Below are 57,671 nucleotides of genomic sequence, written 5' to 3' on the forward strand. Positions count from 1 at the left end.
CGTGCACTTTAATAGGGAAAAAACGAGTTTCCGCGGGATGAAGTTTATCCAGGGGAAACTCGTTTTTAATTTATTACAGTTTAATCGGTATGCGTTTTGTCAGCATGCGGGTAGCTATGATCAATACGGCAATTAAAAGGAGCGAACCGATCACGGACATCAGCAAGCTTGCTTCAGTTGGAATGTACGGAATCCAAGGAATGATGGTGCTTAAGCCTGCTTCTCCCCAGAAGAATCCGTTCAAGCTGAGGGCCACGATCGCGAGTCCCACAAATCCGAGTCCAATCAGCCAATTAAAGCGGTAATAGCCGATGCCGATCAGCCAGCCGACCAAATAATAAGTGAACACGTTCAGGAAGAAGACCCCGATGGCAGAAAACCAGCCGCTTGTCCGTTCGAAAATGGTTAGGCTGTCTGATTTCACAGGCATGGAGATGAAGTTGGCGATAAGGTGTTCGATGGCATGGACAACAAGCGGCACCACAGTGACGGCAATTGCGAGTCCGAAAGCGCCGATGATCACTCCGAAGAACATATCTTTTCGGCTGATTCCGTGCTGGACGAAATACGCCATGAAGCCGAAAGCAGCGATGATTCCACAGACGAGCATGAAAATGGCGGCTGAGTAGCTGGAGAAGACGAAGAATCCTTCCACATTTGCGTCATTGCGATTGGCGATAAACATGCCGATGACATGGGCAAGTGTCAGGAATGAGAAAAACCAGATGCTCCATTTGAATTGTTCCAAGAAAGAATCCCTTGCGATTTTCGGATAGAGTTTGACCGATTTCATATCAGTGTGCCTCCTCTGTTAAGTGGATGAATAAATCTTGCAGGGAAACCGGGCCGATTTCTAAGCCGAGTTGCTGCGCTTTTTGTTGGTCTTCTTCACTTAAAGCGCCGTAGACCATTACGGATTTCGTACCGCCAAGCTTTTGTTCGTTCAAAACTTTTAATCCGGCGACAAATGCATCGACTTGATCCGCTGCACCTGTAATAGAAGCGCCGCGGAAGCGATTGTTTCGTAATCTTCGTTCAACACGAGGCGGCCTTGGTCGATGATGACGACTTGATCAAACAGATAATCCATTTCCGATACTAAATGAGTGGAAAGAATGAACGTACGAGGATGCTTCGCCTGATCAGCCAGAATTTCCTGGTAAAAGATTTCACGCGGGTGCGTCCATGCCTACATAAGCTTCATCAAAAATCGTAATCGGGGAACGGCTCGCCAGTCCGATGACGGCATTCAACGCGGACTGCATCCCTTTCGACAATTTGCTGATCGGTTTATCCAATGGGAGTTTAAATCGTTTCAGCAGATAGTCGGCATATTCTTTATCGTAATTTGGCCGGTAATATTCCGGAAATTCAAGATACTGCGGAATTTTCTCGTATTCTTCTTTGTAGTCTTTGTTGTAAATAAAAGATACTTGCAGCATTTTATCGGCGTTTTCAAATACCGGTTCACCGTCAATGAAAACTTGCCCTTCCGTTGTCTCACGAAAAGCGGCGATTAAAGACAGAAGGGAAGTTTTGCCTGCGCCGTTTCGTCCGATCAAGCCGTGGATCCGATTCGATTCGAGTGATAATGACAAATCTTTCAACGCTTCAAATTTACCGAATTTCAATGTCACGTTATCCAATTTGATATGAGCTTCCATCATGTGTCACTTCCTTTCGCATTTTTAATCAGTTCAATAATTTCTTCTTGGGAAATGCCGAGTTTCTTCGCTTCCTGTACTAAGCCAACAACGTAATTGTCGACAAAAGCTTTTTTGCGTTGATTTACCAATCTTTTTTTTGCTCCTTCTGCTACAAACATGCCAATCCCTCGCTTTTTGAATAGGATGCCTTCATCCACTAATTGATTGATGCCTTTAGAAACGGTCGCATGGTTAATTTTGTAGAAACTCACAAGTTGGTTGGTCGATGGCGCTTGATCGCCTTCTTTTAACTGGTCATTCACAATTTGGTCTTCGATCAATTCACGGACTTGAAGAAAAATGGGTTTGTTCGAATCGAATGGACTGCTCAATGGATGCACCTCCTTTTTTGTGTAGGATATATGGTTGTATACTTATGTGTATAACCATATATCCTTATGTTCGTTTTGTCAATCATTCTGATAAAAAATAATAGCGGTGTTTGAAAATGAAATAAGGGGAAAAGAGAAAGGAGGAAAGGGGAGAGTCAGATGAAAGCAATCGTAATTGAAGCGTACGGTGGAAAAGAACAACTGAAAGAAAAAGATATGCCCATGCCAAAAATGGCAGACAATCAAGTGCTGCTTGAAGTCCATGCGACTTCGATTAACCCGATCGACTGGAAACTGCGGGAGGGGTATCTGAAAGAGATGCAGCCTTTTGAGTTTCCCATCATCCTTGGGTGGGATGCAGCGGGAGTCATTGTTGAAATTGGAAAAGACGTGAAGGATTTCAAAGTCGGCGACCGCGTATTCGTGCGGCCTGAACTTACAAGAGAAGGGACTTATGCCGAATTTATTGCGGTGGAAGAGCATTTGCTTGCGAAAATGCCCGATGCGATGACATTCGAAGAAGGTGCAGCGATTCCGTTAGTAGGTTTGACTGCATGGGAATGCCTGGTTGAAGTGGCCGGCGTAAAAGAAGGCGATAAAGTATTGGTGCATGCAGGGGCAGGTGGTGTCGGGACGAACGCCATCCAAATCGCTAAAAGTTTTGGTGCCTATGTGGCAGCAACCGCCAGCAGCAAAAACAAAGAGCTGTTGGAATCATTGGGAGCAGACCAAGTTGTCGATTATAAAGAAGAAGCGTTTGAAGAGGTGATCCAGGATTTTGATATTGTCTTGGATACCTTGGGAGAGGACGTTCAAGAAAAAAGTTTCGATGTCTTGAAAAAAGGCGGAATGCTTGTGTCGATTGCGCAGCCGCCGGATGAAGAAACAGCCAAGAAGCACGGCGTCAAAACCGGCTATGTGTTCCTACAGCCGGAAGGTGAAAAGCTGCGGAAGTTGGCGGATCTTTACGAAGAAGGCAAGTTAAAGCCGGTCATTGGGGAGACTTACGGATTTTCTGCAAAAGATTTGCAGGATGCGCACGCTGCGAGTGAAACGCATCATGCGAAAGGGAAGATTGTCATTAAAGTGAAGTAATTGAGGAAGCAGGTCCAATCCAAATGGACCTGCTTTTTTGTATGGAATGCTCGTTAGTGAGTACGAGTTTCACCTAAAATGAGCACTAGGTTTATGCGAACTGCGTTTATTCAAAACAGCTGTTGCTTTCTAAAATAATTCACAAGATAAACAAGCAGAAATCTATCAATAAATGATATGATTAGAAGATGACCAACTCGTGCAGGCTGGAATTTTGATGAGCCGCAAGATTGGCGAATGGTGGATTTTTTTAGTTTTAAGAACAGGTGATTAAATGAGTCAGGCAAAAGCAAATGCATATAAAACTTCTATACGAATGACGAATACGGCTTCGGAAAAAATGAGAGGGTTCGGCATCAGCGAACGCTCGTTTTTTGTTGTGGACCGTCCTTTCAAGGTATTTCTGGAACGCTATCCGGCAGCGACGGACGGTTCTCTTTCGGTTGCGTTGATTTTTGACCAGGCGGAAAACGAACGGCTGTCGACAAAAGAATTGGGGCAATTGGTGGTGTTTCACTGCATTTTTGCGAATCATCGTTTGCTGGTGACGAATGTGACGCTGCGAAAAGTGTATCAAACGCTCGGGACGAACTGGCAGCGGGAAGCGTCTATCACTTTCCTTGATTCACGCGAACCGGCTCCGGTCGCTTTGATCAACATGATCAATCGCATGACGCCGGCGAAAGAAAGCTCGGAATACGTGAAAAAACGGATTTCGAGCTGGGAAGGCTATTTGAAGATCCAGGAACGCGGCATGGATATTCCGGATATCAAAACTTCTTATACAAAGCTTGCATTCAGCCATGATTTCAGCCGCATAACGCTGACAGGCTGCCAGATGAAAGACACGGAATGGAAGTCGCTGCGGAATTTAAGTGTAAGGCTGACGGGAATCGATGGCGATGTCGGTACCGTCATAAAAGCAGCGAACCGCACCGTAGAAATCGAACTTCAAAACTATGCGGTCAAACAAATGCGTGAAAAAGCCCATACATTGAATAAAAAAGAAGTGGTGTTCAGCAATTTTGCCGCGCTCAGCCAGATCAGAAGACTGCGCCAAGGATTTACGAATCTGGAAAAAGGCTTGGCAGTCAATCCGAATCTCGACCGTCTTTTATTTGAAGAAAAACCGCCCGTGAATCCGCTCCAGCAAATCGATAAGCTGCAATTTCACAACCGGCTGAATGAGTTCCAGCAGCGGGCAGTCTCCGGTGCTGTTGCGGCGGACGATTTGTATGTAATTCAAGGGCCGCCGGGAACCGGCAAGACCACGGTCATTGCGGAAATCTGTTTGCAGAATGCGAAAAAAGGCTTGAAAACGCTCGTCGCTTCGCAGTCGAATTTAGCGGTCGATAATGCACTGGGTCGACTGCTCGTGAATAAAGACATCCGGATTCTGCGTGTAGGCCGGACGGAAAGCATCGAAGAAGAAGGCAAGAAGTTTATCGAGGAAAACGTCGGACAGTATTGGAAAGACAATACGCTGAAAGAAGTATCAGCGCAGTATGAAATCCGGAAAAACCGGGAAGCGGTGCTGGAAAGCGAATTGGTAGCGAATGAACAGGCGTATTTGGAAACACAGCCGATTTATGAAAAACTGGCGATTCAAATCGAAGAAAAGAAAAAGGCGCAAGAACAGAATCGACAGCTTCAAAAAGAGCTTGAAGAGGCGCAAACAAAATGGCGGTCATTTGAAGGGCTCGGTGAAGGAGCCGGACAGCAAAAACAGGAAATCGAGCGGAAAATGCAAGCTCTTCAGGAAACGATAAATGAAAATCAGGCGTATATTGAACAAAAAACACCAGATTGGTTTGAGGAACAACAGCAGCGCATTGTGGATGAAATCAGCCAATTGGAGCGGGCGCGAAAGCATCAAGAGCTTGAACAGGAATTGGCGCAAAAGAAACAGGAAATCAGCCTGGTTTTCGATAAGCGAAATCAAGTAGGGGCGGTCATCAAGAAAAAGCAAGCCCTGATTGATGAAGTGGAAACCATCAAAAAAGTCGATGGGCTGAACCGGTTTATGATCGAACAGAAAATCGAAGAAACGCCAGCCATTACGTACGCGATCAATAAGCTCGAAGTCACACGTGAAAGAATTAATGAATGGCAAAAACTCAGCAAGTACAACGAAAGCATTGCTTCTGCGATTTCGTATGTGGAGAAGTTGTTGGCGTCTGCTTCAATGGATTTGGCAAAGCTGAAAGAAAATGCGTTAGCCTCTGTTGAAGTGTATACATCAGCGCAAGTCGATTCGTTTTTGGAAAAGCTCCGGGAGTTGTTGAAGGGTCCGCAGCGAACCGATTCAGCAGTTCTGTCAAAAGCGCTTGCCGGACTTTATAAACGCCAGAATAATTTGTGGCGAAGAGGGGCGAAGCTCAAGACGGCTGAAGCTTATATCGAGGAATCGAAACGGACTTTTCAGCAGCTGAAAACCGCTTTAGCTGCGGAATTGGTGAAGCAGCAGGAGCAATACACAGCAGTTGACCGCAAATGGCAGGAACAGCTGGAAAAGCTGCAGCAAGCGATGGCGCCTGTGGAGCAGCAATTCAAACAAATGCCGAATGCCGCTTATCTTCCTTCCGATATCGAAGGGGCGATCCAGGAGCGGAAAGCGGAACTGGGCGAGTTGAAAAATGAAAAATTGCGTATTGAAAAAGCGCAAGGACAATTGGCAGAGGCTAAACAGAAACTTATGGATGAAACAACTGCTTTGGAAAAAAATGATGCCCGGATTGTTGGAATTAGGGATGAGATGGCCCGATTGAAAGAGGCTATTTCTGAGAAAGAGCAAGAAATTGGTGCGCTGGCAGAAATTCTGTCGGCCAATCCTGAACAACTATACGAGGAAACAGCGAAAAAACTGGCCAGCTTGTCATTTGAGAAAGAATCGTTCAAACAGGAAATGAAGAATCTCCCGATGCTTCAATCGGTCCAGAAAAAATGGCTGGATTTATTGGAAGGGGCGAACGAGCACGATTTGGACGAGATCCGCAAATTGTACATCAAGCATGCCAACGTGATCGGCACGACTTGCGTGGCTTCAGCACGAAAAGATTTCATCGACAATTATCCGGTGTTTGATGTGGTCATTATCGATGAAGTGTCGAAAGCGACGCCGCCGGAATTACTGCTGCCGATGCTAAAAGGCAAAAAAGTTATCCTCGTCGGCGATCACCATCAATTGCCTCCGCTTCTCGGCAACGATACTTTGGAAGAAACGCTGGAAGAAATGATCAAAGAAAACAGCGGCTTCGAAGAAAAGCGCGAACTCGAGAAGTTGCTGGAAGAATCGTTATTTGAGCGTTTGTACAAAAACTTGCCGGAAGCCAATAAAACAATGCTTGCCATCCAGTACCGCATGCATGAAGACATCATGGAGACGATTGCGCCGTTTTACCGCTTGGAAAACAAACAATTGCAATGCGGGCTCCAAGATTCAGATCGCGAACGCGACCACTTGCTGGAATCCAAAACAGTGTCCCGCAGCAATCATTTGATGTGGCTTGATCTGCCGAATGAATCGGCGTACTTTGAAGAACGGATGAGCGGTGGAAAGAGTTTGTATAACCCTGCCGAACTTCAAGAGATCTCGGGGTTATTAGTGGAGATGGATCAAGCTGTGGCAGAAGCGAAGCAAGCAGGAAGACTGGATGCTGCCTATCAGAAAAGCGTCGGCGTCATCAGCTTCTACGGCGAGCAAGTCAAGCGCCTGCAGCGCATGATCGACCAGGAATTGCGGCTTCCGCATTTGACGATCCGCACAGGAACGGTCGACCGCTTCCAGGGAAGCGAGATGGAAGTCATCCTTCTCAGCATGGTGCGGAACAACCACAATCCGCATGGCGATATCGGTTTTGCAAAAGACTACCGCCGCTTGAACGTCGCGTTGTCACGCGCCAAGCAATTGCTTGTGTTGGTGGGAAGTTCCGACATGTTCACGAAGCGGGCAAAGAAAAATGAAACAAAACAGATGTACAAGCATGTACTTGAAACGGTTAAGCGAAAAAATGGCTTGAAAGTATTGGAAAGCAGCAGGGGGTGAGAATGTGGAGAGGTTGATGAAAGAACTTCGGACAAATCTCGAAGCGAATTCCGATGTTTCGGTTATCAAACAGCAGACGTGGAAATTGCCGATCGTTTTATACGACCTTGGTTTTAGCCGGGTGAAACGGCTGAAGATGGATGTCTTGATGAAGATGCTGTTGTTTGCTTTTCAGGAAACGGAGATTCACAGAGCTGCCAATCTTGCGGAGTTATTGCTTGTCGAAGAATTATTCATCCGCGATTTAATGGAAAAGATGCAGCGCACCGGACTGATCCAATTGGAGAAACGCGGATACCGCCTCACAGCAAAAGGCTTTGATTATCTTGAGAAAGGGATTTTTGATGAAGAAATGGAAGGGGACGACACGGTGATGTCGTTCAGTTCCGTTCATGACGAGTATGCCCTCGCTTCACAAAACGAACATCCGGAAGCGAGTGAGACAATGCCGCTTTATCGCTATTTCAAAAAAGCTGCCTTGAATAAAGAACGCGTGCAGCAATTGCTATTGAGTGAAATGGTCTTTCCGGAGGAAGAAGGCTTCCAAGTCATCGCGACCGATGTCACAAGCTGCATCGAACAAGAAACGGATTTTATTCCATGCATTGAATTTCAGCTTTATGATTCCAAGCAAGACTTATTTTATGCCCGCATCTGGAATACTTTGAGTGGGACATGGGATGAAATTCTTGCGAAGCAAATCGAAGAGCGTGAAGTCGTGAGATGGCGAAAAGCGATGGAAGAATCGAAGAAATGACAGCCGCACAGTGAAAGTGCGGCTGTTTTTTTTTTAGTAGTTAAGAAATATTGCTTCACATCGCAAAGATTTACTTTCCAATAGACAAAAAAGGCAAAGCCGATGCGTAAAACATCGGCTTTGCCTTTAAACGTTGTGATTATAATTTCGCAATTTCCGGATCGGCGACTTTTACTAATTGTTTTCCAAGATTGCTCCCTTCGAACAAACCGCGGAACGCTTCGAGTGTCTGGTCAAAGCCTTCAACGACGGTTTCTTCGTATTTCAACTTGCCTTCTTGGAACCATTTGGCCATCTCAACTGCGCCAGTCTTAAGTTCAGATGCGTAGTCGCCGAGCGTGAAGCCTTTCATCATCGAGCTGGTCGTGATGAATTTCCACTGGATGCGCGGTCCAAGGTCTTCTGCAGGATTATTGTAAGAAGAAATGGTTCCGCATAAGACAACACGCGAATTCCGGTTAAGTTCCAGAATGACGGCATCGGAAACGGGGCCGCCGACGTTATCGAAATAGACGTCTACGCCATCGGCAACCGCTTTTTTCAAATCGTCTTCAAAGCTGTCTTTCTTGTAATTGACGGCAGCATCGAAACCGAGTTCGTTGACGAGGTAATCCACTTTCTCATCAGACCCTGCAATCCCGACAGCACGCGCGCCTTTCAGTTTTGCAATTTGCCCAACGATGGAACCGACTGCTCCGGCAGCTCCGGAAACAACAACCGTTTCGCCGGCTTGCGGCTTGCCGATATCAAGCAGGCCGAAGTATGCAGTGAGGCCAGTCATGCCAAGTACACCGAGGCGAGTCGTGATCGGTGCGATGGATGGATCCACTTTTTGGACCGCATTCGCTTGGACGATATTGTATTCTCCCCAGTTCAGCGTACCAGTCACGATATCCCCTTTTTGGAAGCGATCTGATTTCGAATCCAGGACCTCTGCCAATACACCGCCGTTCATCGGCTCGTTTAATTTATAAGGTGCGACATACGATTTTACATCGCGCATCCGGCCGCGCATATAAGGATCGACGGAGAGATATAAAGTCTTCAATAATAATTCGTTTTCTTTTATGGAAGGAATGTCTTTCTCGACAAAGGCAAAATCCTGATCTGTCGGTGTTCCTTCCGGACGATTGATTAAATGGATTTCTCGGTACGTTTTAACTGTCATGAAAATTCCTCCTTCAATTCTATTCGAAGAAGAGCTTACCATTGCCTTGACAGTGAATCAAAAATTTTAGTCTCCTAAGTTTATATTCTTGCACCTGTCCAAATCCTATGTTAGTTCAGCGGAAAAAGAACACGCTTTCAAAAAAGTTGAAAGTAAAAACCCAGTGATACCAACGCTTAATAAAAAAACTGAAAAAAAAGTTAAAATTCCGAGTTTAAATAGTTTTAATTCGAGATAACATGGGGTATAAATAAGTTGTATATTAATTATACAAATACTATGCAGGAAAGAGGAGAGGTCAACATGAAGAAGATTTTTGTTTCAATGTCAGTCGCAATGGTATTGGTATTATCGTTGCTCGCATCGGGAGTTATGGCTGCCGGGGATATGGCGAAAGTTAGAGTGGTACACGCTTCACCGGATGCACCCGCAGTAGATGTCTATGTAAATGGCGATTTGACATTGGAAGATGTACCGTTTAAAGCGGATTCCGGCTACCTGGATGTTCCAGCTGGTACACATAATGTAGAAGTTTTTGCAGCAGGCAGTGAGTATGCAGAAGGTTCAGCAGTTCTACAAGCAGATTTGACAGTAGAAGCTGGAAAAGCTTATACAGTTGCAGCAGCAAACACAGTCGATTCACTTGAATTTGTTGTAGCGGAAGATTCAATGTCTGTTACTGAAGGCAAAACAAAAATTCGTGTCGGCCACCTTTCTCCAGATGCACCAGCTGTTGATGTAGGCTTGATCGGCGGAGACGCAGTATTCAGCGGAGCTGAATTCCCAGGAATCACAGACTACATGGAATTGGATGCAGGAACTTACGACTTGGAAATCCGTTTGCCGGATGGCACACAAGTATTGCCGCTTGAAGGAACTGAGTTAAAAGCGGATACAGTATACAGCGTATTTGCAGTAAACACAGCGGATTCACTTGAAGTCTTGGCTTTAGTTGATTACGAAGGCGCCGCTTCACCAGATGGCATGCCGACAACTGGCCTTGGAACACCTGAACAAAACCAAATGAACTGGGTTCTTGTAGCAGGAGCACTTGCAATCGCAGCAGCTGGCAGTGGTGTATTTTTAAGAAAACGGTTTCAAAACTAAATTCTTCTTGTTCTTAGTAGGTTCGTTCGTTTTCCTGTCAGGTTGCCAGGCGCAAGAAGATGAAGTCAGTGAACGCACGGAAGATGTGGGATTTACTACAAAACAGCCGCAGCCTGCCAAAACGCTTGAAATGACCAAGACAACGCCAGCAGAAAATCCGATCAATGCCCTTTCATTGAATCAAGGCATTCAACCGGAAACGCTTTCCATTCCGGCAATCGGCATTGAGGCAGAGGTGCTGCCTCTTGGTACAGAAAAAGACGGCCGAATGGCAGTCCCGAAAACACCGGATGAAGTCAGCTGGTTTGAACCGGGATACCTGCCTGGGGAAAATGGACGGGCTGTGATAGCGGGGGCACGTAGATGCAGTGGATGGCCCAGCCATCTTCTGGGACTTGGCCGACCTTAAAGCTGGCGACGAAATTACGGTTGCCGGTGGCGAGAAAGAGCTGAAGTTCAAAGTATACGCAATGGAGTCCGTTGAGCTGGACTTAGCTGATGTAAAAGATATATTCGGCTACCGGTCCACTCCGGAACTGGTCTTGATTACTTGTTCAGGCGAATTCAATTATGAACGGGGGACGAGGGAAGAACGGCTCGTCGTTTATGCCGAACTGATCAACCCTTAAGAATCGAATAAAAGATGAACAATAAAAGCGCACTCTGCTGAATAGAGTGCGTTTTTTTTGCATTTCTTTTTTCGTCCTTCTCTCACTAGAAAGAATTTTGATATGCTAAGTTTAGAAGAAAAGAGAGGCGGGGGATGAGATGGAAATCGAAATTAAAAAACCGGAAGCCAGACATGCAGAAAAGATTTCGGAAATTTGTTCCATAGGATGGCGGCAAACAGTCGAAGGGAAACTAAGCGAAGAATATCAAAGGCAAAACATTGCATTTTGGTATAACCCCGAACGGATCAGAGAGGATCTGCGTGCAGGCGTTTATTCGCATATTGCACTGGTTGGAAAGGAAGTGGCGGGGGTCGTTGGCGGCGGTATGACAGCACCCGGTACAGGCGAAGTTTTCGTTTTGTATATGGATCAACGTTTCCGTTACCAAGGAATCGGCCGGCTGCTTTTGGAAGCTTTAACTCAAGTTCAATCGGCGCAAGGGGCAAGCGAACAATGGGTGTCGGTTCAAGAAGGCAATCAACTCGGCATTCCATTCTATGAAGCGAGAGGTTTTAAACTCCAAGGAAAGAAAACCGAAGAAACGAAAACGGGAGAACGGCAAGTGTCTCTCCGCTATTCGCGGCCAATTTAAAAACCCTGCCGGACACAAGCAAGTGTCCGGCAGGGTTTTTCTATGCTTTAGTTTAGTTGGTCACCCAATTTTTCTTTGCTCATCATAAAGGCTACGACGAGTGCAAGTGCAGCTGGGACAATCGCCCAGAGGAACGTGCTCGCAATCGAAGATGATAAAGCTTCGGTCAATTGGTTTGTCACTTCAGCAGGGATATTGCCGCGGGCTTCAGTGGAAAGGAGGGCGCGGGAATCTCCTGAAAAGTTAGCTGCGTCAGCACCAAAACGCTCGGTTAAGCGATTAGCAAATACATGGCTTTGGATGATGCCGAAAACCGTAATGCCGATGGTCATCCCGAAAGTACGCAAGAAGCTGACGGTAGAAGTGGCAGCTCCGCGCTGACGAACGGAAAATGGATGGATCGCTGCGGAAGGCAAGACAGAGAACGAAGCTCCGATGCCGACTCCGGCAATGATCATAAAGACGATGACCATGAAACGGGACGTATCGATTGATAAAGTGGCAAGCAAAATCATGCCCAAAGTCAGCAGCGCGAGTGTTGGGATTAAGAAATTGCGGTAAGCGAACTTCGCCATTAGTGCACCGCCGACAGACGCGCTGATTACAGAGCCCACCATCATTGGCAATAAGACAAGGCCGGAATTCGTAGCATTTCCTCCTTGCACTCCTTGGATGAAAAATGGAATGTAAACAGAGGCTGTGATAAAAGCAGCACCGCTGAAAATGGAGATAATGCCGCTAGTTGCAAATAAACGTTCTTTGAACATGGTGAAATCGATAACCGGTTCGTCTGCACGGCGCTCTGCAAAAACAAAGACCAGTGCCAGCACAGCAAATCCGGCAAATAGGCTGAAGCTTTGAGCGGATACCCAAGCGAATTCCTTGCCGCCAAGTTCAACTGCGAACATAAGGGAAACGATGGCACCCACCAAGGTGATGGCGCCAAGCCAATCGATTTTTTGTTTTTTGCGCTCAACGGATTCTTTATAAAAGAACGCGACCATGATAAAGGCAATAAGCCCAAGTGGAATGTTGATAAAGAATACCCATGTCCAATTGATGTATTCGGTAATGTAAGCGCCGAATAATGGACCGAAAACACTCGAAATCCCGAAAACGGCACCGAACATGCCGCTCATTTTGCCGCGTTGTTCAAGCGGCACGACATCGAACATGATGGTAAAGGCGATTGGCATCAATGCACCGCCGCCAATTCCTTGGATTGCCCGGTAGATGATCAATTCATTAATGGTATCGGCTGTCCCGCATAAAATCGAACCGATCATGAAGACCAAGAGACCGAAGATGAAAAATCGTTTCCGGCCGTACATATCTGAGAGCTTGCCGAAAATCGGCATCCCTGCCAGCGATGCCACAAGGTATGCAGAAGTGACCCAGACGAATTTGTCGACGCCGCCAAGCTCGCCGACAATCGATGGCAGTGCAGTTGTAACGATCGTATTGTCCATTGATGCAACAAGAATGGCTAATAAAAGACCGCCAATGACCACTTTAATATTGCTTTTTCCATTGTTATTCATGAACTTCACCCTGCCATTTCTTTCGATTTGTTTTTTGATGTTCATATCATAATCCCGCATATGAATAAAAAACAAATTTGAATGCTCGAATTTAGTTAGAAAACCGAAACTTTTTTCACTCGGTTAGTTTGAACGGCATTTTGTATAATTTTATATTGCTTTTGCTTTAGCCAATTTTTAGATTTGGCCATTCAATAGAAAACAAAAAAGCCTTCATTGCAGCGAAGGCTTTTAACATTGCTTTACTTTTGGCGTTATAAGTTTTTCAAATCGGGATGATTTTTTGTTTCTTGGTCGGACAAGATTTCCGGTTTGAAGCCATTTAAATCGATAATTTCGCGACCTTCGCCGCGATAGACAATTACATAGCCTTCGTAAGGCGTCGCTTCGAGCCGGTCGAATTCCAATTGTTGCTTGGCATAGAAATCGGTAATTTTTTGTTTGGCTGCTTCACTGACAACTGTTTCATCCGCTTGCCATAATGCCCGGTGCCCGCCAGATGGGACAGATATTTCACCATCGATTTTCGGCTCGCGCTGATTGAACAACCCTTGCATTAAACGGATGACTTCTCCGAAACCGAGAAGCAGCGATCCGTAAATGGCCCCTTGAAGGAAAATTTCAAAAGCGGCTTGTCCACCAAGCCATTCAACGGAATTTATCGCCCGGAATAGATTAATCACGATAATAAGCAAGCCGACGCCTTGCAGAATATAGGCCACGACATTTTTGGTGTTGGTCATTTTCTCTCCCCCAAATAATCTTTTTCTTCTATATATAGAGTTTCGCTGCCGGGAAAGAATTCCCTCTATATTCCTAAATAGGAAAGCCTTTAATAATAGGAACTTTAAACAAGTAATAGGTAAACTCTCTAAAGAATGGTAAAGTTTTACTGGAAATTAAAAAAGAGTGAAACGTTTTAAAGAGCTGCGGACTCTAATGAATAAAGAGAGGATGAGGCGGATGCAGCACGATGAGGAGATGGTTGCAGCGGCAATAAAAGGCGACCGGCTGGCACTCCAGCATTTATTGAAAGATGAAAAAGAAAAATTGTACCGCATGGCATTTACATATGTGCGAAATGAAGAAGATGCAATCGACATTTTCCAACAAACCGTTCTTCAAGCAATTGAATCGGTGCATCAAGTAAAAGAAGCGGCTTACTTTTCAACATGGCTGACACGCATTTGCATCAATAAAGCATTGGCGCTATTAAAGAAGAATAAAAAGCTGATTGTCCTGGATGAATTGGAAGAGAGAAAAGCCCCCACTGATTCCATGGATATTGCCCAGCAATTGGATATGGAAAAGGCGCTTGGGTTATTGCCGGAAAAATACAAAACGGTTTTAATGCTTCGTTTCTATCAGGATTTCACGGTAAAGCAAATTGCTGAATTTATGGAATGCCCGGAAGGTACAGTGAAAACCCTGATTCACCGGGGACTTGCGATGCTGAAAAGAGATTTGAAGGGAGTGTATGCAGATGAATGGCAAAGAGAATTCAATTAAACAAGCTTTAGAGAAAATCGAAGTTCCAGAAGCGCGTCTGGATGCAATCATCGAAGAATCATTTTGGGAAACAGCAGCCGCTCCGGTTAAAGTGAAACGCCGGAATCGCTGGATGCCAGCGGTGGCAACCGTCGTTCTTGTAGCCGGTATTTCGGCAGCCACATTGTCAGCCGCTCCGGCACTTGCCAATTACATGGCTCAGTTGCCTGTCATCGGAAATGTCTTTTCGATATTCGCAGAAAATAAACATGGCGTTGCAGCATTTGACCAATTTAGTGAAGATGTCGGACTCATACAGACAAGTAATGGCATCACCATTAGCATTGATGAAGCGATTTATGATGGCACCAAATTGACTTTTACGTATCAAGTCGCTTCTGAAGCGCCATTAGACAGCTCGGCTTATCTGTCCAGTTTCCCGGAGCTGCTCGAAGCTGACGGACCGACTGGCGGAATGCAGTCGGAAGTGATTGACGGAGTCATTGCAGGGATTGCAGAAATCACCCATCTCGATGAAGATGCCGAAGTTGTAAATGTCGTTTGGGAGCCGCAAGTTCTTTTCACGGAAGAAAAAGCGATTGCCGGAGATTGGAAATTTGAATTTGCGGTGAAGCAATTGGCTCAAAAACCGATTACCCTGGATGAAAAAGTATCATCGGACGGAGTGACTGTCCACCTGCAGGAATTGACCATTACGGACATTGCTGTCAATATCGCTTATCAGCAATTAGTGGATCCGGCAATTGTTGAAGCGGGCAATTTCGTTGAAGCCGAATTGATCGCAGGAGACGATTTAGGAAATGTTTATCGAATGCCGTTCAATGGCGGCAGTACCCCGGGAGATGCCCTGACCGCGGAAGATTTTGAGTGGACCGCATCGCTCAGAGGCTTGGACCCGAATGCATCGATACTGACTTTTTATCCTTTCGGCCATATTAGTGGGCCGGCCATCGATCCGAAACGCGTGGAATTCGATGCCTTGGAATTTAATTTGAAAGAGGGGACGCATCGGCTCATCCAAGATCCGGACATTCCGGAACCTCCGCCATTTGAATAGATAAGAGGAATCCGCTCGGGCAATTTGCAGGGCGGTTTTTTTCATCTTGAGAAATCTCGCCGGATTTGAAACTTTCCATGGTGTGGTTACGTCTTTTTAGTAGTGGACCCATTGTGAGAAGAATCTTTAAACTGTCATTCTTACCCAAAGTTTAGTAGAATAGAATATGTCATTCTTTGTAAAACTACAAGAGACATTTTTCAACTGGAATGGTTCATTGCCATTACAATAATCCTCAACAACGAGAAGGTGCAATATGAATAAATTCAAAAAAATTGATAGAGAAACGTTCAATAAGTTTATCCCGTTTTATATACTCGCGGTGGTCATGCTTTGGATGAAAACGTATATTTCGCAAAAAACGCAGTTTAAATTGGACGTCGATGGATTTTTGCAGGAATTCCTGCTGTTTATCAATCCACTCGGTTCCGCTTTATTGCTTTTGAGCTTATCGTTCTTTTTCAAAGGGACACGGAAGTATTTCTCGCTATTGGTCATTTATACGCTGATGACGATTCTTCTGTACGCAAATGCGGTTTATTACCGATTCTTCAGTGATTTCATCACGCTTCCGACTTTATTCCAAACACAGAACTTCGGTGATTTGGGCGGCAGTGTCATGACACTCATTCAACCATGGGATGTTTTGTTCTTTGTGGATGTCGTTTTCTTGGCCGTTTTGGTCTTTTCGAAACGCTTCAAGAAAGACAAAACCAATTTCAGAACCAAAGTGGTCCTTCCGATGATCACCGCTGCATTAGCCATTTCATTCTTGAACTTGGCGATGGCAGAAGGCGACCGCCCGCAATTATTGACGCGCGGTTTTGATAGAAGCTATATCGTGAAATATTTGGGGATGTACAACTACGCCCTGTATGACACGGTAGAAAGCTTGAAATCCTCTTCGCAGCGCGTTATGGCGGACAGCGACGATGTAACGGAAATCTTGAACTATACAAAATCCAATTATGCTTCGCCGAATGAAGAGTATTTCGGGGCAGCTGAAGGAATGAACGTAGTTTACTTGCATCTGGAATCATTCCAGACATTCCTGATGAATTATGAATTGAACGGCGAAGAAGTGACGCCTTTCCTGAATTCGATGATTGAAGAGAAGAACACGCTTTACTTCGATAACTTCTTCCATCAAACAGCGCAGGGGAAAACTTCAGACGCGGAATTCATGTTAGAGAATTCTTTGTTCGGTTTGCCTAAGGGCTCGGCTTATATTACAAAAGGCCAGAATACCTACCAGGCGGCACCGGCAATCTTGAAAGACAAAGGCTATGAATCGGCCGTTTTCCATGGCAATAATGCAACATTCTGGAATCGTTCCGAAGTCTACAAATCTTTCGGATTCGACAACTTCTTTGATATCGAATCTTACACAGACCTTGAAGAAGGGGATATGGCAGAATACGGTGTAATGGATAAGCCGTTCTTTGACCAATCCATGGATATCCTAAAAACCTTGCCAGAGCCGTTCTATACGAAATTCATCACGGTTGCGCATCATTTCCCTTATGATATCGACCAGGAATTGACGACAATCGGCAAAGGCACAACAGGCGATGCAAGCGTGGATAATTATTTCCAGACAGCGCGCTACGCAGATGAAGCGATTGAACAATTCTTCACAGACCTTGAAGAATCAGGTTTGGCTGATAACACGATGATCGTCATGTACGGCGACCATTACGGAATTTCAGACAATCACAACAAAGCGATGGAACAGGTGCTAGGGAAAGAAATCACACCTGTAGAAAATACGAACTTGCAGCGTGTGCCGCTCTTTATCCACATTCCAGGAATGGAAGGCGGAATCGATCACACATTCAGCGGCCAGATCGACTTGCTTCCGACCTTGATGCATTTGCTGGGAATCGACACCCAAGACTACCTGCATTTCGGCACCGACATATTATCGGACGAGCATAAAGAACTGGTGACCTTCCGAAATGGCGACTATGCAAGTCCAGAAATCTACTCGATCGGTGATGTGTTCTATGATCCGAAAACCGGCTTGCCGATTGATGAAAGCAAGCAGGTACAAGCAGAAGAACTCCAAAACCAGGGCAATCTCAAATTACAATTATCTGACGAAATCGTCAATGGCGATTTGTTGAGATTCTATGCTCCAGAAGGATTCACGCCTATCGACCCTTCTGAATACAATTACCAAACTGATTTAAATGAAGAAACGGAATAACAAACAAAAAACGGACCCCTTAAGGGGTCCGTTTTTTCGTATAAGAAACTACTTGCGCCTCGCATACTGCCTAAAGCCTATCGGGGCTAAACAGCTGCCTGCGCTTTTCTTATTGCAATAATAATGTGATGAAAATGCCGCATGCGGTGATGAATCCGACAATCGGGCCTGCTTTCTCATATGCTTCCGGCATCATCGTGGAGCAAATCATGGCGATGATGGCACCAGCTGCAAAGGATGAGAGAATGGCTTGGCTGTCTTCTGACATTTGATCAAGCAAGGAATAGCCGGCCAAAGAGCTGAGCGCGGATGCGACAAGGACGAATGTCCACATCGCTATTACTTTGGCTGTGCTGAATCCGCTTTTCTTTAAGCCGGAGGTGCTTGAAATGCCTTCGGGCAAATTGCTGATGAAAATGGCCGCGATCAAAGCGACGCTGACGCCGTTTCCGCTAGCTAGTGCAAGGCCGATCATGGCTGTTTCCGGAATAGCATCCATGATGGTCCCAATAAAAATTGCGATGCCTGAGTTGGGTCCATCCGGGGAATCTTTCCCATGGCCCGAACGCTTGCGATGACGGGCGCCTCGATTGTTGATAATGATATCAAAAATAGTGAAAATTGCAGCTCCGCCTAAAAATCCTAAAGCGATTTGGGTCAATCCGCTGATTTCCATTGCTTCTCCTAATAGTTCATATGCGACGGCCCCGATTAAAGCACCCGTTCCGAGCGCCATTATGTATGCGATCAAGCGCTGTGGAAGCGAGACCAGCAAAACAATGATCGCGCCCAGCAAATTGGCAGCCCCTGCAATGCCTCCCCATAACAATGCTTCTCCCATATCGATTCACCTTCCTATTGTAGCTATAAGAGCTTTCTACCCTTTTTGCTGTTTTTCAAGCCTCTTCTCATCTGAAATCATTTATTTCCCGGAACTGTATATGAAAGATGAAAATTCAGCGTATAATTAAATGTGAAGAAAGACACCGTAAATCTTGTTGGACGTATTATGAAACCGACAGAAGAAAAGATTTAACTAAGAGGGAAGAGTTGATAAGGCATGAAAGCATTTATGATGTATGCAATGGCTATTTTAGGCGGCTATGCGTTTAGTGAACTGTCCCAGCTTTGGTTCGGGGGCGAATGGATTTTCGGTATTTTGATCGTGGCATGGTTTGCGCTATTTCTGCAAGTATGGGAACGGCTAAAACCAGGTGGGGCTGGCCTCATCTTAGTTACCTTAATTACGCTGCTTAATATCGGGTACGTTTTTTTCGTGCAATATAGCATGAAAGCGATTTTTAGTTTCCTTATCGGTTTATTGCTTCTCCGTTTCTATAAGGGCAACAAGGATGTCGTATTGACGTCTCTGGCCATTACTTTGAGCTATATCGCAATCAATGCCGCACCAGGAAATCAGTCGATCATGTGGTCGCTGTTCCTAATCGGCGGCGTGTCGACATTAATCGGTTTCCGTTATCATTTTCAATGGTTGAAGCGCTGCTTTATCGCTGTTTTTGGAATTGCAGCTTTGTTTTTGCTGGTTCTGAACTTCACCGTTTTATCGGATGTTCTCGTTTTTGCTTTGCTCCTTGGAGTAATCGGGTTGTCTTATAAATACTCAAGATACAGAGTGAAAACTGCTAAATGATTTAAGCTGGGCTCTCCAATAGTGGAGATGGCCCGGCTTATTTTTATTTTAAGAAAGTTAAAGACGGATGGTTTTTCCAAAGAACGGGTAGAGGTAAAGAGAGGAGTGGTTTATATGGTAATTAAAGAATTGATGAGGAGATTAGACCAGAAAGAACAGCGGATTATCGAAATTCGTCGCTATCTTCATGCACATCCTGAGCTGTCTTTTGAAGAAGAGGAGACTGCTGCCTATATTGAAGACTTTTATCAAGAGGTACCCGTCGATTCAGTGGAAACGAATGTTGGTGGATACCGGGGAATTGTGGCAACCGTCCAAGGCGGAAAACCTGGGAAGACAATTGCTATCCGGGCTGATTTCGATGCGTTGCCGATATCCGAGGAAACCGATCTGCCCTTCGCTTCGAAAAATAAAGGCGTTATGCATGCTTGCGGCCACGATGGGCACACGGCCTATATGCTCGTACTTGCTGAAACTTTGGCAGAACTAAAAAAGGACTTATCGGGGGCCATTAAAATTATTCATCAGCCGGCAGAAGAGATGCCGCCTGGAGGTGCAATCGGCATGATCGAAGCGGGAGTGCTAAAAGGCGTCGACGCAGTGTTTGGAATTCATGTGATGTCAACGATGGAGACGGGGAAAATTTTCTATAGAAGCGGCAATGCCCAAACCGGGAGAGCACGTTTCAAGCTCACCGTGAAAGGGAAAGGCGGACATGGCTCATCTCCGCATATGGCGAATGATGCAATTGTGGCTGCGAGCTCATTTGTGATGAACTGCCAAACCATCATCAGCCGACGGATGGATCCTTTTGATACCGCAGTGGTGACCATCGGTTCATTTGACGGCAAAGGCCAGTTCAATGTCATCAAAGACACGGTGACATTGGAGGGAGATGTGCGGACGATGTCGCATGCTTCCCGGGGATTGGTCGAAGCGGAAATACAGCGTTTTGCTGAAGGGCTTGAAGCTTCGTTCGGAGTGGAGACAACTTTGGAATACAATAATGATTATCCCGTTTTGTATAATGATCCGGAAGTGACCGAACGGGTACGGCAAGCATTGATAAAAGCCGCAATTCCGGAAGTGGAAGCGGTAGAGGAAACGTTGCCGCAGCCGCCATCTGAGGATTTTGCCTATTATCTTCAAGAAAAGCCCGGCTGCTTTTTCTATGTAGGTGCGAAGCCAGCAGGCAAAGAGTGGTATCCGCACCACCATCCGAAATTTGAAATCGATGAAAAAAGCTTGTTGATCAGTGCAAAAGCCATGGCATCGGTAGTCGCTGCTTATTGCGGAAGAGAATCGTGAAGCAGGAATTTTCGATAAGTGTTTTTAGTTTTCTATAATCACTTATCGCATTGAAAGATACATGAGAATATGGTTTATGCATAAATTCGATGAAGTATGGTTGCAAACGGTTAATAGATTGGAGAAATGACAATGGATATTGCAGTAATAGGATCGAATATGGTCGACTTGATCACTTATTTAGAGCGGATGCCAGAAGAAGGCGAAACAATTGAAGCACCGGAGTTCGAGATGGGATGCGGCGGAAAAGGCGCCAATCAGGCGGTGGCAGCAAGCCGCTTAGGTTCCGACGTGTTAATGGTGACAAAAGTCGGAAACGATTTATTCGGCCAAAACACAATCGAAAATTTCAAGAAGAACAGCGTCCGTGTAGAAGCCGTCGAAGTCGGAACGAAAACGAGCGGCACGGCCCCGATTTTTGTAGATCCAAAGGCAAAAAATCGCATCATTATCATACAAGGTGCCAATAGTGAACTGCTCCCGGAAACGCTTGAGAAGCACCGAGACCGTATCGGCCAAGCAAAACTGATGGTGCTTCAATTGGAAATCCCGCTGGAGACGGTCTATCATGCGATTGAAATGGGCGAGGAACTCGGGATTCCTGTGCTTTTAAACCCAGCTCCAGCCAATCCGGCACTGGATATCGAATATGTAAAGAAATGCACGTATTTCGCTCCTAATGAGTCGGAACTTGGCATCTTAACAGACATGCCCGTAGAAACCGCAGATGAAATCAAATCAGCGGCAGCTTCCCTAGTGGAAAAAGGCGTACGAAATTTAATCGTTACAATGGGCGATAAAGGCGTCTTATGGATGAATGCAGAAAAAGAATTATTCATAGAAGGCGAAAAAGTCGCAGCTGTGGATACAACCGGTGCCGGAGATTCCTTCATCGGCTGCTTTGCGCATTTTGTCACTAAGGGGAGCCCAATCGAAGAAGCGCTCCAAAAAGCCAATCAATATGCAGCGCAGGCGGTCCAAAAACGCGGACTCAAACCTCTTATCCAACACGCCAGGAATTCACTGCCTATTAAATGCGTACAACCCTTCAAGGATTATTTTTCAAACAATGGGGTAAAGGTTAAAATAACGTATTTTAACAGGAGGGATTTCTATGACGAGAAAAGGCACAGCTGGACGTACACCGCAGCAGCATAACGGCGCTCCCGATTCTGCCATCGACCAAGCCATCAAAAAAACAAAAGAAGTATTTGACGGCGAAAATGATGCAGTAAATTACGAAGACCTTAAAGGCCAGGATGAAAAAGAAGCGGCAAAAGAATATTCCAAAAAAGCAGCGAACGATCCGTCCCATGAGTCCAATAAAGAATAGCCGATAAAATTTAACTGAAGAATGAATCACAAATGCCGCATCCAGTGTAAGACACGGTCTGGATGCGGTATTTTTTTAGTGGGAATTAAAATTGAAATTTCAGATAAAATATTTTACGATTCAAACAAGAACAGAATTGAAGGAGGAGAAAATATGATAGCTCGGGTAGGCCAGATTATGCTTTATGTCAATAACCAGGATGAAGCTGTGCAGTTTTGGACAGAAATTGCTGGTTTTAAGGTCAAGGCTGATGAAGGCAACGGCGAAATGCGCTGGATCGAAATCATGCCGGATGGTGCAGCAGAAACCAGCATTGTCCTTCATAATCGCGAGGCAGTCGCCCAGTTGTCTCCTGGCTTGAACTTGGACACGCCATCTCTGATGTTTTTCACAGAAGACCTGGAGCAATTCCGCCAAAAATTAACAGAGAACCATCTCATAGTCGGTGAAATTGTTGATATGCCGGGTGGCCGCGTTTTCAACTTTGCAGATTACGAAGCGAATTATTTTGCGGTCATGGAACAGAAGAAAACACAATAACATGTTTTAAGTGACGGTAAGAAGTGAATAAGTAATTAGGATGTATGGAACGCCGGTAAAGTAGATACATGCTTTGCGGGCGTTTTTTCAGCATGCAAAAACCCGGTTTTGCTAGATATGTTACCATAGTAAAAATATACGGTTTAACAAATCCGATTAATTCTAATGAGAGGTGAAGCATGAAAAACGCCACACAAGTCTTTTATTATTCAGTAATCATTTCAGCTATTGTCGTTGTATGGGGAGCATTTGCTCCAAGAAATCTTGAATCTGTCACTGCTTCAGTGACGAGTGAAATAACCAGTAAGTTCGGTTGGTTTTACTTGCTCTTAGTAGTTGCCATCTTGGTATTCTGCGTCTATATGATGTTTTCGCGTTTCGGCAATATCAAGCTCGGCAAGAAAGACGATGTCCCGGAATTCAGCCGGGCCTCTTGGTTCGCCATGCTGTTTAGCGCTGGGATGGGAATGGGGCTGGTTTTTTGGACCACCGCAGAACCGATTTCCCATGCGTTCATCAGCAGCCCTTCTGCAGAGTTAGGCTCTGATCAAGCTGTTCAAGATGCCTTGAAGTATTCGTTCTTCCATTGGGGAATCCATGCTTGGGCCGTTTATGGAATCGTTGGGCTCGTTCTCGCTTATTTTAAATTTCATCGGGGAACGCCAGGATTGATCAGTGCTACATTAACGCCGTTATTCGGCGAAAAACTGATGCAAGGGGCTTTAGGAAAAGCTATCGATATTTTGGCCGTATTTGCGACCATCGTTGGTGTGGCAGCCACGCTCGGCTTCGGTTCCGCACAAATTACCGGAGGTTTGTCTTTCCTCTTTGGCACGCCGAATAATTTCACTGTCCAATTGATTGTGCTGATCATTGCAACGGTGCTGTTCATTTGGTCAGCTTGGTCAGGAATCGGCCGTGGAATCAAATACTTAAGCAATATCAATATGGTGTTAGCTGCTGTTTTGCTTATTTTGCTATTCATTGTCGGACCCACGATGTACATCGTCAATATGTTCACGCACACGCTTGGAAGCTACGTCACCGATTTCTTTAGAATGAGTTTGCGATTAGCTCCCTTAAATGAAGAGAATAGAACATGGATTAATGGTTGGACCATTTTCTATTGGGCTTGGTGGGTTTCATGGGCGCCATTTGTCGGCATTTTTATCGCCCGCGATTTCAAAAGGCCGGACCATTAAGGAATTCATGTTCAGCGTCTTATTGCTGCCGGCGCTTGTTTGTTTCATTTTCTTCTCTGTGTTCGGAGTATCTGCTTTGAATTTGGAGCAAAAAGGGATTTCTGCAATTTCCAGCTTTTCGCTTGAAACCTCGACTTTCGGTGTGCTGGCAGAATATCCGCTCGGGACTTTGTTGTCGTTCATCACGATTTTCGTCATTGCGATTTTCTTCATCACTTCGGCGGATTCGGCTACGTTCGTCCTTGGCATGCTTAGCACCAATGGTCTATTGAATCCATCAAATTCCGTTAAGATCACGTGGGGATTGATTCAATCAGCTGTCGCTGCTGTCGTCGTCTATTTCGGCGGGACGCAAGGGCTGCAAAATATGCTCATCATTGCGGCCTTGCCGTTTGCCATCGTCATCATCCTGATGGGCGCTTCGTTCCTGAAGGATATTCAAAAAGAAGTGCGGCCAAGAAGGAAATAAAAAGAAAATTTTAAAAATAAGCTTGTCCCATTTCATCCAGTTATGGGAAAATACATGGAGAGAGCGCTGCTGAACACCTATAGGTTGTCGGCAGCGCTCCCTTTCTTTTAAGGATTAACGCTGTACGTTATAGGGTAATCTTTGCTTATAAGAAGACAGTTTGCCAAGCAGGAAAAAATCACTTTAAAAGGAGAATGATGATGGAAATTTTAAAACGGTTCAGAGATATTATGACGAGCAATATTCATGCGCTATTGGACAAAGCGGAAGATCCGGAAAAAATGATCGATCAATATTTGCGCGACCTTAACAGTGATCTTGGAAAAGTGAAATCGGAAACCGCTGCAATCATGGCGGCTGAAAAGCGTGAACGCCGTGAACTTGCGGAACTGCAAAAAGAAATTGAAGATATGCAGCGTTACGCTGTAAAAGCAGTAGAAGCTGGAAATGACGACGATGCGCGGAAATTCCTTCAGCGCAAAGCTGAGCTTTCAGAACGTGAAAAAACGATGCAGACATCTGTTGAACTGGCAGCAGCGAACACGCAGCAAATGCGCCAAATGCACGAGAAGCTGGATTCCGATATCGCGGAACTTGAATCCCGCCGCCAAGAATTGAAAGGGAAAGCGGCGGTGGCGAAAACGCAAAAACGCATGAATGAGTTTAATTCATCCATGGGCAGTGCTGGAGACCGTTTGTCTGCATTTGATCAAATGGAGCAAAAAATCAATCAGGAACTGGATGAGGCAATGGCGATGCAGGAGCTCAATAAAGGTTCAGGTACGGATATTAAAGACCTTGCCGCAAAATACGAGACAAAAGCTGATGTAGAAAGTGAGCTTGAATCACTGAAATCTGGCATTAATGTAGACGATGAACTGGCCGCATTGAAGCAGGAGGTAAACAAAAGCGAGTGATGGCATTGATGAAGGCCATTTCCTTTAAAGGGAAAGGGGGGACACGGAGTGGTCACTCAGTATAAATGCCCAAACTGCGGATCGGATATGGCATTTGATGCCGAGTCAGGAAAGCTGTCCTGCCCGAACTGCGGCCGCCAAGACGATATTGAAACGTTTCCCGAGGAAAATATCCTGCAGGAATTCGATACAGAAGAGGCAAAGGAATACCATTGTGAAAATTGCGGTGCCGTAATTCTCACAGAAGCGAATACGACCGCGACGCATTGCAGCTTTTGCGGTGCGCCGGTGGTATTGGCTGAACGCTTAAGCGGTGAATTTGCACCGGCTAAAGTGATTCCATTCACCATCAGCAAAGACGAAGCCGTGGCTGCATTCAAGAAATGGACGCGAAATGGAAGGCTGACGCCTAGAGGGTTCATGAGCGGCGACCGGATCAAAAAGATGACAGGCATGTATGTGCCATTTTGGCTTTATGACATCGACGGAACGGCGGAAGTGGCTGCCATCGGCACTCGGGTCCGAAGCTACACAAGAGGCGATACGATTTATACGGAAACCGATTTCTACGATGTTTACCGTGGAATTGACCTCAGCTATTTAAAAGTGCCGGCCGATGCTTCGGAAAAGATGGATGATGAATTGATGGATAAGCTTGAGCCTTATGACTATTCGGAGTTGAAAGATTTCAAAATGCCTTATTTGGCAGGTTACCTAGCGGAAAAATACGATTATGACGATGAAGCCCTTTTCTCGCGGGTGGAATCCAAAATCGTTCCTTATATCGATTCGTATATCCAATCGACCATTGCAGGTTATTCGACTGTCAGCTACACGAACAAACAGATCCAGGCGAATAAAAGCAAAGTCTACTACACTTTGTTTCCTGTTTGGATGGTTTATTATGATTTTGAAAATAAAGAGCATACTTTTGCGATGAACGGGCAAACCGGCAAAGTGGTCGGGAAACCGCCAATCAGTTCAGGAAAAGTAGCAGCGTGGTTCGCTGGCATTGCCGTTTCAGGCTTTGTCGTGTTAAAAGGCATCTCTTATGCAATGGGAGGTGTGCTATGGTGAACCGGTTAAATTGGAAAGCGCCATTCCTGTTTTTGGTGCTGTGTCTGGCTGTTTTTGCAGGCAGCACGGCTGTTTTTGCTGCCGATTCGCATATCTATGACAATGCAGGACTCTTAACGGAAAGCGAAATCGGAGAACTGGAAGCGCTCGCTGAAGAGCATAGCGAAAAACATGGAGCAGATTTTTTATTTCTGACGACAACCACTACAAACGGCCAGCCTGTCATGACCTATATGGGTGATTTCTTTGATGAATGGGCAGATGAAAACAACCAGGAAAATGCCGTGCTGCTGACGATTGATATGGGCAGCCGGGAAGTGTACCTGGCAGGTTTCGGTACAGCTGAAACGAAGCTCGACAATAACCGAGTCCAGCAAGTGCTGGACCGCATCATGCCTTATATGGGCGCCGGCGATTATGGTGGTGCTTTCCGGGAAACTGTCTTAACGGCCAGCCGCTATATGGAATTCCGGCCGGGAGCCAATCCAGAAAGCATCTTCCATAAGCTTTGGTTCCAGCTAGGCGTTCCGCTGTTGATTGCCGCTGCGGTGGTCGGTTCGATGGTCATGAATGCAGGCGGACGGATCACGACCACTGCACGTACGTATGTTGACGGCACGAATACGAGAGTCAGAAGCCAGCAAGACCGGTTCCGAAACAAGACGGTTTCCAGGCGCCGTGTACCGAAAAACAATGGCGGAGGCGGCGGTTTCGGCGGCGGTGGTGGAATGACTGGCGGCGGACGCTCCTTTAGCGGAGGCGGACGCAGTTTCTAAAACCAAAGGCAATAAAGGAAGGAATGAACAATATGGCTTTTTTCGGAAATCAATTTTCAGATGTTGTCGAATGGAATGAATTTAGGGACGACATGATATTTTGGAAATGGAACAACGATGAAATTAAAAAAGGCAGTAAGCTGATTATCCGTCCAGGACAAGATGCCATCTTTTTAAACAACGGGAAAATCGAAGGGATTTTTGAAGATGACGGCGAGTATGACATCGAATCGCAGATCGTACCGTTCCTTTCTACCTTGAAAGGGTTCCGTTTCGGCTTTAACAGCGGCATGCGTGTTGAAGTCCTGTTCGTCAATACGAAAGAATTCACGGTCCGATGGGGGACACAAAACCCGATCAATATTCCGGCACCGCAAATGCCGGGCGGTATGCCAATCCGGGCGAATGGCACGTTCCAGTTTACCGTAAATGACTACACGACATTGATCGATAAAATTGCTGGAGTCCGTGACAGCTATCTGGTTGAAGATGTGAAAATACGGATTACAGCGATTCTCGATCAGCTGCTCATGAAATGGGTCACCAAAGAAGGCAAGGATATGTTCAATCTGCAGGCCAATGCGCATGAAATCGGAAAAGGAATTTCAGATGACCTTAATATGGAGCTTATGGATGATGGCATGAAAATCACCGGTTTCCAAGTCATGAGCTTTAACTATCCGAAAGAAATCCAGGATATGATTAATAAGAACGCTTCTATCGGCATGGTCGGCGACGTAGGCAAATACCAGCAAATTTCAGTTGCGGATGCTATGGCGAAAGGCGGCTCGTCCGGTTCAAGCAGTGCAGCCGATATGGCTGGCATGATGGTCGGGATGAATATTGCTAAAGACATGGTGGAGACGATGAAGGAATCGAATTCCGGCAATCAGCAAACGGCAGGCAGCCAGGGGCCGAATTTCTGCCCGAACTGCGGCCAGAAAAACGAAGGGGCTAAGTTCTGTCCGAACTGTGGACAAAAGCTGGCTTAGATTTGTTAAGGAAAAGACTTTGCACTTGATAAAAAAGGCTTTTTAAAAGAGGGAAAGAGGAAACCTGTTGGAACATTTAATCGAAAGCATGAAAATCATTGGGGATGATACGATTCAACGCACCCAATTGAAACATCGGATGTCTTTAGTAGAAACTTTTTCGATTCAAAAAGGGATGTCCGTCATTGAAATCGGCTGTGGCCAGGGAGATACGACTGTCGTTTTGGCAGATGCAGTAGGCGAAACAGGACGGGTGCTTGCTGTGGATATTGCCTCTCCGGATTATGGTGCACCAATTACGCTTGGCGAGGCAACAGCGGCCATTGCGGCATCCAAACTTGGAAAGCAAGTTGAATTCTTGCTGGAGACCGATTTGCTGGAGCTTCCGGAAATGAAGTTTGACGTGGCTATTTTGTCGCATAGTTCCTGGTATTTCCGGAATCCGGATCAATTGCTCGCGTATTTGACAAAATTGCGGAGCATGGCTGAACGCCTTTATCTGGCAGAGTGGGATCTTGACTTTAGCCGGCTTTCTCAGCGCAGCCATTTTGCGGCAACGGCGATTCTTGCTTTATACAGTGAGTTTGTCGAAAACGAAGGGAACATCCAATATGTCTTCGATCGTGCGCAGTTCCAAAATTTATTGGAAAAAGCCGGGTGGAAGGTTCAAAAGACTGAAGTCGTAGATGCCCATTATTTGCAAGATGGAAGTTGGGAAACGGCTTATGCAAAATCCATCCAGCAGGAATTTGCCCAGACTCCGCCGCGCATCCAAACACTTGTGAACAGTTTATATTCTTTGTTGGAGATTGAAGATGCAGACAGTCTCGACAGTTTAGTGATATTTGCTGAATGATTTTTGTTTGAGAAGGACCAAGCTGATTTAAAGTTGAGGAATAAAACTTGCATTTTAACCGTACAATACCTATAATTTGATACATTGTGTCTGAGCTTCGAAAAGGCTGAAAGAATTGTCCAGCCTTTTTTTGCTGCATTTTTATAGGTACTGAGTATAGTATGAATGGAGATTTTTTAATGGATAAGCTTTACAATTGGCTCATAATTTTCGCAGGATCGATTTTACTTGGTTTCGCTTTTAATATGTTTTTATTGCCGCATGAGATTTTATCTGGTGGGGTTACAGGGATTGCAATGATTTTCAGTTTAATGCTGCCGATCAACGCAGGGATCTGGCTTTTTGTTTTGAACATCCCGATTTTGATAATAGGGTGGATGAAACTTGGCAAAATGTTTATCATCAATAGCATTTACTCGGTAGCTGTAACATCTATTTCCATGTTGTATATCCCGGTCATGAAAGTAACGGAAGACGTATTGCTTTCATCTGTATTCGGTGGCGTACTCGTCGGCATCGGCGTCGGATTCATCATCCGTTCATATGGGTCGACAGGCGGTTTTGATGTAATCGGTCTGCTCTTGACGATGAAACGGGATATTCCTCTTGGATTTATGGTTTTTGGCTTGAATAGTCTTGTCGTGTTCGTTTCCGGTTTTATCTTTACATGGGAACTGGCCATGTATACGATGGCTTCAATCTACATTACAGGGCTCGTTGTTGACCGTATCCACACACGCCATATCAAATTGAATATGCAAGTGGTGACAAGCAAAGGCGACGAAGTCAAAAAGCAATTGCTCGAAAATCTTTACCGAGGCATCACGGTTACAGAAGGCGAAGGAGCCTATTCGGGCAATAAAGTTAAAATATTGCACAGTGTCATTACACGATATGAGTTGGCATATGTCCGTCCGCTTATTAAAGAAGTCGATCCTGATGCATTTGTAAGCATCAGTGAGACAATGGAAGTCATGGGGAATTTCCGCAGAGACGATAACTTTAAGAAAGTCCCGGGACATCCTCAATCGATGTAAAACGTTTCCTATTAAATGCTGCTCCGGTCCAAAAGGGTCGGAGCTATTATTCCTCTTTATAAAAAACAGAATATTTAAAATATAATGGTTTTAACTTTAGCCCTTAGGAGTTATGATAGAAGAAAAAGGAGGGGAACGAAAATGGATGCCACCTTCGGCCTTGTGCCGATGCTTGTCATTTCCATCATCGTGGTCGCTCTCATTTTGGCCTATTTCGTCTTCCACAACTGGGCTAAATGAAGAAGCAGAAAAACCGCAGTGAGCAACTGCGGTTTTTCTATTTCAAAGCTCTTGGTAAATGAATTCTATACATAAAAAATGATCCGTTTTCTTAAGAAGAAAATGGATCATTTTATTTAGACGAATAAATGAGCGAACAACACAAGAATCGGTAAAGTGATGATCGTCCGCAAGATGAAGATTACCCCAAGTTCCCAAAACTTAACCGGAATATTCGAACGCAAGATCAAAATGCCGATTTCAGACATATAAATGATTTGAGTCAAAGAAACACCAGCAAGAACAAAGCGCGTCAATTCACTTTCAATTCCGCTGCCAAGCACTGCTGGCAGGAACATATCAGCGAATCCGACAAGTAAAGTAGGGGCAGCTTCCGCTGCTTCAGGCAAGCCGAACAATGTCAGCACAGGAATCAGTGGGTACGAGATAATTTTAAAAAGCGGTGTATATTCCGCTACCATCAATGCTGCCGTTCCGAGTGCCATGACAAGCGGGATTAACGCAAGCCAGATATCCAAAACGGTTTCAACTCCGGTTTGCACCAGCTTTTTCGGGCTTGCTGCACGGCTCGCTTTTATGCGGGCTTCGTCAAATCCCCATTTCACGAGTGATACACCTTCCGGAATCGTATCATCCACTTGTTTGCCCACCGGCTCGTAGTAACTGTCTTTTTTACGGGACAAAGGTGGTATTCTTGGCATGATGACAGCAGCCACTATGCAAGCAACAGAAACAGCCAAGTAAAAGGGCAGGAATAAATGGCCGATGCCGACGACATTCGCCACAACCAAACTGAAAGCGACAGAAGCGATTGAGAACGTGGTAGCAATAACCGCGGCTTCGCGTTGCGTATAATTGCCTTCATCGTATTGCTTCATCGTCACCAGTACGCCAACCGGGGCAGCGCCCATCCATGAAGCCATGGCATCGATAGAAGACCGTCCTGGCAGAGTAAAAACAGGGCGCATGAATTTATTGAGCAAAGCTCCGACAAATTCCATCAAGCCGAATTCGACCAGCAGAGGCAATAAGATTCCAGCGAACAAGAACCAGGTAAGCAAGACCGGTGCTAGATCATAAAGCACCACGCCGCCAGTCGCCCGGGAAGAAATCACTTCCGGACCGATTTCGTAAAAAGTCATCAGCCCAAAAGCAAAAGCAAGCACGCGGACGATCAAACCAAAAGGCCCGTTAATAAAAGTAGCGCGAAGGAAAGGCGAGTTTTTCACAAACTCAGGTTTTAATGCAGTTGCTGCCAAACTCGCAATCGCTGAGAACCCAAGTAAGAATACGATGAATGCCGGAATCACTTCACCGAAAGTGGATTGGAGAAAAGATGCCAGAATGCCGACGCCGATGGTCACTTCGCCGTTATAGGAAATCGGGCATAAGAACAGCAAGGCACCTATAAGGGAAGGAATTAAAAATTTCCATGTGTCAGAAGGAGAAATCGTTTTTTTATTGTTTTGAATGAGAGCCATATGTCTTCCTCCTAGATGTCAGTTAAATCAGATGTATATAATATACGACTAAATGCGTAATTATACAATAGCTTATTTGTTTAGAATACCTTGGGAGAGTTTAGGTTGTTGTAAGAAGGGAAAATAAGGTGTATTGGAAACTCATTTAAATCTGGAAAATCTCAAGGAGGAATTTAATCAATGGAAAATGTTTCAACACATGAAGAAGCAGTGAAAACAGTGAATGATTTAATCAAAGATGTGGAAGTCGCGATGCTGACAACGATTACAGATGGTAAAGCTGTATCGAGACCGATGCAGACCCAAGAGGCAGAATTTAACGGAGAGCTCTGGTTCTTAACTTTAAAAGATACAGCGAAGTATTTGGAAATCATCGCTAACCCTTCTGTAAACCTTGCTTATGCTGGAAAATCCTATGTTTCGATCAGCGGAACTGCCGAATTTTCAGAAGACCTTGAACGGAAAAAGGAATACTGGAATCCGATATTTGAAAAAATGCTGGAGACAACTTATGACGATCCGAATGTTGTGCTCATCAAAGTCACAGCTGATACGGCAGAGTATTGGGAATCCGGCAATAAATTAAAAGCGGTGAAAAAATTCGCCAAGAAGCTTACTAGCAATGAAAAAGTGGGCGATGATGAAGAAATGAATGAAACGGTGAAATTCAATAATTAAACAGGCAAATGACCGCATCTCCTAGAAGAAAAGGAGATGCGGTTTTTGTGTGAATTCCTAGAATGGTAAATTATTATTATTTAATTATCAAAAAAATGATATAATTGATTTGTTGAAAATTAAATCAAATTAATGCATGAAAGGAAAGGAGGCATGGAAATAAGAAAGGACGGATATGTCATGGAAAAGAATACAAACTTTTGGAGGGCATTATATGGCTGTTTATCGAACAAAGTCAAAAGATCCAAACGAAAAACCGTTCATTGCATCCTACCCATTATTCTTGTTTTTCTTTCTCATCGGGCTCATATCCACCGTAACTACAATCTTTATCAGCCGAGATATTAAAATTCCAGTGCCGACTATTATAGCTGTTTACACGGCAACAATCGTAATTTTGTTTTTAATCAATAGAAGCCAAAAGAGAAAATGATGCATAGAGAATGAATGAGTATATCGATCGGAAAAATTAGTATGAGCTGCTGGAGAATAGCGAAAGAGGCTGTTTTCTGCAGCTTTTATCGTTTTTTTATTCGGAATTTGATTTGCTTCCTCTTCTGGCAATTTGTATAATGGGATTTAATATTGTTTTTTCCGAATAATTACTCATGTCTGTCAGATCAATTAGTATGCAATCGAGGGGGAAAATACATTGAAAGCAGTAACTGAAAGCATCCAGACAAAAGAGCAATCTGCTCATGAATACATAAAAGCTATCCATAAAAAAGTAAAAGACCGTAATCCAGGCGAAACAGAGTTTCTGCAAGCGACATGGGAAGTTTTTTCTTCGCTGCAGCCAGTGTTTGAACAGCATCCAGAATATGTAGAAGAAGGGATTCTAGAACGTATTTCTGAACCGGAACGATTTATTGCATTTCGTGTGACATGGGAAGATGATCATGGAAATGTACATGTGAATCGCGGCTACCGTGTGCAATTTAACAGTACGCTTGGGCCATTTAAAGGCGGACTTCGTTTCCATCCTACCCTTACCGGAAGCGTTGTGAAATTTCTTGGATTTGAACAGATTTTCAAAAATGCTTTGACTGGTCTGCCAATAGGAGGCGGTAAAGGCGGCTCTGATTTTGATCCGAAAGGGCGGTCAGACCGTGAGATTATGCGCTTTTGCCAAAGTTTCATGACAGAACTGAGCCGCCATATCGGACCGGATATTGACGTGCCGGCTGGGGATATCGGTGTTGGAAAACGCGAAATCGGTTATTTGTTTGGCCAGTACAAGCGAATCCGCAATGCATTCGAAGCGGGTGTTTTCACAGGGAAAAACCCCGACAATGGGGGAAGCCTGATCCGGAAAGAAGCCACCGGCTATGGGACAGTCTATTTCGTGGAAGAAATGCTGAAAGGTGAAGGGCTTTCCTTTGAAGGCAGCAAAGTCATTGTTTCAGGGTCTGGGAATGTCTCTATTTATGCGATGGAAAAAGCGATCGAGTTTGGTGCAACCGTAGTCGCCTGTAGTGATTCGGAAGGATATATATATGATCCCGAAGGAATTGATGTAGATACAGTCAAGCAGCTGAAAGAAGTGGAACGCAAACGAATCTACCACTATTTAGAACATCATCCGAAAGCGCGCTTTGGAAAGGATAAATCAGATATTTGGAAAATTCCTTGTGACATCGCACTTCCGTGTGCAACCCAAAATGAAATTGGCCGAGAAGGGGCAGAGGCGTTGGTCGAGAATGGGGTGAAAGCCATTGGGGAAGGAGCCAATATGCCATGCAATGAAGAAGCTGTTCGCGTTCTGACGAATAACCAAGTATTGTTTGCTCCTGCAAAAGCTGCGAATGCAGGTGGAGTTGCCGTATCCGCTATGGAAATGTCCCAAAACAGCATGCGTTATTCTTGGACTTCTGAAGAAGTGGATGAAAAGTTGCATCAAGTGATGAAAAATATTTATAAAAACTGCATCGAAACTGCAGGGAAATATGGTGCCCCCGGGAATTTGATTGCCGGCGCCAATATTGCCGGATTTAAAAAAGTGGCGGATGCTATGCTCGAACATGGATTAAACTAATTTAAACTTCATATTGCTGGAAACAAAAAACGCTTAGACAGTTTTCTGTCTAGGCGTTTTTTTTATTGCAAATTTTGTCTTCACTTCTCCAATTGTTTTGTCTTCGATAATACCCATTTTTTAAGAAAGTTTGTAAAAAAGCGGAATTCATATATTTTTAGTATAAAACATTCTAAATATCAAGAAAATTTAACTCAATTTTAACCTTAGCACTATATTGTAACCTCTATGACTCAGAAAATAAGGTTTAAATAGTCATATAGTATTAGTTGTCAAAAATAAACAAGTTTTTTATTACTTTTAGGCAGGGTGATGGAATGAACGTTTTGAGCGGCACAATTTGTGCATCAATGGCGCTATTTTGTTTAGCAGGAGGAGGAACTTATATGGATTATTTGCCGCCGCCATCATCAGAATCTCCATTAGTGAATAACGAGGGTGTGTTGGAAGATCACAATACTATGCCTTGGAAAATCGTTTGGAACGAAGAGTTTGATCAGGCACCGCTCGATCCAGCTCGTTGGAATGTGTTGGACGATCCTTATGGATACGGAAACAGAAGCCAGCATTACAAGCCCGAAAATGTAGAGGTGAGTGAGGGCAATTTGAAAATCCATACTAAAAAGGAGATGTCTCAAGGATTTCCATATACGTCAGGAGCGGTCACCACAAAAGGAAAAGTCGTATTCAAATACGGGAAACTCGAGGTGAGAGCGAAATTTCCGGCGGGGACGGGATTGTTGCCTGCCATATGGCTTTGGAACAACGCAGGAAAAGCATTTCCGGAAATCGATATCGTAGAAATACTTGGCCAACAGCCAGGACAAGTTTGGAGCACGATCCATTATGAAGTGAACCGGATATACGGAAAGGATTATAACCTTTCGGATTTGCCGAATTTGACGACAGATTATCATACGTTCGGCATTGAATGGTATCCCGAAAAGATTACATTTTTCGTTGATGGGACGCCTATGTATACAAGCACGACTTTTGTGCCTGATGAAGAAATGTACTTATTCATCAACACAGGGGTGGGTGGCGATTGGGTCGGAGAACCGGATGGAACTACACAATTTCCAACACAGCTGCTTGTCGACTGGATTCGTTACTATCAAAAATAAAAATAGAATTAAGGGGATGGAATTATGAGTGTGTTTTTGATTATTTGTTTAGTACCATGGGCCGTATTCTTCACGATTCAATTATTGTATTTGGTGTTAGCGTTGAAAATGACGAAAAAAGATACGACTATCAGGAAAGATTTAGAGGAGTCGAAAATGTCGATTCTTGTTCCCGCATATAACGAAGCAAAAGTTTTAGCAAGTTGTTTTACCGGATTTCAAAATTTGGATTATAAAAATTTTGAATTGATTTTAATTAATGACGGATCAGATGATGAAACAATGAAATTATTGGTGGATTTGCTGGATTTGAAGGAAGAAGTGCTCCAGGCAAAAGATAAATTGGCTTATAATCCAGTCATCCGTACCTTTGTTTCTGCCGCTTACCCCCATGTGAAAGTGCTTGATAAGGTGAATGGAGGAAAAGCTGATGCCTTGAATGCAGGAGCAGACTACGCTTCTGGCGATATCATCATTACTTTGGATGCGGACAGTATTCTACAGAAAAATGCCTTGACCCATATAAATGAAGCGCTGCAAGACCCGAATGTAATCGCTGGGGGCGGCATGGTGCATGTCGGGCAAATGTATAAGAAATCGAAGCCGTCTTTTAAAGGGAACGGACTGACTCGCTATCAATTGTCTGATTATATGCTGTCGTTTTACGTTAAGCGATTTGTGCAATCGAAATTCGGAGTTGTTTCTGTCGTATCCGGAGCTTTTGGTGCATTTAAGGCTTATGCTTTATATGAAGCGGGAGGATATAAAAAGACAATTGGAGAAGACATGGAAATTACGCTCAGAATGCAGCAATTAATCAAAAACACCTATACAAAAGGCAAGCTGGTTTTTGTGCCGAAAGCCGAGTGCTATACAGAAGTGCCAGGCGACTTTAAAAGTTTATCAAAACAGAGAGTTAGGTGGCAGAAAGGATTTATCGATGCTTTGAAGATATATCATAAGGGTAAAGTGGAAAAGCTCGGTTTTAAACTTGTCTTTTTCATCTTTATCGATTCATTGCTGCCTGGAGTGGCAGGCATTTTTACCACGGCATTTCTTGCCTACGGTTTCATAACAGCAACAGTGTCGGATTTGACGCTGTTGTTATTGGCCATGACCGCAGTGCTTCAAATTACGCAGCGCGTCGGATCATATGTGGTTTCAAACAGATACGGACATGCCTATCCAAAATTGGATTACCTCAAAATCACTTTATTTTCCGCTATGGAATTGGTTAGTTACCGTCTTTTAGATGCTTATTATTTCTTATATGGTTCCATCGCATACGCACTTGAACGGGAACATACGTGGAACAAGCTGGAGCGGACAGGAATCGTTTCCATCTATCCAACTGAACCTACTATCTCTACGCCGCTTCCGCTAGTTGGGGCTTTGCCGATTAAAGAAGTGGCGATGGAAATAGCGGCCGCTATTACTCCGACGCCTGATTTCCAAGAAGAGCCAGAAACGGTGCCAGAGTTGCTTCAAGAACTTGTCGCGAAAACTGTGCTAGATCCAATCGAAGATTTAGTGGCAGAGGTAAGCCAAGAAAGTTTCCGTGCGGCCCAAGGAGAAGAACATCGTATGAATTTGCACTAAAATATCTGAAATTTCAGTTATATTATATTCTTTTCTTCTATTCAATATAAAAACTCCCGGACTTTTAAAGTCCGGGAGTTTTTCTTATCCTGCAATTGAAGCGAGCGCTTTTTTATCTTGTGCGTCATGCATTTTCACCATTACGAAACGGGCAATCGGCTGAATGACTAAGCTTTCAGCAGCAAGGACAATCAGAAAATTGCGTGGCCAATACTGAAGCCAGTTGTGGAAGATTTCAGCATGGAATCCGTTTCCGACAAGATCGCCAATGAACGTCATAGCTGCCGACATCCCAAGGACTGTAAAAAGGATGCGGAAAAGAATTTTTGAATTGAAGCTATCAGTGGGCTTAGTGAATTTAGCTGTCAACGCTTCAGCAAGGCGTCCAAAAATAGCAGGTTCGATAATCATTACGATGATCCACATGATGGGCACCATTTTTAAAATTGAAAAGGCGATATCTCCATTGAAAGTTCCGGCAAAATAGATCGTGCTAAATGAGGTCATGAACAACACCGTCATCGTGGAAATCAAGGTACCGTATAGTAAGCCTTCTTTCGGATTTCTTGGCAGTCTTTTTTCTTGTTGCATGTTTTACTTCCTTTCAAAACTCAATTTTGACTGCATATACCAGTAAGTCTTATCTAAATGAAGCATTCATTTCGGCAATGAAAAAAGTTCGAAGTGCATCAAAGATAAAAATGAATTGGATGGAAAGGGAAATATTGCTTCTTTTCATCCGCTATTTTCATCATTGTCAACATACACTTTTGTGAACCTGGCAATCAGGAGCACACTCAATTTAAAGACGTTAATTGGTTCAGTCTGTTTACTACGATACCAATATGGCTAGTTTTGAGGTAAGTGTCCATTTTGTGTCTTTTTAAGTTCCTGAAGAAAAATGAAGAGATTGCTGAAACTGTTCCTGTAATTCATGTATAGTTAATTAGATAATTTAGTGAGAGGTGTTTTATACATGCTGCATAATCCAAAAGGAAGAAAAAGATTGGGGCTCGCTTTGCTTCTCAGCATGCTCGGGGTATTGGCTCCATTGAATATTGATATGTATTTGCCTGGTTTTCCTTTAATCGCACAAGATTTGGACGCTCATATATCATTAGTCCAGCTTAGTTTGACTGCTTGTTTGATTGGACTGGCGGCGGGGCAGATTGTGGTCGGGCCTTTGAGTGACGCCCACGGCAGAAGGAAACCGTTGATCATTTCGGTCATTCTCTTTGCGTTGTCATCGCTTCTCTGTGCTGTAGCCCCGACGATTGAGTTATTGATTGCCGCTCGTTTTCTGCAAGGTTTTACAGCTGCAGGAGGAGTGGTCTTATCAAGAGCTGTAGTCAGTGACGTTTTTACGGGAAGGGAAATGACGAAGTTCTTCGCTTTACTGATGGTCATCAACGCCGTTGCACCTATGGTGGCACCGATTGCTGGGGGCGGCATTCTTGCATTGCCCTTCGGAGGCTGGGAAAGCATTTTCTACTTTTTAAGTTTGCTTGGATTGATCATGGTTGTGATTGTCATGGTGCGGCTGCCCGAAACCTTGCCGCCTGAGAAGAGGATGCCAAGTTCGATTGGAACTTCCATTCGGACAATGGGGAGCTTGTTCAAGGCGCGTCCTTTTATCGGCTATGCGCTTGTCGTCGGCCTGATTCATGGAGGAAGTTTTGCTTATGTGGCAGGGACGCCTTTTGTTTATCAGGAAATATACGGCGTTTCACCGCAAGTGTTCAGCGTGCTCTTCGGCATCAATGGAATTGCGATGATTCTAGGCAGCACCATCATCGGGAAGTTTGGCGGAATCGTCTCTGAACACCGCTTGCTGCAAGGTGCAGCATGGGTCGCTGCTGCTGCGACATTGGTATTATTCATTATGACGATTATCGAAGGTCCGCTCGCAGCACTTGTCATTTCAATTTTCATCTATATGATTGCAGTCGGTATGACGTTCACGAGTTCGTTTACACTCGCCATGCGAGACCAAGGCCACCGGGCAGGGAGTGCCAGTGCCGTTGTCGGCATGCTGCCGCTCGTTATCGGTTCGATTGTGTCACCGCTAGTCGGCATTAACGAATTATCGGCAGTTCCGATGGGGGCGATTCTATTTGGATCATCTGTTCTTGGATTGCTTGCATTTGCCACTTTGACTGGAAAGGCTAAAGGGTAGTGGAGCCGCATTTATTGCGGTTCTTTTTTATGGTTTATTTCTTTGGCGTGCTCGATTAAAGTAAGAGAAAGAAGTATTTACAGAGGATGAGAATTGTGAAGTTTTTTGCAGACCATGATGAACAAATACAGATTTTGCGCGAACGGGGATTGATCGTAAAAGATGTGGTTCAGGCGAAACGGATTTTGTCCCGTGAGAATTATTACGCTTTGATCGACGGCTATAAAGAACCGTTCATGGAACACGATGAGCGTTTAAATCCGTATGGCCAGGAGCGTTACCGGAAAGGAACGGAGTTCGGCCATATTTATGCACTCTACCGTTTCGACCGGGAATTGCGCATCTTGCTGCTGAACGAACTCCTGAAATTTGAAAAGAATATGAAATCAAAGATCGCTTATCGTTTCTCTGAGAAATTCCAGGGCAAGGATAGCTTTTTAGAGCCTGAAAATTATAGCGAAAACAGGGAGCATCACCACGAACGCGACCGCATCATTTCGACGCTCGCTAACTTGATCAAAAGCCATAAAAAGCGCGACCGCGTGAGGTATCCCGCTATCCGTGATTTTTTCGACAAGCATCGCAATGTGCCGCTTTGGGTGCTCGTCAATTTTTTATCGCTCGGACAGATCATTAACTTTTATCAAGTGATTGATGAGGAACTGCGGGAAAGGATTGCCCAGAACTTTGCAGAAGAATTCAGTGAAGAATACACAAACTTGCAGCTGAGCGCCCACGAGCTTGATGCCATCTTAGAAGTGGCATTTCCTTACCGCAATAAATCTGCGCATGAAGAAGTGATTTACCGTTTTCGGCTGCCGCATCCAGTTGACCTTAAGGAATTGGAAATCCGTCTGCAAAACGAAGCCGGCAGTTTAAGCCAAGGCACTGTGTACTCAGTTGCCGCTTTACTAAAGCTTGTGCTGGCAAAGGAAGAGTACGACGTTTTTTCCGCTGAATTGGCTCGATTAATAGATGAATTGAAAGAAAATGTCCAAAGCCGGGCTTTCGGCATCATTATGAAAGACGCAGGGTTTTATTCACTTTAATGGAATGGGAGAGTGGAGTAATGGGCAATACTTACGTAGCGCTGCTCAGAGGAATTAATGTTGGCGGCAATAATAAAATCGATATGAAAGCCTTAAAACAAGCATTTGAACAAGCAGGGTTGGAAGCAGTAAAGACTTATATCAATTCGGGGAATATCCTTTTTAAAAGTGATCATGCATCAAAAAAGGAACTGGGGCCAATCACGGAAAAAGCCATCTATGAGCAATTCGGTTTGAAGATCAAAGTCCTGATTTATGCGGCAGAAGAATTCATCTCCATCGCCAAAGCACTTCCGGAAAATTGGTTGAATGATAAAGAGATGAAAAGCGATGTCTTATTCCTTTGGGAAGAAGTGGATCATGAAAACGTAAGGGAACTGCTTCATCTGAAACCGGAAATTGACCAAGTCATTTATGTCCCCGGCGCTATTCTGTGGTCGGTTGCGAGAGAAAATGTCACTAAAAGCGGTATGGTGAAAATTGTCGGAACGGATATTTACCGCAAAGTCACCATACGCAATGTCAATACAGTCCGTAAACTCGTGAGTCTAATAGAGAATTTAACCTAATAAAAATGGCCATCCTTTCGGTGAAAGGATGGCCATTTTTATTGTGAAGCGTATTTTAAGAATTACTGGGCGTATTTTAGCATCAATGGGGCGTATTTTTCACTCAACTGGGCGTATTTCACAAAAACTGAATAAATCCGGTTAAAATGAACATCGCCAGAAAACCTCTAGATAATTAGACGTAGCGTTTTAAGTCCTCGTAGATTTGGACGATTTCATCGAATTTCATGCGCACAAGGCCGGATGAGGAAGGGGCGACGTATTCGATGATTCCTGGAAGTACCGGCTCTTCCTGCAGGCCCCATGGAATCTGCCGCTTTTTGCTGTATTCCTGGTAGACGCCTTTGCCGACAAAGCAGACAGCGGTCGGTTTGAATTTCAGGATTTTTTCTTGGAGCGATGCTGCGCCTTCCTTGTATTCAGCTTTCGTTATCTCGGCCGCTTCTTTTGTGGGACGGGCGACAATATTCGTTAAGCCGAATCCTAAATCGAGAAGCTTGCTGTTTTCTTCTGGGGCAAACTTCCAAGGGGTTAGGCCAGCTTGATACAAGATCTTCCAAAACCGATTCGTTGGGTTGGCATAGTGATAACCGGTTTCTGAAGAGCGGATGCTCGGATTAAAGCCGACGAAAAGGATTTTCAAATTTTCTTTTAGGTGATCGGAAATCGGTTCGAGTTGCAAAAACGGATGCCTCCTTTATTGAATAATTCATAGTAATTCACTTTACCGTATTGTAGCATCCTTTCACGTACAGAAAAAACTGTCGGGTACTGCATGGTTTAATTTGAGGCAGAGCAAGGAATAGGAGAAGCAAGCGAATAATGAAACGAGGAGAGCTTGCAATGATCATTTACACCATCGGGCATTCCAGCCATTCAAAAGAATTTTTCCATAAAATGCTGAAAGAACAGGAAATCGAATTATTGGCCGATGTCCGGGCATTCCCTGGCAGCAAAAAATGGCCGCAGTTTTCGAAAGGCGTTTTTCCGGACTGGCTTTCAGCGGAAGGCATCACTTATGAACACTTCGGCAAACTTGGCGGCAGGCGAAGAAAATCGAAAGAAGTGGACGAGGAAGTGAACGGGCTGGCGCAACCGTTCTTTCCAGAATTATGCGGACTATACTTTGAGTGAAGAATTTCAGCAAGGAATTGAGGAATTGCTGGAAAAAGCTTCTCAAAAACGCGTGGCCTATTGTTGTTCAGAACGCCACCCATCCCGCTGCCATCGTTTGTTGATCAGCAATTGGCTCGTGGCAAACGGACACGAAGTCCAGCATATTATTGATGGCAAGGATGAAGCAGTAGAGCTAGTCCTGCATGAAGTAGGGATATGGGGAGCGCAAGCTGAAGTCAAAGAAGACGGCTCTGTCGTTTATCCGAAAGGAGAGCCGCCTGCATAAAAAAGGCAAACCTCTCAAAGAAGGAGGTTTGCCTTTTTCGCCATTTCTTATTTTACGTTCGTGAACCCGCCATCGATGCTGATGACTTCGCCGTTGATGTATTGTGCTTTAGACGTTAATAGGAAAGCGACCAGTTCAGCCACTTCTTCCGCTGTCCCTAAACGTTTTTGTGGAATGCCGGCTGTTGCATTGGCTTTCATTTCCGGGTTCGCTTCGTAGAAAGCTTTAACCATTGGCGTTTCGGTTGGACCTGGAGCGATTGCATTGACGCGCAACCCGTCTTTCGCATATTCCGCTACCATGCTTTTCGTCAAACCGACGATACCGTGCTTCGTTGCAGAATAAGTGACAACTGAATCCTGCCCAATGACGCCAGCGCTAGATGCCGTATTGACGATAGAGCCTCCGCCGTTTTTCAGCATAGCTTCCGCTACATAGCGAACGCCGTACAATGCGCCCATTAAGTTAATGCCGACGATTTGTTCGATTTCTTTGATTTCTGTTTCCATAAAGTATTTTCCGCTGCCGGAAATGCCGGCGTTGTTGAAGAAATACTCAATGGAACCAAAATGCGCTATTGTTTGATCCACGTAGTTTTTAACATCTTCCGATTTTGAAACATCCGCTTTGATGAAAATAGCGTCTGCTCCAAGCTCTTTTACCATCTCAACCGTTTCGTTGCCGCCTTTTTCGTTCACGTCAACAATTGCGATGTTAATGCCATCTTTTGCTAAACGAAGGGCAGTAGCTTGTCCTAAGCCACTTCCGCCTCCGGTAATAATTGCTGCTCCACTCATGAAAATCATCCTCCGTTTTTTGTTAAAAAGATTTGTTCGTCCTATACCTTTTTAACTATACCCCTTAAAAAATTTAAAAAACAATGATGTGCTCACGCTTCGAAAATCCGAAATTATCAATAAAATAAAGGGATTTCCGATACAATGAAGAAAAGATTACAAAAGTCTTGAAAGGCGGAGAGTCATGAAAAAAGAAGAAATAAAAGCGTTGGCAAATAAGTACGGCTTTGATCTGGAAGCGGGGAGAATGGCAAGTGAACGAATCCGGCCTTGATTTCTTAGTAGTCCTTTTTAAAGACGCAGCACATATTTCTTGGGTTCTGCGAATTCCGAGAAGAACAGATGTGCAAAAGGAAATTGAAAAAGAACAGAAGATACTGAGACTGGTGCAGCCGAATCTCAGCGTACAATCGCCAAAATGGAAAGTAGCTTCAAATGATCTGATTGTTTACCGGGCATTGGATGGGGTGCCTGCCGGGACGATCAATAAGGAAGAACAGCGCTATGATTGGGTAATTGACCCGGAAAAGTTGCCAACGATTTATATCGAATCGCTGGCAAAAGGGCTGGTGTCGCTTCACTCCATTCCTTTAGAGAAAATTCGAGACCATGGATTGAGCGCACCAACTATAGATAAAATCAAAGAAACACTGCAAAAGCGAATGGACAAAGTAAATTGTGAAATGGGCGTTAGCGAAAAATTGTGGGCACGCTGGCAGAAGTGGATGAATGAGGAATCTATGTGGCCAAAGCATACAGGATTTATCCACGGAGACTTGCATCCAGGCCATATTTTAATCGGTGCTAACGAAGAAGTGACCGGGTTTATAGACTGGACTGAAGGGAAAGTGGCAGACGTTTCTACTGATTTTATCGGTCATTTGCGCACCCATGGCGAGCGTGAATTGAGCAGGCTGATTCAAGCGTATGAGCAGGCAGGCGGCATCGTTTGGCCAAAGATGAATGAGCATGTTATGGAGCTTGCGGCCACTTATCCAATTGATATTGCTGAATTTGCCATTAAGTCAGAGAGCGAAGAATATATGGAGATGGCCAGAGCGGCACTGAATGAAGCGTAAGGCGCCATATATGTCTTGAGCCAGTCAGCTGATCAGTTGGATGGCTTTTAAGATGCATATCTCTTTTGAATAAACTTCGAATTAACTAATTGACTCTAAATAAAGCAGTTCGTAAGAACCAAAAATGTTGGGAAATGAAACTTCCGCCAGCGAAAGGCGTAAATGACTCATCACATAAGCAAAATGGAGGAAGCAAAATGAAAAATGCTAGATGGCTATTGGCAATTGGGTTAGTGTTCGCATTTCTTCTTGTTGGCTGTTCTGAAGAAAAGAATACCCGTGCGGAAGAAAAGCCAGCCGCTGAAAAAGAAGCAGCCGAGCCGAACGAAGAAAAAGACACAGAATTAGACATACCGGAAGCGGCTATACATAATGTTGAGAAAATCGTAAAAGAAAAAGGAAAGTATAATACCCAAGAGTTAACCGAAGAAAATCAACAAGAAATTTTGCAAGAGCTTGAAATGTTGCCGGACAATTTAACGGGAGAGGAAGCTTATTCAATCGCCGTTTCTTTGTTTGCAGCGAATATTGAAGAGGAAGCCCGGAAATTCGAGGAGTTGGATCCGACCATTCAAATCGATTCTTCGACGCCTGAAGATGAAATTGAGATTCCGGAACAAGAAACGGTCAATGTCGCGATCTTACTGGATGCAAGCGGCAGCATGGCAGGGGAAGTAGCCGGCGGGCAAAAGATGAAGCTGGCCAAGCAGGCGATTCAGCAATATGCATCTGATCTGCCGGAGGGGTCCAATGTGATGCTTCGTGTTTATGGCCATAAAGGGACAGGAACGGAAGAAGCAAAAGAAATGTCGTGCAAGAGCAACGAAGTGGTGTATGAATTATCGCCTTATGAAGAATCAGGGTTCACTGCGGCATTGGAAAAGTTCGATCCGGCCGGTTGGACTCCTTTGGCAGGAGCTATCCAAGCGGCTGAGCAAGATCTGAAGCAGCAGACCGGCGAAAATGTGCGCAATGTCATTTATGTCGTCAGTGACGGCATTGAAACGTGCGGAGGCGACCCGGTAGCAGCAGCGTCGTCATTGGCAAAATCCAACATCCAAGCTGAAGTGAACATCATTGGCTTTGATGTGGACAATGAAGGGCAAGAGCAATTAGAAGCTGTGGCAAAGGCGGGCAATGGCCAATACAAATCGGTTTATTCTGAAAGTGAATTGAATGACTATTTAAAGCAGGAATACAGCCGGCTTTACTGGGAATGGCTCGCTTGGGGAAATGACCGTTCTTTCGATATCCTGGCCCAAAGCAATGACATCTATTTCGAGCTGTTGGCGCTCAATAATGACATTTCGTTTAAAATCCTGTCAGCCAAAAATGAAATGCATAGTTTGCGCTACGATTTAAAGGAACTGGATAAGTTCAAGGATGAAGAAGCGGTCAAGCGATATCTCGAGCTGATTAATATTCGCCACGATACGGTCAATCATTACTTCGACCAGGAAAAAGAACGGAAAGACAGCATCCGAAAAGAAATGAAAGCAGCCCTCGAGAAGAAAGTGGATGAAATGAAAGAAGAAAAGCAAGAGACGTATAAACAATAAAGAAGTTTTAAAAAAGGGGGTTGTCCCAAAAGTAATTTTGGACAACTCCCTTTTTCTATGAGGTCATTCGGTATTGGCATCCACTGAGATCTGCCATTCAATGCCGTATTTATCTGTCAGGCTGCCGTATAATGGACTCCAGAACGTTTCCTGCAAATCCATCATGACAACTCCGCCATCAGCCAGTTTGCCGAACATTCGCCGGGCTTCTTCCATATCGTCCATAGTGACAGTCAATGAAACATTATTGCCTTTCCGAAAAGACATGCCCATTCCTGGCGGGACATCGGAAATCATTAAAGTATCCCCATTTTTCAAATCCAGCTGCGCGTTCATCACCAAATCCCTTGCTTCTTCCGGGATGCCTTCCATACTGCCTTCGTTGGCTTCGCCATACGTCGTTATTCCGGCCAATTCGGCATCCAATACGTCGACATAAAAATGGGTTGCTTCTTGGCCGTTGCCGTCAAAATTCAAGTAAGGGAACAATTTCGTAATCATCCTAACCCTTCTTTCCATATTTTTTTGCTCGAAAACATCGTATGCGGGAGAATCTGAAAACTTTCCAACACGCCGCAAGATTTATTATGATTAGATTATAGCAGTTTTGAACGGATAAATGATTTAATTTACTGAATTTTAACTCTTTTCATGATCGATATTTTGCGTAAAGAAAACATCGGATAGCAGGGAGTTCAGTCCATTACAATGAAGGCAGAAGGAAGGTGAGGGCATGGGTGCATTGAAAGGGATGAATGAAGCGTTGTCGTACATTGAAAGCCAACTGGACGGGCAAATCGATTTTGGCAAAGTCGCCAGAATTTCAGGCGTTTCAGAATTTCATTTCCGGAGGATGTTTTCCTATTTGTCCGGAATGAGTTTAGGGGTCTATATCCGAAATCGGCGCCTGTCAAAAGCGGCAATGGAGCTCCAGCAAGGAAAAGAGCGAATCATGGATTTGGCGGTAAAATACGGGTATGAGTCAGCGGATGGCTTTAGCCGGGCTTTTCGCGATTGGTCAGGCATGAGTCCTTCTGATGTGAAAAACAGTTCCTCTTTCAAGGTGTTTCCGCGCCTGACTTTCCAATTAACGATTCAAGGAGGAATGGACATGGAATATCGCATTGAAGAAAAAGAAAGTTTTAAATTGGTCGGCTTGAAAAAACGGGTGCCGATTGTCTTTGAAGGCCAGAATCCGGAAATTATGAAAATGGTCCAATCGCTTACTGCCAAGCAGCGGGAGATGCTCGGGGCTTTTCGAAATATGGAAGTGAAAACGGTCGTCAACGCATCTTTCCATTTTGATGAAGGTCGATTTGAAGAGAAAGGGGAGCTCGACTATCTGATCGGCTCGATGACAACACTCGATGGCGATTTCGGTGAATTTGATGTGGTAGAAGTGCCAGCTGGTGAGTGGGCGATCTTTAAGGTCTCTGGACCATTTCCGCATACGCTGCAAGATGCATGGGGAAAGATTTTCTCGGAATGGCTGCCGTCGTCAAATTTTGAGCTGGTCGAAGGGCCTGAAATTTCCTTTAACAGCAACTTTGAAGACATGCAGAAGGTAGAAAGCGAAATCTGGATTCCGGTTAAGAGAATGGAAAACTAAAAAAAGCCGCATTCGAAAAAAACGAATGCGGCTTTCCTATTTCTATAGACGTTTATTGGATTTTGTATTCGGTTTTCGCTTCAAATGCAGGTCCTTCTTCAGGCGTCAACCAAGCTTCAAGCGTATACGTGCCAGGTTCTAAATCAAGTTCAGGCACTTCTAAATCGTAGCTCAGTTTATCGCCTGCTGCGACGGTTTCTTCACCTAGTGCTTGAGTGAACATGCTGACAGAAGAAAAAAGGAATACTTGATCACCGGTTTCATTTGACAAGGCAAAGTCAAAACGCTGCCCACTTGTGAAATCGAACTTTACATCTTCGCTTGTTTGATTGTCGAGTATATACCGGAAAGTTCCATCTTCTTCTTTTACGGCGGGTTTCATCTCTCCAGCCTCCTCATTTTCTGTGTTTTCGTTATTGCTTTCTGAGCCTGATCCTGCGTCACTGGTGCCGCATGCAGTCAAGATGAAGCAGAACGCGATGAATGCCAGAAAAAGCAGACCTTTTTTTAATTTCATCGGAATTTCCTCCTTTATGCCATTTCGGGTAGATGGAAATGTGCTTATACATGAGAACGTTCACGTTCATGAAAAGTTACAAAGTTTATCGGCAAAGACAGCCAAAAAATTGTGGAACGTGATACAGTGGAAGCAAGAGAATCAAAGAGATAGGTTGTGGAAAAATGGGAAGTTCGCTAATTGTCGTCGGAATTGTTTTAGCCATCATGATATCCGTTCCGCTTGTACTGGTATTCCTCGTTTGGAAAAATACGAAAAAAGGATAAGGGATCTAAAGGGCCGGCATCGCTGAAGATGCGGCTCTTTTTATTTCAACTATATTGTTTTTGTGACTATTTAATGTTTTTTTACGATAAAGTCTTTCCAATCGTTTTCTATAGGTAGATAATGGGGGAATAGAAGAATTGTAAAGGATGAACAGATTGACGAAAAAGATTTCCCGCAAATTGATCGCTGCCGCGCTTTTGTCTTTGGTTTTATTTACTAGTTTTTCAGCTTTCAGCATCTGGACTTACGCTGCTGAAAATGAAACGACGCATGCTGATGCTGCAATCGTATTAGGCACAAAAGTTATTGACGGCGAACCTTCGCCTGCTCTCAGGGAACGGATCCGCCATGCGGTTTCTCTTTATGAAGAAGGTTTTGTAGAAAAGCTAATTTTCACGGGCGGCAAAACGGACGGTTCGGATGTTGCGGAATCGGAAGTCTCGAGAGATTATGCGATGCAGCTGAATGTGCCGGAAGAAGCGATCTTGATCGAGACGGAATCGATGGTGACCGAAGAAAATTTCCTGTATGCCCATGAAATAGCGGATGAATATGGAATGGATGATTTTTTGGTGGTCAGTGATCCCTTACATATGAAACGCGCATTGCTGATGGCTAAGCTGGCAGGCATCGAAGCGCATTCGTCGCCTACTGAAACCTCTATATTCAATGACATCAAAAGCAAATTGCCATTTTTCGCTAGAGAAACGGTCTGTTATGTCGGCTATGTGCTGTCTAAAGCGATTCAATTTTAATTATACAAAAGGCATTTCCACTCCTAGGTGGAAATGCCTTTTTAATTTTTTTGGAAGTCAAAAACGACGCTTGTCAGTCTTTCGGAAACGGCCCATAACCTTTGGGAAACGGCTGCATTTTGTGCAATCGCATGGGGTGTATCAAGCGCGGATAGCCGCGTATCCGGCCAGGACCATCGGGGCCGATGTATTCACCGCCCTTAAGCGATTCTTCAGTAGCTGCATAGATGGTCGGCAAGGCACCGAGTTCCGGAGGCTGAAGAAAGCGGTTTGCTAAGTTTCGGACTGCTGGCGGTGCAGATCGATTGCCGAATTTAAAGATATTGGTCACTGAAATTCCAGGATGGCAAGCGATGCTTCGAACCGGCAATCCATTTTGTTTCAAGCGTTTATCAAGTTCGAGTGCAAAATAAAGGTTGGCTAATTTGCTTTGATTGTAAAACTTCTTTGCTTTATAGCCTTTTGCACCATCCAAGTTTTCGAAATGGATCTGGCCTCTGTCATGGGCGCGGCTGCTCACGGTAATGATGCGCGATCCAGGCGTGTTTATGAGAATCGGCAATAAGAGGCCGGATAAAGCGAAATGCCCCAAATGATTGCTGCCGAATTGAAGTTCGAAGCCGTCTTTTGTATAAGACAAAGGCGGCATCATAATGCCCGCATTATTGATCAGTAAATCCAATTGGTTAAAGCGCTTCTGAAAACCGGCAGAAAATGCATGGATACTCGCTAAATCCGCCAAATCAAGCGGCATCACATCGATTACCGCCTCGGGAGTCCCGTGAAGAATCGCTTCTCTTGCGATGCTCCCTTTTTCTAAATTTCTCACTGCCAGCACAATGGATGCGCCGCAACTGGCAAGGATTTTAGCAGTCTCTAATCCGATTCCGCTGTTGGCACCTGTAATCACAACAGTCTTTCCTGATAAGTTTGGCGTTTCCATGGCATCAGCTCCTATGGCTTCTATTATGCTCGATGTAAAAAAGGTTCTCAATGCTTTTGGCGTTTCTCATCCTGCCAATCGGGAAGACTGTAATAAAAGCTGCTGCGGCACGAAACCGAGCTGCGGTTATTAGGGGAATGTCCAATGGTGATTGAAATCAAGGAATTGACGAAAAAATTCAACGGTGAGCTGGCAGTTGACCGTTTATCACTGACAATTGAACAAGGCGAGTTTTTCGCGCTGCTAGGAGAAAATGGGGCGGGGAAAACGACTACGATTAAAATGTTGAGCTGTTTACTAGCCCCTACAAGCGGAGATGCATTGATGCTAGGCGACAGCATTGTTGAAAATTCACTTGCAGTGAAGAAGAAGATGAATCTGTCGCCGCAGGAAACAGCCATTGCACGCAATCTTTCCGTCAAAGAGAATTTGGAATTTATTGCGAAAATCTATGGCAGCAGCAAGCAAGAAACGAAGCGGAAAACAGAGGAACTGATCAGAAAGTTTGGCCTTGAAGACTATGCAGGCAAAAAAGCGAAAAACCTGTCAGGCGGCTGGCAGCGCCGGCTCAGCATTGCCATGGCGATGATATCAGAACCGGAGATCATCTTTTTGGATGAACCGACAGTCGGCTTGGATGTCCGGGCGCGAATCGATTTATGGGAGATTTTGCTGAAATTAAAGGGGGACATCACCATCATTTTAACAACGCATTATTTAGAGGAAGTGGAAGCGCTCGCCGACCGTATCGGCATTATGCAAGGCGGGCGGCTGCGTGCACTAGGGACACTCGAGGATCTGCAAGAGAGAACCGGCCTCAAGAAACTTCAGGATATTTTCATCAAATTGACTGAAGAGGAGGAGCGCACATGAAAGCTTTGGCATTTGCGGGACGAAACCGCAAAGAGATTCTGCGGGATCCGTTGACTCTTCTTCTTGGTGTGGTCATGCCCGTTGCGATGCTGTGGCTGTTTTCCTCTTTGGAAGGGATTATGCCGCTTGACCTTTTCACGATTGAGAAATTAACGCCTGGTATGATAGTGTTCAGTTTCTCATTTATCACCTTATTTTCCGGAATGCTGCTTGGGCGGATAAAACCACGTCGTTTCTTATGCGGATATTCGCTTCCCCGATGAAGGCAGGCGAATACTTAATCGGCTATGCCATACCGCTGCTGCCGGTTGCCCTTTTTCAGATTGTGGTTTGTTACGGAGCCGGTGTATTATTAGGATTTCCAGTCGATAGCCACGCCATATCGGGATTCGGTATACTGCTCGTGGTTTCACTTCTTTACATCGGTTCTGGGCTGGCGCTCGGTACCTATTTTACAGATCGCCAAGTGGGCGGCATATTCGCTATTTTCGTCAATATCACCACTTGGCTTAGCGGCATCTGGTTTTCGCCTTCCATGATTGGCGGCGGCTTTGAACAGGTCGCGGGTTTCTTGCCTTTTGTTCATGCTGTTGATGCAGCAAGAGCTGCGTTTTCAGGCGACTATACGCAATTGCTGGAACCGCTTCTTTGGGTAATCGGCTATACCATCGTCATTTTTGTGTTGGCGATTGTCGGATTTAGAAAGAAAATGAAAGGCAGCAAATAATAGAAGCAGGCTATGGATTGAAACCCATAGCCTGCTTTTATTATTTTACACAATGGTGGTTGATCCGATTTTCCAGCGTTTTTCTTGAGCCTGCTCAGTGAATTGGCGCTGATTGCCGTAAAGGCGAATCACATCTTTAATTTCTTCCGCCCGGTATTTCGCATTCCGGTTGTGGGCAAGAGAAGGGTAGCCGGAGCCGCGCTGCAAATAATCGGAGCTTGCAACCGAATACCACCGTTCAAGTTCCAATGCTTCGCCTTGAATTCGTATTTCTTCGATGCGGCTTCCATCATGAAGGACTTCTGCGCCCGAAAGGTGGAGGCTGCCGACGAATTTCCCTCTGAATCCTGGACCTCTTCCATCGGCTAGGCAACTTTGTGCATCCAGTGATTGTTCGACTGCCGCCAGTAAATCGCTGCCTTTGATTTCAAACGAAGTTGGATTTAATGGAGAAGGGCAAATCTCGATTAATTTTTTTCTGGAAAGGTGGCCGAAAGCGCCTGCATTTACAATGCCGCTATTGATCAATCCGATTTCGCAGCCCATCATATCGCGCAAGCCATCGGCAATCAGGTTGCTGATCGGATTTTCCTCGATGACATCGTGCCATAAAGGGTACTCAAGTTGATAAAGAGGTTCACTCAACACAGCAACCGCTTTTGCTTTATTGGCTTTCAGTAAATCCAGGATTTCGGGATCTGGTTCAACATCAGCTGTTGGCAAAGTTTCGGAATGGAGCAACCGGATGCAGCCATCGATCACTTCTATTTCGACAATACCGACATGTTCGCCGTAATTTCCGGCGCTATTGATAATCGTGCCTTCAATGATTTTCGCTTCTTTGAACAGTTTGTGGTCGTGCGCAGAAATAATCAGGTCGATTTCCGGTATTTTAGCAGCTAGCGGCTCATCGGCAAACGTACCGACATGGCTAAGGAGAAGACAAAGGTCATACTGGCCCTTGTTCCGCTCGATTTCTTCTTTGATACTGTCTTCGTAGGATGAAATCTTTACGCCCAGTCCGTCATTAAATTCTCCAAGGTCAGGAGAAGAGCCGGTGATGAGAATGCGCAAGCCGTTCTTTTCTAAAATCACGCTTTTATGGACGCCTTGGATTTTCGGACCTTCTTTTTTCATTAAATTATTGCTGATGAACGGAATGGGGCTTGATGAAGCCATATACTCAAGTGTTTCAATGCCGTTGAACATTTCATTGTTTCCGATTGTCAGCGCATCGTACCCGACATTTTGCAGAAGCTCAATCGCTGCAAGTCCACGCGTTCCTTGAAGTTCGATGCTTTTGAAATCGGCAAAATCGCCGCCATCAAGCATAAGGCTGTTTTCATCTTTCAGTTGCTTCATGACCGTTGCCGCTTTCGCGAAATTTTCGTAATGACTATGAACGTCGTTTGTGTGGATAATTTTTAATCGCATGTAAATTTCCCCCAATGATTCCTTTGTTTGTTTCCCTTCTTATTTTAACGAATAAATTTACAGAATGCTTAATAAATTTCAATGCGGTAGAATGAAATAAAAGAATCGAGAATGCCGGGTTTATTGCAGAAAGGATGAAGACAATGAAATCAAAAATCCCTTATTCCAAAGAAATTCAGCTCGCATTAAAAAACGATCCGCCGGGACAGTGGATGGCGGCATTTCCTTCCGGTGCTATCCGGTTAAATTCAGGATATCCGGACCCAAGTTTAGTGCCTTCAGTGGAAATCAAACAAGCGGCGGCGCGTTTGCTGGATGAGGAAAAAGATTTGCCGCTCCATTACATTGGCAGCCCAAGAATTCCGCAGCTCGAAGAATTCATCTGTCAGCGCATGTCAAAGAGAGGGGCTGCGACTTCTAATGAAGAGCTATTGATCACTTCTGGAGCTTGCCAAGCCATTGATTTGGTCGCACGCGTTCTGTTGGATAGGGAAGCAGTTGTAGCGATTGAATCGCCGACTTATATGGAAGCGTTGGAAATCTTCCAAAACTATACCGATAAATACATAAGCATCCCAGTAGATGATGAGGGTTTGAGAACAACGGAACTTGAACAAATTTTATCTGAACGGAAAGAAAAGGGAGAGGCGCTTCCGCGTATCCTCTATACCATTCCGACTTTCCAAAACCCGACAGGGACCACTTTATCGCTTGAACGGCGAAAGCATCTTTTAGAGCTCGCTGAACAATTTGATTTTCTCATAGTGGAAGACGATGCATACGGCGAACTGGGTTTTGAAGAAAGCCCACAATTATTAAAGGCATTGGACCAAAGAGAACGGGTCATCTATATCGGATCATTTTCGAAAGTGGTGGCACCCGGCATGAGAATTGGCTGGGTGACGGGACCGAAAGAGTTGATCGAAGTAGTTGGCTGGTTTAAAAAAGATTTGGGCCATCCATTCGCACAAGCGACCTTGTTCGCTTATTTGGAAACAATCGACTTTGACAGCCATCTAAAAAAACTGGTGGCTGTCTATCAAGCGAAAGCTCGGGTGATGGTGGAAGCGCTTGAAGAATTTATGCCAAAATCAGCTGTCTGGTTTTTGCCGAATGGAGGATACTTCCTTTGGCTTCGAGTTCCGGGAGTCGACACAGCTGAACTTTTGGCCAAAGCGCATGAAGCGGGGCTTGCCTACGTCCCTGGCCGTTTTTTCTTCCTGGATCAGCAAGAAGGGCTCGAGTTTCTTCGCCTGTCCTTTAGCTATACAAGCGAAGAAAAGATTCGCGAAGGCATCCGTTTACTTGGCAAAGTGCTAGAAGAGAATTAAAAAAAGGAGTTCCCATCAACCGGTAAGGTTGACGGGAACTCCTTTTTTAATTAGCTCATGTAATGGATGCTTCGTAAATTGTTTTAATGGAATCTGCAATCGATTCGTTGAACTCTTCATCTGATTGGCTCGCGCTGACGCCTTCAGACAATCCTCTTGAGAAGCTTGCGATCAACCCGTTATTAGCTGCTAGTTTTTCATTGGCTTCACTCCGCGTATATCCTCCAGAAAGAGCCACAACTCGCAAGACTTTCGGATGGTCGATCAATTCTTTATAAAAATTATTGACAGTTGGAATGGTCAATTTCAACATCACCGGTTCGTTTTCCGGCAAGCTTTCCAATTGCTTTAAGATCTCATCTTTTAAAATACGCTCAATTTCTTCTTTGTCGCTGCTGTGGATGTCCACTTCAGGTTCGATAATCGGCATCAGGCCGGCACCGATAATCTGTTTGCCGACTTCAAATTGCTGCTCGACCACTTTACGGATGCCTTCTGGATTTGCTTCTTTGATGACAGAACGCATCTTTGTGCCAAAGATATTCCGTTCAGTTGCACGCTGCAGCAAAGCATCAAGCTCCGGCATTGGTTTCATCAACTGGACGCCGTCTTCCAGTTCAGCTAAACCTTTATCAACTTTCAGGAAAGGCACAACGCCTTTTTGTTCCCATAGATAGTCAGGGGTATACTGGCCTTCAACTTCCCGGTCCATCGTCTGCTCAAACAGAATGGCACCAAGAATCGAATCCGAATTGAATGCAGGAGCCGTCATGACACGTGTCCGCATTTTATGGATCAGGTCGTACATTTCGTCTTCACCTGAATATGAATCTTCTGGCACTCCATACAAAGCCAGTGCTTTTGGCGTACTGCCGCCGCTTTGATCAAGCGCTGCGATAAATCCTTTTCCATTCTTCACCAGTTCGAATTGCTGTTGTTTAGACATTGCTCCAGCTCCTTAGATAAATTTTTTGTAAATGATGCGATAAAAAAATTTAAGCTAAAAGTAACCCTTACACAGAATAGTTTAACAATAAAAGATTTAAACTACAAAAGAATTATGGAGATGGGTTAACTTTTCTCCTTATCCTTTCCCTCTTTTGGACTATATTAATCTTCTGAAATAATAGTTCAATTGTATAAAATGACGAAAAAGTTTGTCTATTGAATGTACAAAGTTTGAAAATGCTGATATTATGTATGATAACGTTTACAAAAAGAAAGGAGGATAGAGTAGGAAAGTTATTCTGCTCTAATATTCATATGAACAATAACAAAATCCTGTACATAACGGCCATCACTTTAGTAGCCACTCTCGGGGGTCTTTTATTCGGTTATGATACCGCTGTCATTTCTGGTGCAGAAGGATCCTTGCAGACTTATTTCACAGATAGTCTTGGTTTGAGCTCATTTGTTCACGGTTTAACGGTATCAAGCGCTTTGATTGGCTGTATCATCGGGGGCTTGCTGTCCGGAATCATTTCTTCCCGAATCGGCAGAAAATATTCATTGATTGCTGCAGCTTTCCTATTCATCTTTTCAGCATTAGGGTCTGCGTATCCTGAAATGTTCTTTTTCACGGTTGGTGAACCAACCATGTCGTTATTAATAACTTTCAATATTTATCGTATTATTGGCGGAATCGGAGTTGGGCTAGCTTCGGCTGTCGCACCGATGTATATTGGAGAAATTGCACCTCCTCATTTGAGGGGGCGCCTTGTATCGCTTAACCAGTTCGCCATCATCTTCGGGATGCTCGTCGTCTATTTCGTCAACTGGGGAATTGCGCGAGGCGAAACGCTGGAATGGATCAACGATGTGGGCTGGAGATATATGTTCGCTTCAGAATTGATTCCAGCTGTATTATTCTTAATCCTGCTTTTCTTTGTGCCGGAAACGCCGCGCTACCTCATTTCCAGAAACCAGGAAGCGAAAGCGATGGCTATCTTAGAGAAAACATACGACACCACAATGGCAAAAGCGACATTGTATGAAATCAAACAATCATTTGACCATCGCAAGGAAAAATTATTCACTTACGGAAAAACGATTGTCATCGTTGGAATCGTGCTCTCGATCTTCCAACAATTTGTCGGCATCAACGTTGCGCTTTACTATGCCCCGCGTATTTTTGAAAGTATGGGTGCCGCACGCGATGCCTCATTCCTTCAAACGATTATCATGGGCTTAGTGAATGTCATCTTTACCATTATTGCAATTGTCACAGTCGATAAATTTGGACGGAAGCCTTTGTTGATCATTGGTTCTATCGGGATGACAGTGGGAATGTTCGGCGTCGCTGGCCTTGCATATTTTGAACAGATCGGCGTTGCGACTTTAGTGTTCATCATCGTTTACACAGCTTCGTTCATGATGTCCTGGGGCCCAGTCGTTTGGGTTCTGCTTTCTGAAATCTTCCCGAATAAAATTCGGGGGCAGGCATTGGCAATTGCCGTTGCAGCACAATGGGCGGCTAACTATTTCATCTCTTCGACTTATCCAATGATGATGGAAGTAAGCGGAGCGATGACTTACTCATTCTACGGCATCATGAGTTTGTTGTCGGCGCTCTTTGTTTGGAAATTCATCCCTGAAACAAAAGGAAAGTCGTTGGAAGAGCTTGAAATCCTTTTGAAAAAGTCACAAGCAACTAAAAAAGCAGAAAGCCTTAAAAACCGTTCTGCAATCAACAAAGCTTAATAAAACAAGCCTGTGGGAAGCAATTCTCACAGGCTTGTTTTTGCTTGAAATTAATTGAAAGAATAGTTGAATAAATAGAACATAAGTTCTATAATAGTGGTAATGGAAAGATGGATACATAGATTCCCTTGTCTTAGGTTTCTGAAGCCATGGCAAATCTTTTTGGAAAGGAAGAGGACCATGAATAAGAAAATCCAGAAGATCACCACTAATTTTTGGTTTGACCAGAATGCAGAAGAGGCTGTAAATTACTATGTTTCCATTTTCAATGATTCAAAGATCGGACGCGTAACCCATTACACTTCAATTGGAAAAGAAGAGCATGGCATGGAAGAAGGGCAGGTTATGACCATTGAGTTTCAATTGGAAGGCCAGCAATTTCTTGCATTGAATGGCGGTCCCCATTTCAAATTTACTGAAGCTATTTCATTTATCATCAATTGCGAATCCCAAGAAGAAATCGATTATTATTGGGGCAAGTTGACGGACGGCGGCGATGAAAAAGCGCAAATCTGCGGATGGCTTAAAGACAAATTCGGTGTTTCCTGGCAAGTCTCTCCTATGGAATTGGATGACATGCTGGCCACTGGAAGCAAAGACCAGGTTGAACGCGTCATGCAGGAACTCTTCAAAATGAAGAAGTTGGATTTGGAAGTGTTCCGAAAAGCTTTTAACGAAGTGTAAAAGAAGGGCAAGCTAATGGGAAAAGGCGCAATCAGACATCCGTTCGGATACTGATTGCGCTTTTAATTATAGTTGGGAATGCCTGTCTATAGATTC

Annotated in this window: 55 protein-coding genes and 3 pseudogenes (1 of these 58 only partly in view); 42 read left to right on the forward strand and 16 right to left on the reverse strand. The window is 44.5% G+C overall.

Features of this window, described 5'->3' with window-relative positions; all coding sequences use genetic code 11:
* Nucleotides 1-12 carry the end of an NAD-dependent epimerase/dehydratase family protein gene (locus L0M13_RS04070; protein WP_235198407.1) on the forward strand. It extends 1,008 nt beyond the left edge of the window, so the window shows 12 of its 1,020 coding nt (coding positions 1,009-1,020); its start codon lies beyond the left edge, outside the window; it ends in the stop codon at nt 10-12.
* Between the two features lie 61 nt (nt 13-73).
* Here the strand turns inward: L0M13_RS04070 and L0M13_RS04075 are convergent, their stop codons facing one another.
* The 3 genes and pseudogenes from L0M13_RS04075 to L0M13_RS04085 form a co-directional block, all read right to left on the reverse strand.
* Nucleotides 74-793 carry a hypothetical protein gene (locus L0M13_RS04075; RefSeq protein ID WP_235198408.1) on the reverse strand — a complete coding sequence of 240 codons (720 nt, stop codon included), beginning with the start codon at nt 791-793 and terminating at the stop codon, nt 74-76.
* 1 nt (nt 794) lies between these two features.
* A pseudogene (locus L0M13_RS04080) lies at nt 795-1,664 on the reverse strand (ATP-binding cassette domain-containing protein).
* Nucleotides 1,664-2,038: a GntR family transcriptional regulator gene (locus L0M13_RS04085; protein ID WP_235198409.1), complete on the reverse strand. Its 375-nt coding sequence runs from the start codon at nt 2,036-2,038 to the stop codon at nt 1,664-1,666. The pseudogene L0M13_RS04080 and the gene L0M13_RS04085 overlap by 1 nt, the downstream one beginning before the upstream one ends.
* 159 nt (nt 2,039-2,197) lie before the next feature.
* Here L0M13_RS04085 and L0M13_RS04090 point away from each other — a divergent pair, with 159 nt between their 5' ends.
* From L0M13_RS04090 to L0M13_RS04100, 3 genes are all read left to right on the forward strand, one after another.
* The gene (locus L0M13_RS04090) at nt 2,198-3,133 is read left to right on the forward strand and encodes an NADP-dependent oxidoreductase (RefSeq protein WP_235198410.1); all 936 of its coding nucleotides are present in this window, start codon (nt 2,198-2,200) and stop codon (nt 3,131-3,133) included.
* Nucleotides 3,134-3,407: 274 nt separating this feature from the next.
* Nucleotides 3,408-7,178 (forward strand): DEAD/DEAH box helicase, encoded by a 3,771-nt coding sequence (locus tag L0M13_RS04095; protein WP_235198411.1) that lies wholly within the window; start codon nt 3,408-3,410, stop codon nt 7,176-7,178.
* A 4-nt stretch (nt 7,179-7,182) separates the two neighbouring features.
* On the forward strand, nt 7,183-7,935 hold the full coding sequence (locus L0M13_RS04100; protein WP_235198412.1) for a hypothetical protein: 753 nt from the start codon (nt 7,183-7,185) through the stop codon (nt 7,933-7,935).
* A 139-nt stretch (nt 7,936-8,074) separates the two neighbouring features.
* Here the strand turns inward: L0M13_RS04100 and L0M13_RS04105 are convergent, their stop codons facing one another.
* Entirely contained in the window at nt 8,075-9,103 is a 1,029-nt protein-coding gene (locus tag L0M13_RS04105; RefSeq protein WP_235198413.1) for an NADP-dependent oxidoreductase, read from the reverse strand.
* 303 nt (nt 9,104-9,406) lie between these two features.
* Between L0M13_RS04105 and L0M13_RS04110 the strand changes: the two genes are divergently transcribed.
* From L0M13_RS04110 to L0M13_RS04125, 4 genes are all read left to right on the forward strand, one after another.
* Nucleotides 9,407-10,210: a DUF4397 domain-containing protein gene (locus L0M13_RS04110; protein ID WP_235198414.1), complete on the forward strand. Its 804-nt coding sequence runs from the start codon at nt 9,407-9,409 to the stop codon at nt 10,208-10,210.
* A gap of 7 nt (nt 10,211-10,217) precedes the next feature.
* A complete protein-coding gene (locus L0M13_RS04115; protein ID WP_235198415.1) occupies nt 10,218-10,619 on the forward strand; it encodes a class F sortase in 402 nt (133 codons plus the stop codon).
* The gene (locus tag L0M13_RS04120) at nt 10,579-10,839 is read left to right on the forward strand and encodes a class F sortase (RefSeq protein ID WP_235198416.1); all 261 of its coding nucleotides are present in this window, start codon (nt 10,579-10,581) and stop codon (nt 10,837-10,839) included. The genes L0M13_RS04115 and L0M13_RS04120 overlap by 41 nt, the downstream gene beginning before the upstream one ends.
* 139 nt (nt 10,840-10,978) lie before the next feature.
* Nucleotides 10,979-11,473, forward strand: a complete 495-nt coding sequence (locus L0M13_RS04125) for a GNAT family N-acetyltransferase (protein WP_235198417.1) — start codon at nt 10,979-10,981, stop codon at nt 11,471-11,473.
* A 47-nt stretch (nt 11,474-11,520) separates the two neighbouring features.
* Here the strand turns inward: L0M13_RS04125 and L0M13_RS04130 are convergent, their stop codons facing one another.
* Both L0M13_RS04130 and L0M13_RS04135 read right to left on the reverse strand, forming a co-directional pair.
* On the reverse strand, nt 11,521-13,014 hold the full coding sequence (locus L0M13_RS04130; RefSeq protein ID WP_235198418.1) for an MDR family MFS transporter: 1,494 nt from the start codon (nt 13,012-13,014) through the stop codon (nt 11,521-11,523).
* A gap of 254 nt (nt 13,015-13,268) precedes the next feature.
* Entirely contained in the window at nt 13,269-13,757 is a 489-nt protein-coding gene (locus tag L0M13_RS04135) for a hypothetical protein (RefSeq protein ID WP_235198419.1), read from the reverse strand.
* A 220-nt stretch (nt 13,758-13,977) separates the two neighbouring features.
* On the opposite strand from L0M13_RS04135, the gene L0M13_RS04140 reads away from it, so the two are divergent.
* From L0M13_RS04140 to L0M13_RS04150, 3 genes are all read left to right on the forward strand, one after another.
* Nucleotides 13,978-14,523, forward strand: a complete 546-nt coding sequence (locus L0M13_RS04140) for a sigma-70 family RNA polymerase sigma factor (protein ID WP_235198420.1) — start codon at nt 13,978-13,980, stop codon at nt 14,521-14,523.
* Complete coding sequence (locus L0M13_RS04145) at nt 14,498-15,580, forward strand: DUF4179 domain-containing protein (protein ID WP_235198421.1); 1,083 nt, start codon at nt 14,498-14,500, stop codon at nt 15,578-15,580. The genes L0M13_RS04140 and L0M13_RS04145 overlap by 26 nt, the downstream gene beginning before the upstream one ends.
* A 256-nt stretch (nt 15,581-15,836) precedes the next feature.
* Nucleotides 15,837-17,789: a lipoteichoic acid synthase gene (locus L0M13_RS04150; protein WP_235198422.1), complete on the forward strand. Its 1,953-nt coding sequence runs from the start codon at nt 15,837-15,839 to the stop codon at nt 17,787-17,789.
* Between the two features lie 109 nt (nt 17,790-17,898).
* Here the strand turns inward: L0M13_RS04150 and L0M13_RS04155 are convergent, their stop codons facing one another.
* Nucleotides 17,899-18,630 (reverse strand): ZIP family metal transporter, encoded by a 732-nt coding sequence (locus tag L0M13_RS04155; RefSeq protein ID WP_235198423.1) that lies wholly within the window; start codon nt 18,628-18,630, stop codon nt 17,899-17,901.
* Between the two features lie 219 nt (nt 18,631-18,849).
* Here L0M13_RS04155 and L0M13_RS04160 point away from each other — a divergent pair, with 219 nt between their 5' ends.
* The 12 genes and pseudogenes from L0M13_RS04160 (at nt 18,850) to L0M13_RS04215 (ending at nt 29,947) form a co-directional block, all read left to right on the forward strand.
* Nucleotides 18,850-19,440: a hypothetical protein gene (locus L0M13_RS04160; protein ID WP_235198424.1), complete on the forward strand. Its 591-nt coding sequence runs from the start codon at nt 18,850-18,852 to the stop codon at nt 19,438-19,440.
* Between the two features lie 114 nt (nt 19,441-19,554).
* Nucleotides 19,555-20,748 carry a M20 family metallopeptidase gene (locus tag L0M13_RS04165; protein WP_235198425.1) on the forward strand — a complete coding sequence of 398 codons (1,194 nt, stop codon included), beginning with the start codon at nt 19,555-19,557 and terminating at the stop codon, nt 20,746-20,748.
* Nucleotides 20,749-20,880: 132 nt separating this feature from the next.
* Complete coding sequence (rbsK, locus tag L0M13_RS04170) at nt 20,881-21,906, forward strand: ribokinase (protein WP_235198426.1); 1,026 nt, start codon at nt 20,881-20,883, stop codon at nt 21,904-21,906.
* Nucleotides 21,863-22,081 (forward strand): hypothetical protein, encoded by a 219-nt coding sequence (locus tag L0M13_RS04175; RefSeq protein ID WP_235198427.1) that lies wholly within the window; start codon nt 21,863-21,865, stop codon nt 22,079-22,081. Before rbsK ends, L0M13_RS04175 begins: the two co-directional genes overlap by 44 nt.
* A gap of 153 nt (nt 22,082-22,234) precedes the next feature.
* Nucleotides 22,235-22,621, forward strand: coding sequence for a VOC family protein (locus tag L0M13_RS04180; protein ID WP_235198428.1), 387 nt, complete (start codon nt 22,235-22,237; stop codon nt 22,619-22,621).
* A 179-nt stretch (nt 22,622-22,800) separates the two neighbouring features.
* Nucleotides 22,801-24,292, forward strand: a pseudogene (locus L0M13_RS04185) (BCCT family transporter).
* 200 nt (nt 24,293-24,492) lie between these two features.
* The gene (locus L0M13_RS04190) at nt 24,493-25,209 is read left to right on the forward strand and encodes a PspA/IM30 family protein (RefSeq protein WP_235198429.1); all 717 of its coding nucleotides are present in this window, start codon (nt 24,493-24,495) and stop codon (nt 25,207-25,209) included.
* A gap of 48 nt (nt 25,210-25,257) precedes the next feature.
* Nucleotides 25,258-26,286 carry a TFIIB-type zinc ribbon-containing protein gene (locus tag L0M13_RS04195; protein ID WP_235198430.1) on the forward strand — a complete coding sequence of 343 codons (1,029 nt, stop codon included), beginning with the start codon at nt 25,258-25,260 and terminating at the stop codon, nt 26,284-26,286.
* Nucleotides 26,280-27,062: a TPM domain-containing protein gene (locus L0M13_RS04200; RefSeq protein ID WP_235198431.1), complete on the forward strand. Its 783-nt coding sequence runs from the start codon at nt 26,280-26,282 to the stop codon at nt 27,060-27,062. The genes L0M13_RS04195 and L0M13_RS04200 overlap by 7 nt, the downstream gene beginning before the upstream one ends.
* A gap of 32 nt (nt 27,063-27,094) precedes the next feature.
* Nucleotides 27,095-28,054, forward strand: a complete 960-nt coding sequence (locus L0M13_RS04205; protein WP_235198432.1) for an SPFH domain-containing protein — start codon at nt 27,095-27,097, stop codon at nt 28,052-28,054.
* Nucleotides 28,055-28,121: 67 nt separating this feature from the next.
* Nucleotides 28,122-28,910 carry a class I SAM-dependent methyltransferase gene (locus tag L0M13_RS04210; protein ID WP_235198433.1) on the forward strand — a complete coding sequence of 263 codons (789 nt, stop codon included), beginning with the start codon at nt 28,122-28,124 and terminating at the stop codon, nt 28,908-28,910.
* A 179-nt stretch (nt 28,911-29,089) separates the two neighbouring features.
* The gene (locus tag L0M13_RS04215; RefSeq protein ID WP_235198434.1) at nt 29,090-29,947 is read left to right on the forward strand and encodes a YitT family protein; all 858 of its coding nucleotides are present in this window, start codon (nt 29,090-29,092) and stop codon (nt 29,945-29,947) included.
* A gap of 356 nt (nt 29,948-30,303) precedes the next feature.
* Here L0M13_RS04215 and L0M13_RS04220 read toward each other — a convergent pair whose 3' ends face one another.
* Complete coding sequence (locus tag L0M13_RS04220; protein ID WP_235198439.1) at nt 30,304-31,668, reverse strand: YjiH family protein; 1,365 nt, start codon at nt 31,666-31,668, stop codon at nt 30,304-30,306.
* Nucleotides 31,669-31,848: 180 nt separating this feature from the next.
* Between L0M13_RS04220 and L0M13_RS04225 the strand changes: the two genes are divergently transcribed.
* The 5 genes from L0M13_RS04225 to L0M13_RS04245 all read left to right on the forward strand — a co-directional run bounded on the left by L0M13_RS04225 (nt 31,849) and on the right by L0M13_RS04245 (nt 37,104).
* Nucleotides 31,849-32,346, forward strand: coding sequence for a pyridoxamine 5'-phosphate oxidase family protein (locus L0M13_RS04225; protein ID WP_235198441.1), 498 nt, complete (start codon nt 31,849-31,851; stop codon nt 32,344-32,346).
* A 214-nt stretch (nt 32,347-32,560) separates the two neighbouring features.
* The gene (locus L0M13_RS04230; RefSeq protein ID WP_235198447.1) at nt 32,561-32,779 is read left to right on the forward strand and encodes a hypothetical protein; all 219 of its coding nucleotides are present in this window, start codon (nt 32,561-32,563) and stop codon (nt 32,777-32,779) included.
* Between the two features lie 219 nt (nt 32,780-32,998).
* On the forward strand, nt 32,999-34,381 hold the full coding sequence (gene gdhA, locus L0M13_RS04235; protein ID WP_235198453.1) for an NADP-specific glutamate dehydrogenase: 1,383 nt from the start codon (nt 32,999-33,001) through the stop codon (nt 34,379-34,381).
* 386 nt (nt 34,382-34,767) lie between these two features.
* Nucleotides 34,768-35,505: a glycoside hydrolase family 16 protein gene (locus tag L0M13_RS04240; protein ID WP_235198454.1), complete on the forward strand. Its 738-nt coding sequence runs from the start codon at nt 34,768-34,770 to the stop codon at nt 35,503-35,505.
* 24 nt (nt 35,506-35,529) lie between these two features.
* Nucleotides 35,530-37,104 (forward strand): glycosyltransferase family 2 protein, encoded by a 1,575-nt coding sequence (locus tag L0M13_RS04245; protein ID WP_235198457.1) that lies wholly within the window; start codon nt 35,530-35,532, stop codon nt 37,102-37,104.
* Between the two features lie 84 nt (nt 37,105-37,188).
* On the opposite strand, the gene L0M13_RS04250 is transcribed toward L0M13_RS04245, so the two are convergent.
* On the reverse strand, nt 37,189-37,695 hold the full coding sequence (locus L0M13_RS04250; RefSeq protein ID WP_235198458.1) for a DUF2798 domain-containing protein: 507 nt from the start codon (nt 37,693-37,695) through the stop codon (nt 37,189-37,191).
* A gap of 385 nt (nt 37,696-38,080) precedes the next feature.
* Here L0M13_RS04250 and L0M13_RS04255 point away from each other — a divergent pair, with 385 nt between their 5' ends.
* The 3 genes from L0M13_RS04255 to L0M13_RS04265 all read left to right on the forward strand — a co-directional run bounded on the left by L0M13_RS04255 (nt 38,081) and on the right by L0M13_RS04265 (nt 40,898).
* Nucleotides 38,081-39,280, forward strand: a complete 1,200-nt coding sequence (locus L0M13_RS04255) for a Bcr/CflA family efflux MFS transporter (RefSeq protein ID WP_235198462.1) — start codon at nt 38,081-38,083, stop codon at nt 39,278-39,280.
* Between the two features lie 86 nt (nt 39,281-39,366).
* On the forward strand, nt 39,367-40,329 hold the full coding sequence (locus L0M13_RS04260) for an Abi family protein (RefSeq protein ID WP_235198465.1): 963 nt from the start codon (nt 39,367-39,369) through the stop codon (nt 40,327-40,329).
* 20 nt (nt 40,330-40,349) lie between these two features.
* Complete coding sequence (locus tag L0M13_RS04265) at nt 40,350-40,898, forward strand: DUF1697 domain-containing protein (RefSeq protein ID WP_235198466.1); 549 nt, start codon at nt 40,350-40,352, stop codon at nt 40,896-40,898.
* Nucleotides 40,899-41,073: 175 nt separating this feature from the next.
* Here L0M13_RS04265 and mug read toward each other — a convergent pair whose 3' ends face one another.
* The gene (gene mug, locus L0M13_RS04270) at nt 41,074-41,580 is read right to left on the reverse strand and encodes a G/U mismatch-specific DNA glycosylase (protein WP_235198468.1); all 507 of its coding nucleotides are present in this window, start codon (nt 41,578-41,580) and stop codon (nt 41,074-41,076) included.
* Between the two features lie 161 nt (nt 41,581-41,741).
* Between mug and L0M13_RS18460 the strand changes: the two genes are divergently transcribed.
* Entirely contained in the window at nt 41,742-42,032 is a 291-nt protein-coding gene (locus tag L0M13_RS18460) for a DUF488 domain-containing protein (RefSeq protein ID WP_311195622.1), read from the forward strand.
* A complete protein-coding gene (locus L0M13_RS18465) occupies nt 42,025-42,300 on the forward strand; it encodes a DUF488 family protein (protein WP_311195623.1) in 276 nt (91 codons plus the stop codon). Before L0M13_RS18460 ends, L0M13_RS18465 begins: the two co-directional genes overlap by 8 nt.
* Before the next feature lie 47 nt (nt 42,301-42,347).
* Here L0M13_RS18465 and L0M13_RS04280 read toward each other — a convergent pair whose 3' ends face one another.
* The gene (locus tag L0M13_RS04280; protein WP_235198470.1) at nt 42,348-43,097 is read right to left on the reverse strand and encodes an SDR family NAD(P)-dependent oxidoreductase; all 750 of its coding nucleotides are present in this window, start codon (nt 43,095-43,097) and stop codon (nt 42,348-42,350) included.
* 254 nt (nt 43,098-43,351) lie between these two features.
* Between L0M13_RS04280 and L0M13_RS04285 the strand changes: the two genes are divergently transcribed.
* The gene (locus L0M13_RS04285) at nt 43,352-44,176 is read left to right on the forward strand and encodes a macrolide 2'-phosphotransferase (RefSeq protein ID WP_235198473.1); all 825 of its coding nucleotides are present in this window, start codon (nt 43,352-43,354) and stop codon (nt 44,174-44,176) included.
* A 197-nt stretch (nt 44,177-44,373) separates the two neighbouring features.
* Nucleotides 44,374-45,735: a VWA domain-containing protein gene (locus L0M13_RS04290; RefSeq protein ID WP_235198476.1), complete on the forward strand. Its 1,362-nt coding sequence runs from the start codon at nt 44,374-44,376 to the stop codon at nt 45,733-45,735.
* A gap of 63 nt (nt 45,736-45,798) precedes the next feature.
* On the opposite strand, the gene L0M13_RS04295 is transcribed toward L0M13_RS04290, so the two are convergent.
* The gene (locus tag L0M13_RS04295) at nt 45,799-46,236 is read right to left on the reverse strand and encodes a VOC family protein (RefSeq protein ID WP_235198477.1); all 438 of its coding nucleotides are present in this window, start codon (nt 46,234-46,236) and stop codon (nt 45,799-45,801) included.
* Nucleotides 46,237-46,468: 232 nt separating this feature from the next.
* Between L0M13_RS04295 and L0M13_RS04300 the strand changes: the two genes are divergently transcribed.
* Nucleotides 46,469-47,344, forward strand: coding sequence for an AraC family transcriptional regulator (locus L0M13_RS04300; protein ID WP_235198478.1), 876 nt, complete (start codon nt 46,469-46,471; stop codon nt 47,342-47,344).
* A 52-nt stretch (nt 47,345-47,396) separates the two neighbouring features.
* On the opposite strand, the gene L0M13_RS04305 is transcribed toward L0M13_RS04300, so the two are convergent.
* Nucleotides 47,397-47,861, reverse strand: coding sequence for a BsuPI-related putative proteinase inhibitor (locus L0M13_RS04305; RefSeq protein WP_235198480.1), 465 nt, complete (start codon nt 47,859-47,861; stop codon nt 47,397-47,399).
* Nucleotides 47,862-48,283: 422 nt separating this feature from the next.
* On the opposite strand from L0M13_RS04305, the gene L0M13_RS04310 reads away from it, so the two are divergent.
* Nucleotides 48,284-48,883, forward strand: a complete 600-nt coding sequence (locus tag L0M13_RS04310) for a YdcF family protein (RefSeq protein WP_235198482.1) — start codon at nt 48,284-48,286, stop codon at nt 48,881-48,883.
* 73 nt (nt 48,884-48,956) lie between these two features.
* On the opposite strand, the gene L0M13_RS04315 is transcribed toward L0M13_RS04310, so the two are convergent.
* A complete protein-coding gene (locus L0M13_RS04315; RefSeq protein ID WP_311195624.1) occupies nt 48,957-49,826 on the reverse strand; it encodes an oxidoreductase in 870 nt (289 codons plus the stop codon).
* A 144-nt stretch (nt 49,827-49,970) separates the two neighbouring features.
* Here L0M13_RS04315 and L0M13_RS04320 point away from each other — a divergent pair, with 144 nt between their 5' ends.
* Both L0M13_RS04320 and L0M13_RS04325 read left to right on the forward strand, forming a co-directional pair.
* Nucleotides 49,971-50,699 carry an ABC transporter ATP-binding protein gene (locus L0M13_RS04320; protein ID WP_235198484.1) on the forward strand — a complete coding sequence of 243 codons (729 nt, stop codon included), beginning with the start codon at nt 49,971-49,973 and terminating at the stop codon, nt 50,697-50,699.
* Nucleotides 50,696-51,426: pseudogene (locus L0M13_RS04325) on the forward strand (ABC transporter permease). Before L0M13_RS04320 ends, L0M13_RS04325 begins: the two are co-directional and overlap by 4 nt.
* Nucleotides 51,427-51,471: 45 nt before the next feature.
* Here L0M13_RS04325 and L0M13_RS04330 read toward each other — a convergent pair.
* Entirely contained in the window at nt 51,472-52,860 is a 1,389-nt protein-coding gene (locus tag L0M13_RS04330; RefSeq protein WP_235198486.1) for a bifunctional metallophosphatase/5'-nucleotidase, read from the reverse strand.
* A gap of 143 nt (nt 52,861-53,003) precedes the next feature.
* Here L0M13_RS04330 and L0M13_RS04335 point away from each other — a divergent pair, with 143 nt between their 5' ends.
* Complete coding sequence (locus L0M13_RS04335) at nt 53,004-54,191, forward strand: aminotransferase-like domain-containing protein (RefSeq protein WP_235198487.1); 1,188 nt, start codon at nt 53,004-53,006, stop codon at nt 54,189-54,191.
* A 55-nt stretch (nt 54,192-54,246) separates the two neighbouring features.
* Here L0M13_RS04335 and L0M13_RS04340 read toward each other — a convergent pair whose 3' ends face one another.
* Nucleotides 54,247-55,137, reverse strand: a complete 891-nt coding sequence (locus tag L0M13_RS04340) for a fructose bisphosphate aldolase (protein WP_235198488.1) — start codon at nt 55,135-55,137, stop codon at nt 54,247-54,249.
* Between the two features lie 317 nt (nt 55,138-55,454).
* Between L0M13_RS04340 and xylE the strand changes: the two genes are divergently transcribed.
* On the forward strand, nt 55,455-56,891 hold the full coding sequence (gene xylE, locus L0M13_RS04345; protein ID WP_235198489.1) for a D-xylose transporter XylE: 1,437 nt from the start codon (nt 55,455-55,457) through the stop codon (nt 56,889-56,891).
* A gap of 180 nt (nt 56,892-57,071) precedes the next feature.
* Nucleotides 57,072-57,575 (forward strand): VOC family protein, encoded by a 504-nt coding sequence (locus L0M13_RS04350; protein ID WP_235198490.1) that lies wholly within the window; start codon nt 57,072-57,074, stop codon nt 57,573-57,575.
* Nucleotides 57,576-57,671: the final 96 nt, after the last annotated feature.

This window comes from Planococcus sp. 107-1 (genome assembly GCF_021513255.1).
GTDB lineage: Bacteria > Bacillota > Bacilli > Bacillales_A > Planococcaceae > Planococcus.

Excerpts from the sequence above, each read along its gene's own strand:
- L0M13_RS04075 (WP_235198408.1), bottom strand. The coding sequence starts at position 793 with ATGAAATCGGTCAAACTCTATCCGAAAATCGCAAGGGATTCTTTCTTG.
- L0M13_RS04090 (WP_235198410.1), top strand. The coding sequence starts at position 2,198 with ATGAAAGCAATCGTAATTGAAGCGTACGGTGGAAAAGAACAACTGAAA.
- L0M13_RS04095 (WP_235198411.1), top strand. The coding sequence starts at position 3,408 with ATGAGTCAGGCAAAAGCAAATGCATATAAAACTTCTATACGAATGACG.
- L0M13_RS04105 (WP_235198413.1), bottom strand. The coding sequence starts at position 9,103 with ATGACAGTTAAAACGTACCGAGAAATCCATTTAATCAATCGTCCGGAA.
- L0M13_RS04110 (WP_235198414.1), top strand. The coding sequence starts at position 9,407 with ATGAAGAAGATTTTTGTTTCAATGTCAGTCGCAATGGTATTGGTATTA.
- L0M13_RS04125 (WP_235198417.1), top strand. The coding sequence starts at position 10,979 with ATGGAAATCGAAATTAAAAAACCGGAAGCCAGACATGCAGAAAAGATT.
- L0M13_RS04130 (WP_235198418.1), bottom strand. The coding sequence starts at position 13,014 with ATGAATAACAATGGAAAAAGCAATATTAAAGTGGTCATTGGCGGTCTT.
- L0M13_RS04135 (WP_235198419.1), bottom strand. The coding sequence starts at position 13,757 with ATGACCAACACCAAAAATGTCGTGGCCTATATTCTGCAAGGCGTCGGC.
- L0M13_RS04140 (WP_235198420.1), top strand. The coding sequence starts at position 13,978 with ATGCAGCACGATGAGGAGATGGTTGCAGCGGCAATAAAAGGCGACCGG.
- L0M13_RS04145 (WP_235198421.1), top strand. The coding sequence starts at position 14,498 with ATGAATGGCAAAGAGAATTCAATTAAACAAGCTTTAGAGAAAATCGAA.
- L0M13_RS04150 (WP_235198422.1), top strand. The coding sequence starts at position 15,837 with ATGAATAAATTCAAAAAAATTGATAGAGAAACGTTCAATAAGTTTATC.
- L0M13_RS04155 (WP_235198423.1), bottom strand. The coding sequence starts at position 18,630 with ATGGGAGAAGCATTGTTATGGGGAGGCATTGCAGGGGCTGCCAATTTG.
- L0M13_RS04160 (WP_235198424.1), top strand. The coding sequence starts at position 18,850 with ATGAAAGCATTTATGATGTATGCAATGGCTATTTTAGGCGGCTATGCG.
- L0M13_RS04165 (WP_235198425.1), top strand. The coding sequence starts at position 19,555 with ATGGTAATTAAAGAATTGATGAGGAGATTAGACCAGAAAGAACAGCGG.
- rbsK (WP_235198426.1), top strand. The coding sequence starts at position 20,881 with ATGGATATTGCAGTAATAGGATCGAATATGGTCGACTTGATCACTTAT.
- L0M13_RS04175 (WP_235198427.1), top strand. The coding sequence starts at position 21,863 with ATGACGAGAAAAGGCACAGCTGGACGTACACCGCAGCAGCATAACGGC.
- L0M13_RS04180 (WP_235198428.1), top strand. The coding sequence starts at position 22,235 with ATGATAGCTCGGGTAGGCCAGATTATGCTTTATGTCAATAACCAGGAT.
- L0M13_RS04190 (WP_235198429.1), top strand. The coding sequence starts at position 24,493 with ATGGAAATTTTAAAACGGTTCAGAGATATTATGACGAGCAATATTCAT.
- L0M13_RS04200 (WP_235198431.1), top strand. The coding sequence starts at position 26,280 with ATGGTGAACCGGTTAAATTGGAAAGCGCCATTCCTGTTTTTGGTGCTG.
- L0M13_RS04205 (WP_235198432.1), top strand. The coding sequence starts at position 27,095 with ATGGCTTTTTTCGGAAATCAATTTTCAGATGTTGTCGAATGGAATGAA.
- L0M13_RS04215 (WP_235198434.1), top strand. The coding sequence starts at position 29,090 with ATGGATAAGCTTTACAATTGGCTCATAATTTTCGCAGGATCGATTTTA.
- L0M13_RS04220 (WP_235198439.1), bottom strand. The coding sequence starts at position 31,668 with ATGGCTCTCATTCAAAACAATAAAAAAACGATTTCTCCTTCTGACACA.
- L0M13_RS04225 (WP_235198441.1), top strand. The coding sequence starts at position 31,849 with ATGGAAAATGTTTCAACACATGAAGAAGCAGTGAAAACAGTGAATGAT.
- L0M13_RS04230 (WP_235198447.1), top strand. The coding sequence starts at position 32,561 with ATGGCTGTTTATCGAACAAAGTCAAAAGATCCAAACGAAAAACCGTTC.
- L0M13_RS04240 (WP_235198454.1), top strand. The coding sequence starts at position 34,768 with ATGGATTATTTGCCGCCGCCATCATCAGAATCTCCATTAGTGAATAAC.
- L0M13_RS04245 (WP_235198457.1), top strand. The coding sequence starts at position 35,530 with ATGAGTGTGTTTTTGATTATTTGTTTAGTACCATGGGCCGTATTCTTC.
- L0M13_RS04250 (WP_235198458.1), bottom strand. The coding sequence starts at position 37,695 with ATGCAACAAGAAAAAAGACTGCCAAGAAATCCGAAAGAAGGCTTACTA.
- L0M13_RS04255 (WP_235198462.1), top strand. The coding sequence starts at position 38,081 with ATGCTGCATAATCCAAAAGGAAGAAAAAGATTGGGGCTCGCTTTGCTT.
- L0M13_RS04260 (WP_235198465.1), top strand. The coding sequence starts at position 39,367 with ATGAGAATTGTGAAGTTTTTTGCAGACCATGATGAACAAATACAGATT.
- L0M13_RS04265 (WP_235198466.1), top strand. The coding sequence starts at position 40,350 with ATGGGCAATACTTACGTAGCGCTGCTCAGAGGAATTAATGTTGGCGGC.
- L0M13_RS18460 (WP_311195622.1), top strand. The coding sequence starts at position 41,742 with ATGATCATTTACACCATCGGGCATTCCAGCCATTCAAAAGAATTTTTC.
- L0M13_RS04280 (WP_235198470.1), bottom strand. The coding sequence starts at position 43,097 with ATGAGTGGAGCAGCAATTATTACCGGAGGCGGAAGTGGCTTAGGACAA.
- L0M13_RS04290 (WP_235198476.1), top strand. The coding sequence starts at position 44,374 with ATGAAAAATGCTAGATGGCTATTGGCAATTGGGTTAGTGTTCGCATTT.
- L0M13_RS04295 (WP_235198477.1), bottom strand. The coding sequence starts at position 46,236 with ATGATTACGAAATTGTTCCCTTACTTGAATTTTGACGGCAACGGCCAA.
- L0M13_RS04300 (WP_235198478.1), top strand. The coding sequence starts at position 46,469 with ATGGGTGCATTGAAAGGGATGAATGAAGCGTTGTCGTACATTGAAAGC.
- L0M13_RS04305 (WP_235198480.1), bottom strand. The coding sequence starts at position 47,861 with ATGAAATTAAAAAAAGGTCTGCTTTTTCTGGCATTCATCGCGTTCTGC.
- L0M13_RS04315 (WP_311195624.1), bottom strand. The coding sequence starts at position 49,826 with ATGGAAACGCCAAACTTATCAGGAAAGACTGTTGTGATTACAGGTGCC.
- L0M13_RS04320 (WP_235198484.1), top strand. The coding sequence starts at position 49,971 with ATGGTGATTGAAATCAAGGAATTGACGAAAAAATTCAACGGTGAGCTG.
- L0M13_RS04330 (WP_235198486.1), bottom strand. The coding sequence starts at position 52,860 with ATGCGATTAAAAATTATCCACACAAACGACGTTCATAGTCATTACGAA.
- L0M13_RS04335 (WP_235198487.1), top strand. The coding sequence starts at position 53,004 with ATGAAATCAAAAATCCCTTATTCCAAAGAAATTCAGCTCGCATTAAAA.
- L0M13_RS04340 (WP_235198488.1), bottom strand. The coding sequence starts at position 55,137 with ATGTCTAAACAACAGCAATTCGAACTGGTGAAGAATGGAAAAGGATTT.
- xylE (WP_235198489.1), top strand. The coding sequence starts at position 55,455 with ATGAACAATAACAAAATCCTGTACATAACGGCCATCACTTTAGTAGCC.
- L0M13_RS04350 (WP_235198490.1), top strand. The coding sequence starts at position 57,072 with ATGAATAAGAAAATCCAGAAGATCACCACTAATTTTTGGTTTGACCAG.